The sequence below is a fragment of the Streptomyces sp. NPDC050161 genome (assembly GCF_044460025.1).
Taxonomy (GTDB): domain Bacteria; phylum Actinomycetota; class Actinomycetes; order Streptomycetales; family Streptomycetaceae; genus Streptomyces.
Map to the genome: position 1 here is coordinate 1 of NZ_JBITJM010000029.1, position 56,677 is coordinate 56,677.

At 72.8% G+C, this 56,677-nt stretch carries 49 protein-coding genes and 1 pseudogene (1 of these 50 cut by a window edge); 31 read left to right on the plus strand and 19 right to left on the minus strand.

Going from position 1 to position 56,677, the window contains the following annotated elements; translation table 11 throughout:
* From ACIBK8_RS32205 to hutI, 4 genes and pseudogenes are all read left to right on the plus strand, one after another.
* Positions 1-225: pseudogene (locus ACIBK8_RS32205) on the plus strand (urocanate hydratase); the annotation flags it as partial.
* Entirely contained in the window at positions 222-1,469 is a 1,248-nt protein-coding gene (locus tag ACIBK8_RS32210; RefSeq protein ID WP_399045833.1) for an allantoate amidohydrolase, read from the plus strand. The pseudogene ACIBK8_RS32205 and the gene ACIBK8_RS32210, both read left to right, overlap by 4 nt.
* The gene (locus ACIBK8_RS32215) at positions 1,466-2,821 is read left to right on the plus strand and encodes a formimidoylglutamate deiminase (RefSeq protein ID WP_399045835.1); all 1,356 of its coding nucleotides are present in this window, start codon (positions 1,466-1,468) and stop codon (positions 2,819-2,821) included. The genes ACIBK8_RS32210 and ACIBK8_RS32215 overlap by 4 nt, the downstream gene beginning before the upstream one ends.
* Positions 2,822-2,856: 35 nt before the next feature.
* Positions 2,857-4,023, plus strand: coding sequence for an imidazolonepropionase (gene hutI, locus ACIBK8_RS32220; RefSeq protein ID WP_399045837.1), 1,167 nt, complete (start codon positions 2,857-2,859; stop codon positions 4,021-4,023).
* A 123-nt stretch (positions 4,024-4,146) separates the two neighbouring features.
* Here the strand turns inward: hutI and ACIBK8_RS32225 are convergent, their stop codons facing one another.
* Positions 4,147-5,097 carry an RNA polymerase sigma factor SigF gene (locus ACIBK8_RS32225; RefSeq protein WP_399045838.1) on the minus strand — a complete coding sequence of 317 codons (951 nt, stop codon included), beginning with the start codon at positions 5,095-5,097 and terminating at the stop codon, positions 4,147-4,149.
* 247 nt (positions 5,098-5,344) lie between these two features.
* Here ACIBK8_RS32225 and ACIBK8_RS32230 point away from each other — a divergent pair, with 247 nt between their 5' ends.
* From ACIBK8_RS32230 to ACIBK8_RS32255, 6 genes are all read left to right on the plus strand, one after another.
* Positions 5,345-5,713 carry an STAS domain-containing protein gene (locus ACIBK8_RS32230; protein WP_393689170.1) on the plus strand — a complete coding sequence of 123 codons (369 nt, stop codon included), beginning with the start codon at positions 5,345-5,347 and terminating at the stop codon, positions 5,711-5,713.
* Positions 5,714-5,886: 173 nt separating this feature from the next.
* Positions 5,887-6,393: an ATP-binding protein gene (locus ACIBK8_RS32235; RefSeq protein WP_399045840.1), complete on the plus strand. Its 507-nt coding sequence runs from the start codon at positions 5,887-5,889 to the stop codon at positions 6,391-6,393.
* Between the two features lie 234 nt (positions 6,394-6,627).
* On the plus strand, positions 6,628-7,356 hold the full coding sequence (locus tag ACIBK8_RS32240) for an LPXTG cell wall anchor domain-containing protein (protein ID WP_399045842.1): 729 nt from the start codon (positions 6,628-6,630) through the stop codon (positions 7,354-7,356).
* Positions 7,357-7,505: 149 nt separating this feature from the next.
* Positions 7,506-8,426 (plus strand): hypothetical protein, encoded by a 921-nt coding sequence (locus tag ACIBK8_RS32245; protein ID WP_399045844.1) that lies wholly within the window; start codon positions 7,506-7,508, stop codon positions 8,424-8,426.
* The gene (locus ACIBK8_RS32250) at positions 8,423-9,529 is read left to right on the plus strand and encodes a hypothetical protein (protein ID WP_399045845.1); all 1,107 of its coding nucleotides are present in this window, start codon (positions 8,423-8,425) and stop codon (positions 9,527-9,529) included. The genes ACIBK8_RS32245 and ACIBK8_RS32250 overlap by 4 nt, the downstream gene beginning before the upstream one ends.
* A gap of 44 nt (positions 9,530-9,573) precedes the next feature.
* A complete protein-coding gene (locus ACIBK8_RS32255) occupies positions 9,574-10,956 on the plus strand; it encodes a hypothetical protein (protein WP_399045906.1) in 1,383 nt (460 codons plus the stop codon).
* Positions 10,957-11,028: 72 nt separating this feature from the next.
* Here ACIBK8_RS32255 and ACIBK8_RS32260 read toward each other — a convergent pair whose 3' ends face one another.
* Positions 11,029-12,558 (minus strand): peptide MFS transporter, encoded by a 1,530-nt coding sequence (locus ACIBK8_RS32260; RefSeq protein WP_399045847.1) that lies wholly within the window; start codon positions 12,556-12,558, stop codon positions 11,029-11,031.
* 479 nt (positions 12,559-13,037) lie between these two features.
* Between ACIBK8_RS32260 and ACIBK8_RS32265 the strand changes: the two genes are divergently transcribed.
* On the plus strand, positions 13,038-13,718 hold the full coding sequence (locus tag ACIBK8_RS32265; protein ID WP_030086430.1) for a response regulator transcription factor: 681 nt from the start codon (positions 13,038-13,040) through the stop codon (positions 13,716-13,718).
* Between the two features lie 102 nt (positions 13,719-13,820).
* On the plus strand, positions 13,821-15,068 hold the full coding sequence (locus ACIBK8_RS32270; protein ID WP_399045849.1) for an ATP-binding protein: 1,248 nt from the start codon (positions 13,821-13,823) through the stop codon (positions 15,066-15,068).
* A gap of 6 nt (positions 15,069-15,074) precedes the next feature.
* Here the strand turns inward: ACIBK8_RS32270 and ACIBK8_RS32275 are convergent, their stop codons facing one another.
* Positions 15,075-15,593, minus strand: a complete 519-nt coding sequence (locus ACIBK8_RS32275; RefSeq protein ID WP_399045850.1) for a GtrA family protein — start codon at positions 15,591-15,593, stop codon at positions 15,075-15,077.
* 117 nt (positions 15,594-15,710) lie between these two features.
* Positions 15,711-16,169, minus strand: a complete 459-nt coding sequence (locus ACIBK8_RS32280; RefSeq protein ID WP_399045851.1) for a hypothetical protein — start codon at positions 16,167-16,169, stop codon at positions 15,711-15,713.
* A gap of 179 nt (positions 16,170-16,348) precedes the next feature.
* Between ACIBK8_RS32280 and ACIBK8_RS32285 the strand changes: the two genes are divergently transcribed.
* From ACIBK8_RS32285 to ACIBK8_RS32295, 3 genes are read left to right on the plus strand one after another with little or no spacing between them, the layout of a single operon-like run.
* Entirely contained in the window at positions 16,349-17,557 is a 1,209-nt protein-coding gene (locus ACIBK8_RS32285) for a 5-(carboxyamino)imidazole ribonucleotide synthase (RefSeq protein WP_399045852.1), read from the plus strand.
* Complete coding sequence (gene purE / locus ACIBK8_RS32290; RefSeq protein ID WP_399045853.1) at positions 17,554-18,105, plus strand: 5-(carboxyamino)imidazole ribonucleotide mutase; 552 nt, start codon at positions 17,554-17,556, stop codon at positions 18,103-18,105. Before ACIBK8_RS32285 ends, purE begins: the two co-directional genes overlap by 4 nt.
* Positions 18,102-19,301, plus strand: a complete 1,200-nt coding sequence (locus ACIBK8_RS32295; RefSeq protein ID WP_399045854.1) for a dipeptidase — start codon at positions 18,102-18,104, stop codon at positions 19,299-19,301. The genes purE and ACIBK8_RS32295 overlap by 4 nt, the downstream gene beginning before the upstream one ends.
* 78 nt (positions 19,302-19,379) lie before the next feature.
* Here ACIBK8_RS32295 and ACIBK8_RS32300 read toward each other — a convergent pair whose 3' ends face one another.
* Positions 19,380-19,745: a VOC family protein gene (locus ACIBK8_RS32300; RefSeq protein ID WP_399045856.1), complete on the minus strand. Its 366-nt coding sequence runs from the start codon at positions 19,743-19,745 to the stop codon at positions 19,380-19,382.
* Positions 19,746-19,816: 71 nt separating this feature from the next.
* Here ACIBK8_RS32300 and ACIBK8_RS32305 point away from each other — a divergent pair, with 71 nt between their 5' ends.
* Complete coding sequence (locus ACIBK8_RS32305; RefSeq protein ID WP_399045858.1) at positions 19,817-20,371, plus strand: CGNR zinc finger domain-containing protein; 555 nt, start codon at positions 19,817-19,819, stop codon at positions 20,369-20,371.
* 7 nt (positions 20,372-20,378) lie between these two features.
* On the opposite strand, the gene ACIBK8_RS32310 is transcribed toward ACIBK8_RS32305, so the two are convergent.
* Positions 20,379-21,719 carry a UDP-glucose dehydrogenase family protein gene (locus ACIBK8_RS32310; protein ID WP_399045859.1) on the minus strand — a complete coding sequence of 447 codons (1,341 nt, stop codon included), beginning with the start codon at positions 21,717-21,719 and terminating at the stop codon, positions 20,379-20,381.
* A gap of 278 nt (positions 21,720-21,997) precedes the next feature.
* Here ACIBK8_RS32310 and ACIBK8_RS32315 point away from each other — a divergent pair, with 278 nt between their 5' ends.
* Entirely contained in the window at positions 21,998-23,170 is a 1,173-nt protein-coding gene (locus ACIBK8_RS32315; RefSeq protein ID WP_399045861.1) for an acyl-CoA dehydrogenase family protein, read from the plus strand.
* A 60-nt stretch (positions 23,171-23,230) separates the two neighbouring features.
* On the opposite strand, the gene ACIBK8_RS32320 is transcribed toward ACIBK8_RS32315, so the two are convergent.
* Positions 23,231-24,544 carry an LCP family protein gene (locus ACIBK8_RS32320; protein ID WP_399045863.1) on the minus strand — a complete coding sequence of 438 codons (1,314 nt, stop codon included), beginning with the start codon at positions 24,542-24,544 and terminating at the stop codon, positions 23,231-23,233.
* Positions 24,545-24,737: 193 nt separating this feature from the next.
* Here ACIBK8_RS32320 and ACIBK8_RS32325 point away from each other — a divergent pair, with 193 nt between their 5' ends.
* On the plus strand, positions 24,738-25,292 hold the full coding sequence (locus ACIBK8_RS32325; protein WP_393689200.1) for an acyl-CoA thioesterase: 555 nt from the start codon (positions 24,738-24,740) through the stop codon (positions 25,290-25,292).
* On the opposite strand, the gene ACIBK8_RS32330 is transcribed toward ACIBK8_RS32325, so the two are convergent.
* Genes ACIBK8_RS32330 through ACIBK8_RS32340 form a run of 3 tightly spaced genes read right to left on the minus strand, consistent with a single transcriptional unit; the run spans position 25,243 to position 27,811 of the window.
* Positions 25,243-25,824 carry a VanZ family protein gene (locus ACIBK8_RS32330; RefSeq protein ID WP_399045864.1) on the minus strand — a complete coding sequence of 194 codons (582 nt, stop codon included), beginning with the start codon at positions 25,822-25,824 and terminating at the stop codon, positions 25,243-25,245. The genes ACIBK8_RS32325 and ACIBK8_RS32330 overlap by 50 nt on opposite strands.
* A 41-nt stretch (positions 25,825-25,865) precedes the next feature.
* Positions 25,866-26,354: a hypothetical protein gene (locus tag ACIBK8_RS32335; RefSeq protein ID WP_399045865.1), complete on the minus strand. Its 489-nt coding sequence runs from the start codon at positions 26,352-26,354 to the stop codon at positions 25,866-25,868.
* Complete coding sequence (locus ACIBK8_RS32340; protein ID WP_399045867.1) at positions 26,351-27,811, minus strand: LCP family protein; 1,461 nt, start codon at positions 27,809-27,811, stop codon at positions 26,351-26,353. The genes ACIBK8_RS32335 and ACIBK8_RS32340 overlap by 4 nt, the downstream gene beginning before the upstream one ends.
* Before the next feature lie 263 nt (positions 27,812-28,074).
* Here ACIBK8_RS32340 and ACIBK8_RS32345 point away from each other — a divergent pair, with 263 nt between their 5' ends.
* The gene (locus tag ACIBK8_RS32345; RefSeq protein WP_399045868.1) at positions 28,075-29,097 is read left to right on the plus strand and encodes a glycosyltransferase family 2 protein; all 1,023 of its coding nucleotides are present in this window, start codon (positions 28,075-28,077) and stop codon (positions 29,095-29,097) included.
* A gap of 68 nt (positions 29,098-29,165) precedes the next feature.
* On the opposite strand, the gene ACIBK8_RS32350 is transcribed toward ACIBK8_RS32345, so the two are convergent.
* The 4 genes from ACIBK8_RS32350 to ACIBK8_RS32365 form a co-directional block, all read right to left on the minus strand.
* Positions 29,166-30,887 (minus strand): LCP family protein, encoded by a 1,722-nt coding sequence (locus ACIBK8_RS32350; RefSeq protein ID WP_399045869.1) that lies wholly within the window; start codon positions 30,885-30,887, stop codon positions 29,166-29,168.
* A 68-nt stretch (positions 30,888-30,955) separates the two neighbouring features.
* Positions 30,956-32,743 carry an LCP family protein gene (locus tag ACIBK8_RS32355; protein WP_399045870.1) on the minus strand — a complete coding sequence of 596 codons (1,788 nt, stop codon included), beginning with the start codon at positions 32,741-32,743 and terminating at the stop codon, positions 30,956-30,958.
* Between the two features lie 225 nt (positions 32,744-32,968).
* Positions 32,969-34,324, minus strand: coding sequence for an LCP family protein (locus ACIBK8_RS32360; RefSeq protein WP_399045872.1), 1,356 nt, complete (start codon positions 34,322-34,324; stop codon positions 32,969-32,971).
* A 158-nt stretch (positions 34,325-34,482) separates the two neighbouring features.
* A complete protein-coding gene (locus ACIBK8_RS32365) occupies positions 34,483-35,244 on the minus strand; it encodes a TIGR03089 family protein (protein ID WP_399045874.1) in 762 nt (253 codons plus the stop codon).
* 371 nt (positions 35,245-35,615) lie between these two features.
* Here ACIBK8_RS32365 and ACIBK8_RS32370 point away from each other — a divergent pair, with 371 nt between their 5' ends.
* Both ACIBK8_RS32370 and ACIBK8_RS32375 read left to right on the plus strand, forming a co-directional pair.
* The gene (locus ACIBK8_RS32370) at positions 35,616-36,698 is read left to right on the plus strand and encodes a sugar phosphate nucleotidyltransferase (protein ID WP_399045875.1); all 1,083 of its coding nucleotides are present in this window, start codon (positions 35,616-35,618) and stop codon (positions 36,696-36,698) included.
* 87 nt (positions 36,699-36,785) lie between these two features.
* Positions 36,786-37,691: a DNA-3-methyladenine glycosylase family protein gene (locus tag ACIBK8_RS32375; protein WP_399045876.1), complete on the plus strand. Its 906-nt coding sequence runs from the start codon at positions 36,786-36,788 to the stop codon at positions 37,689-37,691.
* A 39-nt stretch (positions 37,692-37,730) separates the two neighbouring features.
* On the opposite strand, the gene ACIBK8_RS32380 is transcribed toward ACIBK8_RS32375, so the two are convergent.
* The 3 genes from ACIBK8_RS32380 to ACIBK8_RS32390 are packed head-to-tail and all read right to left on the minus strand — an operon-like array spanning position 37,731 to position 40,596.
* Positions 37,731-39,083 (minus strand): coenzyme F420-0:L-glutamate ligase, encoded by a 1,353-nt coding sequence (locus ACIBK8_RS32380; protein WP_399045877.1) that lies wholly within the window; start codon positions 39,081-39,083, stop codon positions 37,731-37,733.
* Positions 39,080-40,069, minus strand: a complete 990-nt coding sequence (gene cofD, locus ACIBK8_RS32385) for a 2-phospho-L-lactate transferase (RefSeq protein ID WP_399045878.1) — start codon at positions 40,067-40,069, stop codon at positions 39,080-39,082. Before cofD ends, ACIBK8_RS32380 begins: the two co-directional genes overlap by 4 nt.
* 44 nt (positions 40,070-40,113) lie before the next feature.
* On the minus strand, positions 40,114-40,596 hold the full coding sequence (locus tag ACIBK8_RS32390; protein ID WP_399045879.1) for a cysteine dioxygenase: 483 nt from the start codon (positions 40,594-40,596) through the stop codon (positions 40,114-40,116).
* 695 nt (positions 40,597-41,291) lie between these two features.
* Between ACIBK8_RS32390 and ACIBK8_RS32395 the strand changes: the two genes are divergently transcribed.
* The 3 genes from ACIBK8_RS32395 to ACIBK8_RS32405 all read left to right on the plus strand — a co-directional run bounded on the left by ACIBK8_RS32395 (position 41,292) and on the right by ACIBK8_RS32405 (position 47,251).
* Entirely contained in the window at positions 41,292-41,555 is a 264-nt protein-coding gene (locus tag ACIBK8_RS32395) for a WhiB family transcriptional regulator (protein ID WP_030266018.1), read from the plus strand.
* Between the two features lie 315 nt (positions 41,556-41,870).
* Complete coding sequence (locus ACIBK8_RS32400; RefSeq protein WP_399045882.1) at positions 41,871-45,689, plus strand: glycosyltransferase; 3,819 nt, start codon at positions 41,871-41,873, stop codon at positions 45,687-45,689.
* A complete protein-coding gene (locus tag ACIBK8_RS32405; protein ID WP_399045884.1) occupies positions 45,686-47,251 on the plus strand; it encodes a DUF5719 family protein in 1,566 nt (521 codons plus the stop codon). The genes ACIBK8_RS32400 and ACIBK8_RS32405 overlap by 4 nt, the downstream gene beginning before the upstream one ends.
* Positions 47,252-47,273: 22 nt before the next feature.
* Here ACIBK8_RS32405 and ACIBK8_RS32410 read toward each other — a convergent pair whose 3' ends face one another.
* A complete protein-coding gene (locus ACIBK8_RS32410) occupies positions 47,274-47,726 on the minus strand; it encodes a metallopeptidase family protein (protein ID WP_399045886.1) in 453 nt (150 codons plus the stop codon).
* Between the two features lie 318 nt (positions 47,727-48,044).
* Between ACIBK8_RS32410 and ACIBK8_RS32415 the strand changes: the two genes are divergently transcribed.
* The 7 genes from ACIBK8_RS32415 to ACIBK8_RS32445 all read left to right on the plus strand — a co-directional run bounded on the left by ACIBK8_RS32415 (position 48,045) and on the right by ACIBK8_RS32445 (position 55,711).
* The gene (locus tag ACIBK8_RS32415) at positions 48,045-48,476 is read left to right on the plus strand and encodes a DUF3499 domain-containing protein (RefSeq protein ID WP_393689230.1); all 432 of its coding nucleotides are present in this window, start codon (positions 48,045-48,047) and stop codon (positions 48,474-48,476) included.
* A 185-nt stretch (positions 48,477-48,661) separates the two neighbouring features.
* Positions 48,662-50,278, plus strand: a complete 1,617-nt coding sequence (locus ACIBK8_RS32420; protein WP_399045888.1) for an L-lactate permease — start codon at positions 48,662-48,664, stop codon at positions 50,276-50,278.
* Positions 50,279-50,416: 138 nt separating this feature from the next.
* Positions 50,417-51,775, plus strand: coding sequence for a phosphomannomutase/phosphoglucomutase (locus tag ACIBK8_RS32425; RefSeq protein ID WP_399045890.1), 1,359 nt, complete (start codon positions 50,417-50,419; stop codon positions 51,773-51,775).
* 121 nt (positions 51,776-51,896) lie between these two features.
* A complete protein-coding gene (locus ACIBK8_RS32430) occupies positions 51,897-52,079 on the plus strand; it encodes a Trm112 family protein (protein ID WP_227049697.1) in 183 nt (60 codons plus the stop codon).
* A gap of 77 nt (positions 52,080-52,156) precedes the next feature.
* Positions 52,157-53,293: an SIS domain-containing protein gene (locus tag ACIBK8_RS32435; RefSeq protein WP_399045892.1), complete on the plus strand. Its 1,137-nt coding sequence runs from the start codon at positions 52,157-52,159 to the stop codon at positions 53,291-53,293.
* Positions 53,294-53,394: 101 nt separating this feature from the next.
* A complete protein-coding gene (manA, locus tag ACIBK8_RS32440; protein WP_399045895.1) occupies positions 53,395-54,591 on the plus strand; it encodes a mannose-6-phosphate isomerase, class I in 1,197 nt (398 codons plus the stop codon).
* A gap of 160 nt (positions 54,592-54,751) precedes the next feature.
* A complete protein-coding gene (locus ACIBK8_RS32445; protein WP_399045897.1) occupies positions 54,752-55,711 on the plus strand; it encodes a cation diffusion facilitator family transporter in 960 nt (319 codons plus the stop codon).
* Between the two features lie 219 nt (positions 55,712-55,930).
* Here the strand turns inward: ACIBK8_RS32445 and ACIBK8_RS32450 are convergent, their stop codons facing one another.
* Positions 55,931-56,677: the end of a fructose-specific PTS transporter subunit EIIC gene (locus ACIBK8_RS32450; RefSeq protein WP_399045907.1), read on the minus strand. 1,356 nt of this gene lie beyond the right edge of the window; only the last 747 of its 2,103 coding nucleotides appear in the window; its start codon lies beyond the right edge, outside the window; its stop codon occupies positions 55,931-55,933.

The window sequence follows — 56,677 nt, forward strand, 5'->3', positions numbered from 1 at the left end:
ATGGGCCGGTCGATTCATGCGGGTCAGGTGTGTGTGGCGGACGGGACGGCGCTGGCGGGCGAGAAGATCCGCCGGGTGCTGACCAACGACCCGGGCATGGGCGTCATCCGTCACGTGGACGCCGGATACGACATCGCCGAGAACGTCGCCACCGAACGCCACGTCCGCATCCCCATGCGCGAAGAAGGACCGGCGGCCACCGCGACCCAGGGCGGTCACGCATGAACTCCTCCTTCCACACCATGTGGGACGAGCTGCGGCCGATCGGCCGCGACTCCGCATCGGGCGGCTACCGCCGCGCCGCCTGGACCGGCGCCGACACCGACTGCCGCGCGTGGTTCCGGGCCCAGGCCGAGACCCGCGGGCTCTCCTACGAACTGGACCGCAACGGCAACCAGTGGGCCTGGCTCGGCGCCGCGTCGTACACCGACGTGGCCGCGGGCGAGGCCGTCGTCACCGGCTCGCACCTGGACTCCGTGCCCGACGGCGGCGCCTTCGACGGGCCGCTTGGCGTCGTCTCCGGCTTCGCCGCCCTCGACGAACTCCGCCGCAGGGAAACGGAATTCGGCAAGCCGCTGGCCATCGTCAACTTCGGCGACGAGGAAGGCGCACGCTTCGGGCTCGCCTGCGTCGGCTCCCGGCTCACCGCGGGGCTGCTGACCCCCGAGGCCGCCCACGAGCTGCGCGACGCGGAAGGCGTCACCCTGCCGCAGGCCATGGAACGCGCCGGATACGACCCGTCGGCCATCGGCCAGGACCGCGAACGGCTCGACCGCATCGGCGCCTTCGTCGAACTCCACGTCGAGCAGGGCCGCGCCCTCGACCTGACCGGCGACCCCGTGGGCATCGCCTCCGCGATCTGGCCGCACGGCCGCTGGCGGTTCGACTTCCACGGCGAGGCCAACCACGCGGGCACCACCCGCCTGGAGGACCGCCGCGACCCGATGCTCACCTACGCCGAGACCGTGCTCGCCGCGCGCGAGCAGGCCAGGCTGGCCGGCGCCCTGGCCACCTTCGCCAAGATCAGCGTCGAACCGAACGGCGTCAACGCGATCCCCTCGCTCGTCCGCGGCTGGCTGGACTCCCGCGCCGCCGACCAGGACACCCTGGACACGGTGACCAAGGAGATCGAGCGGGCCGCGACCGCACGCGGCGCCCGCGACGGCGTGGACGTCCGGGTCGTCCGCGAATCCTTCAGCCCCATCGTGGAGTTCGGGCACGCGCTGCGCGACGAACTGAGCGCGATCCTCGGGCGGACCGGTGCGGGCGGCGCCCGTACCGTGCCGGTACTCGGCACCGGCGCGGGCCACGACGCGGGCATTCTGTCCGGCACCGTCCCCACCGCCATGCTGTTCGTCCGCAACCCCACCGGCGTCTCGCACTCACCCACCGAATCGGCGGCCGAGGACGACTGCGTCGCCGGAATCACCGCACTCGCCGACGTACTGGAAGGTCTCGTGTCCACATGACGACGCAGGGCACAACGATGTACTGGCTCGAACACGCCTGGCTCGGCACCCACGTCGAGCCCGGCGTGGCCGTGGACGTGGCGGACGGGCGGATCACGGCCGTCCGCACCGGCACCGCCACCCCGCCGCCCGGCGCCGTCGCGCTGCGCGGACTGACCGTCCCCGGCCTCGCCAACGCCCACTCGCACGCCTTCCACCGCGCCCTGCGTGGCACCGTCCAGGTCGGTGCCGGCACTTTCTGGACCTGGCGCGAGGTCATGTACGACATCGCGGGACGGCTCACCCCCGACAGCTACTACGCGCTCGCCCGCGCCGTCTACGCCGAAATGGCCCTGGCCGGCATCACCTGCGTCGGCGAGTTCCACTACCTGCACCACGCGCCGGGCGGCACCCCCTACGACGACCCCAACGCCATGGGCGAGGCGCTGATCGCCGCCGCGGCCGACGCCGGAATCCGGATCACCCTCCTCGACACCGCCTACCTCTCCGCCGGCTTCGGCGCCCCGCCCGGCCACCACCAGCAGCGCTTCTCCGACAGCAGCGCCGACGCCTGGGCCGAACGCGCCGCCGCCCTCAAGGACGGCCGCGCACACGCCCGCATCGGCGCCGCCATCCACTCCGTACGCGCCGTGCCCGCGGCGCAGTTGGGCACCGTCGCGCAGTGGGCCGCGGAACGGCAGGCCCCGCTGCACGTCCACCTCTCCGAGCAGACCGCGGAGAACGACGCCTGCCGTGAGCACCACGGCTGCACCCCCACCCGGCTGCTCGCCGACCACGGCGCCCTCGGCCGCCGCACCACCGCCGTGCACGCCACCCACCTCACACCGGAGGACATCGGCCTGCTCGGCGGCACCGGCACCGGCGTCTGCATGTGCCCCACCACCGAACGCGACCTCGCCGACGGCATCGGCCCCGCGGCCCAACTCCAGCAGCACGGCAGCCCGCTGTCCCTCGGCAGCGACAGCCACGCCGTCATCGACCTGCTCGAAGAGTCCCGCGCCATGGAGCTGGACGAGCGCCTGCGCACCCGCACCCGCGGCCACTGGACGGCCGCTGCCCTGCTGCGCGCCGCGACCACCGACGGTCACGCCGCCCTGGGCTGGGACGACGCCGGCACCCTCACCACCGGCGCACTCGCCGACTTCACCACGATCGCCCTGGACTCCGTACGCACCGCGGGCCCGCTGCCCCGACTGGCCGCCGAAACCGCGGTATTCGCCGCCTCAGCGGCCGACGTACGGCACACGGTCGTCGGCGGCCGGCAGATCGTCCGGGACGGGACGCACACGCTGCTGCCCGACGTACCCACCGCACTCGCCGAGACCATCGCCGCCCTGCGCGCGAGTGACTGACGCGCCCCCAGCGGCCGAAGGAGCACACCCCCGCGATGACGACCACCGCACTCACCCACATCAACCAGCTCGTCACCAACGACCCCTCCCTCGGTGAAGGCCCCCTCGGTCTGATCCAGGACGCGGCCGTCGTCATCGACGGCGACCGCATCGCCTGGGTCGGTGCTTCCAGCAAAGCACCCGCCACTGACAACGCCGTCGACGCCGGCGGCAGGGCCGCCATCCCCGGCTTCGTCGACTCCCACTCCCACCTGGTGTTCGGCGGCGACCGCACCCAGGAGTTCAACGCCCGCATGTCGGGCCGCGCCTACTCGGCCGGCGGCATCCGCACCACCGTCGCCGCCACCCGCGCCGCCACCGACGCACAGCTCTCCGCCAACGTCGCGCACTACATGGCCGAGGCGCTGCGCCAGGGCACCACCACCTTCGAGACCAAGTCCGGCTACGGCCTGACCGTCGACGACGAGGCCCGCGCGCTGCGCATCGCCGCCACCCACACCGACGAGGTCACCTACCTCGGCGCGCACATCGTCTCCCCCGACTACGCGGACGACCCCGCCGCCTACGTCGACCTGGTGACCGGACCGATGCTGGACGCCTGCGCCCCGCACGCCCGCTGGATCGACGTGTTCTGCGAGAAGGGCGCCTTCGACGGCGACCAGGCGCGCGCCGTCCTGGCCGCGGGGAAACAGCGCGGCCTGCTGCCGCGCATCCACGCCAACCAGCTCTCCTACGGCCCCGGAGTCCAGCTCGGCGTCGAACTGGACGCGGCATCCGCCGACCACTGCACCTATCTCACGGACGCCGACATCGACGCGCTGGCGAACTCCGCCACCGTCGCCACGCTGCTGCCCGGAGCGGAGTTCTCCACCCGCGCGGTGTGGCCCGACGCCCGCCGCATCCTGGACGCCGGGGCGACCGTCGCGCTCTCCACCGACTGCAACCCCGGCTCCTCCTTCACGTCCTCCATGCCGTTCTGCATCGCCCTGGCCGTCCGCGACATGAAGATGACACCCGACGAGGCGCTCTGGGCGGCCACCGCGGGCGGCGCGCAGGCGCTGCGCCGCACCGACGTCGGCCGGATCGCCCCCGGCGCCCGCGCCGACCTCGCCCTGCTGGACGCCCCCTCCCACGTCCACCTCGCCTACCGGCCTGGTGTCCCGCTCGTCACGGACGTGTGGCACAAGGGAGTCAGGGTCTGAGCAGGGGTCGCGCGGGGCGGTAGGTCCCCGGACGCGGAGGAGGGCCCGTCCCGAGTCGCCCGGGGCAGGCCCTCCTTCGCGCGGGCGGCTGCCGGTCGGTGGACCGGCAGTGACCGCGACGGCTCACTCGTCGATCATCAGACCCTTGCGCAGTCGTACCAGGGTGCGCGAGAGCAGACGGGAGACGTGCATCTGGGAGATGCCGAGCTCTTCGCCGATCTCGGACTGGGTCATGTTGGCGACGAACCGCAGCGACAGTATCTTGCGGTCACGCGGCGGGAGTTCGGCGATCAGCGGCTTCAGGGACTCGACGTACTCGATGCCTTCGAGCCCGTGGTCCTCGTAGCCGATGCGGTCCGCCAGTGCGCCCTCGCTGTCGTCCTCCTCGGGCTGCGCGTCCAGCGAGCTCGCGGTGTACGCGTTGCTCGCGGCCATGCCTTCGACGACCTCGTCCTTGGTGATGCCGAGGCGTTCGGCCAGCTCGCCGACCGTGGGTGCACGGTCCAGCTTCTGCGCCAGTTCGTCACCGGCCTTGGCGAGGTCCAGACGCAGTTCCTGCAGTCGCCTGGGTACCCGCACCGACCAGCTGGTGTCGCGGAAGAAACGCTTGATCTCGCCGACGATGGTCGGCATGGCGAACGTCGGGAACTCGACGCCACGGTTGATTTCGAAGCGGTCGATCGCCTTTATCAGGCCGATGGTGCCGACCTGGACGATGTCCTCCATGGGTTCGCTGCGGGAACGGAACCGGGAGGCCGCGAACTTCACCAGGGCGAGATTGAGTTCGACCAGAGTGTTGCGGACGTACGCGAATTCGTGGGTGCCTTCCTCCAGCGACTCCAGCCGCTCGAAGAGGGTTTTGGACAGGGCCCTCGCGTCCACCGGACCCACCTCGTCGAACGGGGGGATCTCGGGCAGCCCGTCGATGTCGGGAATTTCCGCGACATCGGATTCGGCGGGGACCGCCTGGGCAGGGATCTGCCCTGTCGGGTCGGACGGGGGTGTCGACGAGGTGTGCTGCCGGGTGTCGTCGGTGCGCAATTCGTCGAGCCGGGGTGACATGGTCTCCTCCATCGTTCTCGGCATATGGCTGCCGATGCCTCTACGTGAAGCTGCGGTGTGCGGCGCCTCCAAAGCCGGCCGTGTCGAATGTGTCTGTCTACGCCTACCTGGCTTTGCCGGAAGATGGCAAGTGTGCGATGTCCTTATTTCGTGCTATATGGCGATTGTTCGGCTACCCCTGCGTGAAACGAAGGCGTAGGGTTCTCGCGAGCGCAGTCATAGGCAATCGACGTCGAGACAGCAAGAGGGGTGCGCGCGCATGGACCGCGGGACGGTCGGCAGTGCGAGCCGGGGTCGGCTTCACGTCGAGATCCGGCATCACGGCGCCAGCGCGGTCGTGACCGCCGCCGGTGAATTGGATCACCACACCGCCGATCTGTTGCGTGAGTCGCTGGAGGGGTGCGTGGCGGACGGCTACGCGCGCCTCGTGGTCGACTGCTCCCCCCTGGAGTTCATGGACTCCACCGGGCTCAACGTGCTGCTCGGCGCCCGCCTGAAAGCGGAGGCCGCCGGGGGCGGGGTTCATCTGGCCGGAATGCAGCCGGTGGTCGCCCGGGTTTTCGAGATCACCGGCGCGGAGGCGGTTTTCACGGTGCATGACTCCCTTGACGAGGCACTGGCCGACTGAGGGTGACGCGGGTGGTCCGGAGGGTGGCATTCCGGGCACGTAGTCCGCGTCACAACTTCCGTACCCAAGAAGTGGGTGTTCTCACGGTCCGGTCGGGCAGGAGACATCTGAATCCGTTGAATCAGTCAGGTATCAGTTTCCGTGAAAAGGCGAATCGGTGAGGTGAAGCGCTGATGAGCACCACCCGGCCGTACCCGCCGGGCGATCTCGGCCCGGAACCGGGCAGCGCCGGTGCTTCCGCCGCCGCCCCGGCCTCCGCCGGCGCCCCGGCCGGTCAGGTCCGCAGGCTGCGCCTGGCAGGCACCAAGGGGGCCGTGGCACGCGCCCGCGACTTCGCCAGGGAAGCCCTTCAGGACTGGGGCTGGCTGCCGGCCGCCACCGCCGACCAGCGGGCCGCCGCCGAGGATGTGCTGCTCGTCGTCTCCGAGTTGGTGACCAACGCCTGCCTGCACGCCGAGGGCCCCGAGGAACTGCGGCTGCGCTGCGCGTCCAAGGTGCTGCGCCTGGAGGTCAGTGACCTCGGCGCCGGATCGCCCGCGCCCCGCACCCCGCACCGGGCGGGCCGGCCCGGCGGGCACGGCATGTTCATCGTCCAACGGCTCTGCCTGGACTGGGGTGTTGTGCGCAACGCCGACGGCGCGGGCAAGACGGTGTGGGCCGAGCTGGCCGCACCGTCCTGAGCCGTACCGCCGCGCGGCTGCCCGGTCCGGGCGCCGGGGCAGCTGCTGCGTGACCACAAGACGAGGGCGCGGACCTGCGGGTCCGCGCCCTCGGGCGCTGTGGCCGGGAGACCCCGCCCGATCCGGGCTGCGCTGTGTCTTCCCTCGGCACGGTCCCCGGCGTACCTTGACGGCCAATCTGATGTGCCGTCAGTTGCCAAGAGGCGGTGCTCGACCGGGAGAAGGGATGTCGAGATGACCCGCTTCCATGCACAGCACACCAGCCGCCCGCGCCGTACGGCCACGCTGGCCGCGGCCGTGGCGGCAGCGGCGGGGTCGGCGGTGATGCTGGCCGCGCCGGCCGCGCAGGCCGACGTCGTCGACGTCAACTACCAGTGCAAGACGCCCATCGGCAACAAGGGCGCGGTCTCGCCCATCGACATCAAGGGCACTCCGGACGGCGGCGGCTACAAGCTCGTGATGTCGTTCCAGAAGGGTGTCTCCTCCAGCCCCGTCGAGCTGGGCAAGGGCGCCATGAAGCCGTCCGCGCTGATCAAGCTGGGCGGTGCGGAGAGCGGCACGGTGCCGGTGTCGGGGCCGACGAACGACAAGGCGATTCCGGCCAACACCCCCATCAAGATCAGCGACTTGAGCGGTACGTACACCCCCAAGAGCAGCGGGAAGGTGACGTTCACGGCGTCCACGCTCACCATCAAGGCGCTGGGCACCACGACCACCTGCACGCCGAGCAACAGCCCCAAGCCGTCGCTGACCTTGGACGTCAAGGGCTCGGGCGGGAGCAGCGGCGGCAGTTCGGGCGGTACGGGCGGCTCGTCGGGCGGCGGGTCGGGCGGTTCGCCCGGCACCCTGCCGCAGACCGGACCGGCCGATTCCGCCCTCGCCCTCGGCACGCTCGGCGGCACGGTGCTGCTGGCCGGCGCGGCGGGCGGTCTCTGGCTCACCCGCCGCAGGCAGCGGGTGTGACCCGGGGCGGCCCGCCGCCCCGCCCGTACCGGTGGCCACGCAACTCCGCCACCACCGGCACCGCTTGACGCCGCCGCGCCCCGCGCCCCGGCGCCAGGCGATGCGCCCGCACCCGCACTCCGTATGCGTACGAGCACCAGGAGCCGCCGATGCCGTTCCGTAGCCGCGCAGGGGTCACCGGCGCCGCCCTCACCGCCGCCGTGCTGCTGTGCCCCGCCGCTGTGGCCGGGGCCGCACCCGTGCCGGACGCGCCGTCCGGAGCGGGTCTGACGGCCGCGCCCGCGTCCGGCAGCGGGGCCGGGACCGGCGACCGCGGCCGGCCGTACTTCTACCTGGAGGGCGGTCCCGGCACCGTCATGAAGGACCGGCTGGCGCTCACCAACCCGGCGGACCGGGCCCGTACCGTCCGGCTGCGCGGCGCGGACAGCGGGGCGTGGCTGGTGCCCGCGGCCCGGGAGGTCAGGATTCCGGCGCGGACGCGGGCGACGGTGCCGTTCACCGTGACGGTGCCCGCCGACGCGCCGCCCGGCGACCACCCGGGGAAGCTGATCGCCGAGGACGGCGGGCGGAAGGTGAGCGTCCGCGTCCATCTGCGGGTGACCGGGCCCGCGCTCTCGGCGCTGACCGTCGAGAACGTCTCGGTCACCGCACGCGGGGACGCGGCGGAGATCCACTACGCGCTGGTCAACCGCGGCACCACCGTGCTCACCCCGCGGCTCGCGGTACGCGCCGACGGCGTCTTCGGGCCCGTACTGCGGCGCGCGGCCCGCACCCTGCCGGTCCGGCTGCCCCCGGGGCGGCGCGTCGAACGCACCGAAACCTGGCCCGATCCGCCCGCCCTGGACGCGGTGGACGTCACGCTCACCGCCACGGCGGGCGGCGGCGCGCACGGCACGGCCGAGGCCCGCTACACCCCCGTCCCGCGGGGCCCGCTCGGCGGCGCCGCGCTCGTCCTCCTGGCGGGGGCGGGCGGCTGGGCGCTACGGCGCAGACGGCGGCGGGCGGCGGGAGCGCACGGCGAAGCAGACGACGGCGTAAGGGACGTGATGCGTGTGGGAGCCCCCTCGTGAAGCGCGGGACGCGGCGCCGGGCCGGTCCGTACCGCTCCCGCATCGCCGCCGCGCTCGCCCTCTGCGCGGCGCTGGTGCTCCCGGTGCCGCCCGCCGCCGCGGCCACCGCGCGCAGCGCCGCCGCCACGCCGTCGGCACAGGTCTCCGACAAGGAGGCGGGCACCGGCGGCACGGTGACCGTGACCGGGCACGGCTGGCGGCCGAAGGCCCTGCTCACGCTGCTGATCTGCGGGCAGAACATGATCGGCGGCACCAACTCCTGCGCCAACGGCGACGGCCGGGCCACCACCACCGACGCACACGGCGCGTTCCGCAAGCGGCTGCCGGTCGCCGAACCGCCCAAGCCCTGCCCCTGCGTGGTGCACGTGGCGACGGTGACCGGCGAGGCGGCTGCGGCGGACGTCGCGTTCAAGGTGGCGGGCCACCCCGTGGCGCCGCTGCCCGAGGAGAGCGCGGGCGGCCGGCTCGCGCTGGTCGCACAGCCGGAACTGGCGGGCAGCAGCGGCCTGTTGACCTGGTTCGGCGCTCCGCCGCAGCGCCGCCTGACCTTCACGGTCGGCAACCTCGGCTCGACACCGGCCAAGGACCCGGTGTTCAAGGTCGGGACCTCGCACGGCGTCTTCGCCCCCGAGTGGGAGGAACAGCAGTGGCGGGGAACCGTCGCCGCCGGGAAGAAGGCGCGGATCACCCTGCCCGTGGAGCTGGCGGCCGGCGCGCACGGGGACTACCAGGTCTCCCTGGAGTACGGCGGCAAGCTGCTCGCCGATGAGCCCTGGGGGGTCGGCAGGCCGTGGGGCGTGACGCTCTTCTGGGTGCTGCTGTGCGTGGTGATCCCGACGGCGGTCTTCCGGATCGGCATGGCGGTCGTCGACCGGATACGCCCGCGCCCGGCCCTCTCGTCCCGCACCCCCGCCGCGCCAGGACCGCGTGTCCAGGACCGCGTGGCCGCCCGGTGGCGGCGCGGGCGTGGCACCGCACCCGGTGGCGGGGCCGACGCGTCCGCACCTGCGGACGACCGGGCCACGCTGCCCTGGTTCACCCCGGACGCCGCACCGTCCACCACCACAACAGGACAACGACCGACGTCGAAGGGGACCGAGTGAAGAGACAACGGAGCAGAGCGGGGGTGGCGGCGGGCGCCGCGCTGATGCTCGCGGGGGCGGGCATCGTGGCCACCGCCGGGACCGCCAGCGCGGCGGACGTGGCGTACAAGACGGAGTGCAAGCCGCCGCCGATCTCGGGGCTGCCCGCGATCAAGGGCACCACGAAGGTGACGGTGACCGCGCCGGCCACGGCGAAGGTGGGCGACGAGGTCGAGGTGGTGTGGAAGACGGTGGAGGCCGCCTCCAAGAACCCCGACATCCTGGACCTGGACAAGGACACCGTGCAGCCCACCGGCACGGTCAAGGTGGCGGGCGCGCAGACCGGCGACCTGGCGATGCAGGGGCCGCGGCAGAATCCGCCGATCCCCAAGAACAGCCCGATGAAGCTGCCGGACATGAAGGGCACGCTGAAACTGGAGAAGCCGGGAGAGGTCACCCTCGCGCCCGGCTTCTACAACATCAACGTCAACAAGCCGATCTCCACGGACACCAAGTGCACCCCCGACGAGGAGGTGCCGCCCGCGGTCACGATCAAGGTCTCCGACGGCGGCGGCAGCGGCGGCACGACGGCGGGCACGAGCGGCGGGGAGTCCGGCACGGGCGGATCCGGCGCGGGCGGCACGGACGCCGGAGGTACGGATTCCGGCGGGTCGGACGCGGGCGGTACGGATTCCGGCGGCAGCACGAGCGGCACGGACTCGGGCGGCGGCACGAGCGGCGGGACCAGCGCCGGTTCCACGGGCGGCTCCGGCGGTGACCCCGACGGCACCGCCTACCAGGGCAAGGAGCTGGAGGTGCCGTACGCCTGCAAGACACCCATCGGGGACAAGAAGGCGACCTCGCCGGTGCGGATCAACGGCGTGAAGAAGGGCGGCGGTTACGACCTGACGGTGAAGTTCAGCAAGTCCGTGATGGACAGCCCGGCCGACATCCCCAAGGGCTCGGTCACCCCGTCGATGGACGTGAAGGTGGGCGGCGCCGACAAGGGCACGGTGAAGGTGACAGGGCCTGCCAACGCCGAGCCCATCAAGTCGGGGCAGCCGATCGAGATCCCCGACCTCAAGGGCACCTACAAGCCGGGCGCCACCGGCAAGGCGACGCTGACACCGGGCGTGCTCACCGTCAAGGCACTCGGGACGACCACCACCTGCACCCCGGAGAAGGACCCCGGCGTCTCCCTGGCGCTGGACACCTCGGCCCAGCCGGGCGGCACGTCGGGCGGCACGTCCGGTGGGACCTCGGGCGGCGCGGCGTCCGGCGGCAGTGCGGGCGGCGCGCAGGCGGCCGGCGGCAGCGCGGGCGGCCTGGCCGACACGGGGGCGAGCGACCACGGCGCCCTGACCGCGCTCGGCCTCTTCGCCGGCACCGTCCTCCTGCTCGGCGGCGCGGTCTTCACCTTCACCCCGTGGCGGCGGCTGCGCCGCTGACCCCGGGGGACCGGCACGCGGAAGGGCCCGGCACGCAGCAGCGCGCCGGGCCCTTCCGATGGGACGCGGACGTCAGTGCACGTCGCCCATCAGGCTCATGATCTTCTTGCGGTTGAACCAGATCGCGACACCGGCCAGGACCGCCAGCGCGGCCTCGGCGGCCAGCACCCCCACACCGCTCAGATCGGCTCCCGCCGTGGACAGCAGGCTGACCACGCAGTCACCCGCGGTGACGGCGAGGAACCAGACACCCAGCATCTGGCTGGCGTACTTCTGCGGGGCCAGCTTGGTGGTCACCGACAGACCGACAGGGGAGAGGCACAGCTCGCCCATGGTCTGGATCATGTAGACCATGATCAGCCACATCGGGCTGACCTTCGTGCCGTCCGCCGACATCTGCATCGGCAGGATGAAGACGAAGTACGAGATGCCGATCAGCACCATCGCCATGGAGAACTTGATCGTGGTGCTCGGCTCCTTGGCGCGCTTGGCCAGGGCCAGCCACAGCCAGGCGAAGACCGGGGCCAGGGCCATCACCCAGAGCGGGTTTATCGACTGGAACCAGGTCGAGGGGAAGCCGAGGCCGAAGACGTTGTCCGCGGTGTTCTTCTCGGCGAAGCCGCTCAGCGTGGAGCCGGCCTGGTCGAAGATCATCCAGAAGACGGCAGCCGCGACGAAGAACCAGACGTAGCCGCTGACCTTGGTCTGCTCCTCGTCCGACAGGTCCTTGTCGCGCTTGATGCGGACCAGCACGGAGACCGGGATGATCAGGCCGAGCAGCGCGATCGGGATGAGCGCCCAGTTCAGCGTGAAGGTGCCGGTGCCGATGACGACGCCGTAGAAGACCGCGGCGATGATCAGCCAGATCAGGCCCTTGCGCAGCCAGGCATTCCGCTCCTGGACCGCGAGCGGGGTCGGGACCGCGCTGCTCTGCGGGTTCAGGTGGCGGGTGCCGATCAGGAACTGCACCAGGCCGAAAGCCATGCCGAGCGCGGCGGCGGCGAAGCCCAGGTGCCAGTTGACGCTCTGGCCGATCGTGCCGACGATCAGCGGGGCGGTGAAGGCACCGATGTTGATGCCGATGTAGAAGAGGGTGAAGCCGCCGTCACGACGCGGGTCCTGCGGACCGTCGTAGAGGTGCCCGACCATCGTCGAGATGTTGGCCTTCAGCAGACCTGACCCCAACGCGACCAGCGCCAGGCCGGCGAAGAACATCCCCTGTCCGGGGAGTGCCAGCGTGAGGTGGCCGAGGATCACGACGCTCGCGCCGATGACGACCGTCTTGCGCGGACCCCACACGCGGTCACCGAACCAGCCGCCGGGCATGGCGAGCAGGTAGACCATCGCGAGGTAGACGGCGTAGATCGCCGACGCGGTGGCCATCGTCATGGCCAGGCCGCCACCCTGGGCCCCGGGCTTGGCATCCGCGCCGCCGGAAATCAGGTAAAGCACGAGCAAGGCCCGCATGCCGTAGAAGCTGAAGCGCTCCCACATCTCGGTCATGAAGAGAGTGGCCAGTCCGCGGGGGTGGCCGAAGAAGGTCTTACCGCCTTGTGCAGGGTTCCCCTGCGGGGCGGCGTCCTTCGTCAGGCTGGACGCCATGGTGCTTCCTTGGTCTGCTCGGGACGCGCTGACGAGGCGTTACGCGCCCGGGTGGGGGTGACCGGCACCGGCGTACACCTTGCCCGCCCCCACGTCCGAGGGGTTCGACCCCACACGCGGAGGAATCGGCAGGACGGTCGTACACCGGGATCCACGCCCCCCGTGCTTTCTGGCGCGGCGGACCCGGTCGACAGGTCGATCACTGTGTTGCAGGGACGGTGGTACCGGCCCTGCACACAACAGGGGACCGATGACCCCAGTTGAGAGTCACGGCCCCAGCGGCTGTGCGATGGACGTCCGGCCACCATACGTCCCGTATACGCACCGTTGGGAGGGGTGAGACAACGCTCACATTCGCACAGGGAACCGAGTGCGCCGCCGCGCGCACGCCGTACCGGTTCGTGGCGCGGGCGCGCGCGGGCGTCGCCGGTCGTGCCCGCTCGACCCGGTGGTCCAACGCATCGGACTACCATCGGGCCATGACCCGTGTACTGCTCGCCGAGGATGACGCGTCCATCTCGGAGCCGCTCGCCCGCGCACTGCGCCGCGAGGGTTACGAAGTCGAGGTGCGCGAGGACGGCCCCACGGCGCTCGACGCCGGTCTCCAGGGGAACATCGACCTGGTCGTGCTCGACCTGGGCCTGCCCGGCATGGACGGCCTGGAAGTCGCCCGCCGGCTGCGCAACGAAGGCCATTCCTTCCCCATCCTGGTGCTGACCGCCCGCGCCGACGAGGTGGACACCGTCGTCGGTCTGGACGCCGGTGCCGACGACTACGTCACCAAGCCCTTCCGGCTCGCCGAACTCCTCGCCCGTGTCCGCGCGCTGCTGCGCCGCGGCTCCACCGCCGAACCCCAGCAGCCGCCCGCCACCCACGGCGTGCGCATCGACGTCGAGTCGCACCGCGCGTGGATGGGCGACGAGGAACTCCAGCTCACCGCCAAGGAGTTCGACCTGCTGCGGGTGCTGGTGCGGGACGCAGGCCGGGTCGTCACCCGCGACCAGCTGATGCGCGAGGTCTGGGACACCACCTGGTGGTCGTCCACCAAGACGCTGGACATGCACATCTCCTGGCTCCGCAAGAAGCTCGGTGACGACGCCGCCAACCCGCGCTACATCGCCACCGTCCGCGGCGTCGGCTTCCGCTTCGAGAAGAGCTGACGCACCCCAGGGGGCGCGTCAGGCTCCCCCGGGCCCGTCCGCGGCCCGGCCGCCGGGCGGGAAGCCGAGTTCGACCACCGCAATTCCCGCCCGGAGGGCACCGTGCGCCGCCGCCTCATCAACTCCACCCTCGCCGTGGTGCTCGTCGTGATTGCCGTGTTCGGTGTCTCGCTGGTCATCGTCGAGACCCGCACGATCCAGGCGGGCGCCGAGGAGAGCGTGGCCTCCGAGGCGGTCCGGCTGGTGGGGATCGTGGAGAGCCGTCTCGGCAGCGGCGAGAAGATCACGCCGGAGATCCTCTCCGAGCAGATCACCGCCAATCGGTACGCGAAGATCAAGGTGCCGGGCAAGGGGCCCATCGAGATCGGCAAGCGGCCCGCGGGCGATGTCATCGCCTCACGGGTCGAGGGGGACCGCGGCGAGCAGGTCACCGTCCAGGAATCCCGCGCCACGGTGAACGAGGAGATCGGCAGGACGCTCCTGATCATCCTGGCCGTCGCGCTGCTGGCGATCGTCGCCGCCGTGATCCTGGCCGTCCGGCAGGCCCGCAGGCTGACCGCGCCGCTCACCGACCTCGCCGAGACCGCCGAGCGCCTGGGCTCGGGCGACCCGCGCCCGCGCCACCGCCGCTACGGCGTCCAGGAACTCGACCGGGTCGCCGACGTCCTGGACGCCAGCGCCGAGCGGATCGCGCGGATGCTGACCGCCGAGCGCCGGCTGGCGGCCGACGCATCCCACCAGCTGCGCACCCCGCTGACCGCGCTGTCCATGCGCCTGGAGGAGATCACGGTCACCGACGATCCGGACACCGTGAAGGAAGAGGCCACCATCGCGCTGGCCCAGGTGGAGCGGCTGACGGACGTCGTGCAGCGGCTGCTGACCAACTCCCGCGACCCGCGTTCCGGATCCGCGGTCGCCTTCGACCTGGACGAGGTCGTCAAGCAGCAGATCGAGGAGTGGCGGCCCGCCTACCGCAGTGCGGGGCGGGCGATCGTGCGCTCAGGCAAGAAGGCGCTGCGGGCGGTCGGCACGCCGGGCGCGGTGGCCCAGGTGCTGGCCACCCTCATCGAGAACTCGCTGATGCACGGCGCCGGCACGGTCGCGCTGCGCACCCGCGTCACCGGCAACCAGGCGGTCGTCGAGGTCACCGACGCCGGTCCCGGCGTACCGCCCGACCTCGGCTCGCGGGTCTTCGAGCGCACCGTATCCGGCCGCAACTCGACCGGCCTCGGCCTCGCGGTCGCCCGCGATCTGGCGGAGGCGGACGGCGGCCGTCTCGAACTGCTCCAGCAGCACCCGCCGGTGTTCGCGCTGTTCCTGGCCCGCGAGGCGGAGCCCGCCGACCTGTAGAAGGACCTAGCGGGGCGAGGAACCGTACGGCTGCGGCCGGCGTTCCGGCTCCGCGGCGAGGAGGCTCTCGGCGCTCTCCACGGCGGCGCGCGCCGGGAGGGTGCGGAAGACCCAGGTGCGGTACGACCAGAAGCGGAAGAGGGTGGCGATCCCGATGCCGAGGAACTTGAAGACGTTGCTCTGGAGCGGGGTGTCCCAGTCGAAGCCGTACGTCGCGACGTAGAGCACGCCGTTCTCGATGACCAGGCCGATGACGCTGAACAGCAGGAAGAGCGTCAGCTCGCGGGTGCGGCCCTGCTTGTCGCGGTCGCGGTAGGTGAAGTAGCGGTAGCCGAGGTAGTTGGTGACGGTGGCTACGACCGTCGCCACCACGCTGGCCCGGACCACGGGCAGCTCCGTCAGATGCCGCACGAGGTTGAACACCGCGAAGTTCACGAAGACCCCGGCGCCGCCGACGGCACCGAATTTGACGACTTCCCGCGTGAGCGCATCCAGCCGGGACCGCAGTGCGCTCCGTTCACTCATGGTGATCGTTCAGCTCCCTGTCGGTGGCGGATGCGCGCACCGACGTCCCGGTCCGCCCCCACATGCTAACGACCGTCCCGAGGCCGCGCCCGCGCCCCGTCGCGGGCCGTCACGGTGTCATCCCACGGTGATCCGGAAGTTCAGGCTCCGGGCGCCGGGCTCCTCCGCCGCCCCCGGGCCGCACGCCCGGCAGCGCAGCAACCTGAGGTCCGTACGGCCCGCGGCGACCGCGACGAAGTCCAGGTAGTGGGTGGTGGCGGGGTCGGCGGGCGGCGCGGCTCCCGTCCTGACGTGGCCGCCCGCCGACCTCAGGACGGCCGGGTCGGGGGCCGGGGCGGCGATGGCCCAGCGGGCGCCGCCCGCGGTGCGGGGCAGCTGCACCGAGAAGTGGTCGCCCACCGACACCACGATCTCGGCGCCGCGCGGGCCGAAGACCATCGGCCCGGTCAGCTGGGAGATCAGCGAGTACACCGCGATCAGCAGCGCGGCGATGGCCACCGCAGGCACCAGCAGCCGGGACTCCCACGCCGGCTGCCCCGGTATGCCGCCCGTCGCGCCCTGCCCGTTCTCCTCCATGCCCGCCGCCCCCTCTGCCGTCGCCCGCCCCGCCCCGCGCCGGTGCCCGTCCCGTACGGGTGCGCCGCCCCTCCCGGTGAACTTCCCGCGGCGCCCGCCGCCACCCCTCGGGCACTGCCCCTTGGAGGATCCCCCAAGGCGCTGTCGGGGTGGCGCGGCCGGGCGGATACCCTGGGGGCGTGACGTTCCCGGTAGTCGGCATGGTCGGTGGCGGTCAGCTCGCCCGTATGACCCACGAGGCGGGTATCCCCCTCGGCATCAAGTTCAAGCTCCTCAGTGACACCCCGCAGGATTCGGCGGCCCAGGTGGTGAGCGACGTCGTCATCGGCGACTATCGCGACCTGGACACGCTGCGTGCCTTCGCGCGCGGCTGCGATGTCATCACCTTCGATCACGAGCACGTGCCCACCGAGCACTTGAGGGCGCTGGAGGCCGACGGTATCCCCGTACGGCCGGGCCCTGCCGCCCTGGTGCACGCGCAGGACAAGGGTGTGATGCGCGCGAAGCTGGACGCGATCGGCGCGCCCTGTCCGCGGCACCGTCTGGTGACGGATCCCGCGGACGTCGCGGCCTTCGCCGCCGAGCTGGCGGGTGACGGCGCGCGGGGCGCGGCCGAAGGGCAGTGGCCGCAGGACGGTGCGGGCGGCCTCCTCCCGGTGGTCCTCAAGACCGTCCGCGGCGGCTACGACGGCAAGGGCGTCTGGATCGTACGATCCTCCAAGGAGGCGGCCGAGCCGTTCCGCGCCGGAGTGCCGGTGCTCGCCGAGGAGAAGGTCGGCTTCGTCCGCGAACTGGCCGCCAACGTCGTCCGCTCGCCGCACGGCCAGGCCGTCGCCTACCCCGTCGTGGAGTCCGTCCAGGTCGACGGCGTCTGCGACACGGTCATCGCCCCGGCGCCAGGGCTGGGCGAAGACCTCTCGGCGCGGGCGCAGGAGCTGGCGCTGCGGATCGCCGACGAACTGGACGTCGTCGGGCACCTCGCCGTCGAGCTGTTCGAGGTCAGGGACGCCGACGGCGAGCCCGCCGTGCTGGTCAACGAACTCGCGATGCGCCCGCACAACTCCGGTCACTGGACCCAGGACGGCGCCATCACCTCGCAGTTCGCCAACCACGTCCGCGCCGTGCTCGACCTTCCGCTCGGCGACCCGCGCCCGCGCGCTCCCTGGACGGTGATGGCCAACGTCCTCGGCGGCGACTTCCCGGACATGTACTCCGCGTACCTGCATTGCATGGCACGCGACCCGCAGTTGAAGATTCACATGTACGGAAAGGACGTGAAGCCCGGCCGCAAGGTCGGCCACGTCAACACCTACGGCGACGACCTGGCCGACGTGCGTGAGCGCGCCGCGCACGCCGCCGGCTACCTGCGAGGAACGATCACCGAATGATGGCCAGCCCCTCCGGCACACCCGCCCCGCTCATCGGCATCGTCATGGGCTCCGACTCCGACTGGCCCGTCATGGAGGCAGCCGCCAAGGCGCTCGACGAGTTCGAGATCCCCTACGAGGTCGACGTCGTCTCCGCGCACCGCATGCCGCGCGAGATGATCGCGTACGGCGAGGAAGCGGCAGGCCGCGGCCTGAAGGCGGTCATCGCGGGCGCCGGAGGGGCCGCACACCTGCCGGGGATGCTCGCCTCGGTCACCCCGCTGCCGGTCATCGGCGTGCCGGTGCCGCTGAAGTACCTGGACGGCATGGACTCGCTGCTGTCCATCGTGCAGATGCCGGCCGGGGTGCCGGTCGCCACCGTCTCGGTCGGCGGCGCCCGCAACGCCGGACTCCTCGCCGTCCGGATCCTCGCCGCCCACGACGCCGAACTCCGCGCCCGGATGCGGGACTTCCAGCAGGAGCTGAACGACCAGGCGACCGAGAAGGGCAAGCGGCTGCGCAACAAGGTCGCCTCCCCGGCCGGCTTCGGCTTCGGGGGCACCAAGTGAGCGCCGGGCTGGACGCCGCGCGGGAGCTGCTGGCCCGCTGGCCCGTCGTCGACGGCCACAACGACCTGCCCTGGGCGCTGCGCGAGCAGGTCAGCTACGACCTCGACCGGCGCGACATCGCCGCCGACCAGTCGGCGTTCCTGCACACCGACATACCGCGGCTGCGGGCCGGCGGCGTCGGCGCGCAGTTCTGGTCGGTGTACGTACGGGCCGACTACGCGGGCGACAAGGCGGTCAGCGCCACCCTCGAACAGATCGACGTGGTGCGGCAGTTGGCCGCCCGCTACCCGGACGAGCTGCGTCTGGCGCTCACCGCGGACGACATGGAGACGGCCCGCGCCGACGGCCGGATAGCGTCCCTGATGGGCGCCGAGGGCGGCCACTCCATCCACAACTCGCCGGCCACCCTGCGGGCCCTGCACCGGCTGGGTGTCCGCTACATGACGCTCACCCACAACAACACCATCGACTGGGCGGACTCGGCGACCGACGAGCCGCGGCACAACGGTCTGACCGCCTTCGGCGAAGAGATCGTGCGGGAGATGAACCGCTGCGGGATGCTCGTCGACCTCTCGCACGTCGCGGCCACCACCATGCGCGACGCGCTGCGCACCAGCCGGGCGCCGGTGATCTTCTCGCACTCGTCCGCCCGCGCCGTGTGCGACCACCCGCGCAACATCCCCGACGACGTACTGGCCCAGCTCCCCGCCAACGGCGGCGTCGCGATGGCCACCTTCGTCCCGAAGTTCGTGCTGCCCGCCGCCGTCGAGTGGACCCGGCAGGCCGACGAGAACATGCGCGCCCACGGCCTGCACCACCTCGACACCACCGAGGAGGGCATGGCGGTGCACCGCGCCTTCGAGGCTGCCCACCCGCGGCCGAAGGCCACCGCGGCCACCGTCGCCGACCACCTCGACCACATGCGCGAGGTGGCGGGCGCCGACCACATCGGCATCGGCGGCGACTACGACGGCACCGCCTTCACCCCGGACGGCCTCGCCGACGTCGCCGGATACCCGCACCTGATCGCCGAGTTGCAGCGCCGCAAGTGGTCCGATGCCGACCTCGCGAAGCTCACCTGGAAGAACGCGGTCCGGGTGCTGCGCGCCGCCGAGGACGTGGCCCGCGAGGAGCAGGCGAGCCGCCCGCCGTCGGTGGCCACCATCGAGCAGCTGGACGGTCCCGGCCAGGGCTGACCTGCGCACCACAGGCCGACGGCGGGCCGCATCCGGACACTCCGGGTGCGGCCCGCCGTCGTGTGCGGCGAGGGCCGCTCAGCGCAGGCACAGGCAGAACGGATGGCCCGCGGGATCGAGGTAGACCCGGAAGGTCCGCTCGGCGTCGTCCGTCTGCACCAGCTCGGCGCCGAGGTCCAGCACCCGGCGCTCCGCCTCGTCGATGGCGTCGCGGGCCACGTCGAAGTCGAGGTGGAGCTGCTGCGGGTGCTCCTGCCCCGGCCAGTGCGGCGGCGCGTAGCCGTCGACGCGCTGGAAGGCGAGCTGCTGCCCGGCGGGACCGGTGGCCACGACCCAGTCGTCGTCGCCCGCCACCTTCCAGTCGAGCGCCGCGGCGTAGAAGGCGGCGAGCGCCTGCGCGTCGGGGCAGTCCAGGACGACGGGGCCGGGGACGATGAGAGCCATCGTTACCTCCTGAATGGGTTAACCGGTAACTGCGTTACCGCATCACTGCCCACGCAGGTAACGTCATACACATGGCCGACCGCACCGCACCCGGCCAACTGCTCCTGGTGCAGCAGCTGGTGAACACCCTCGACATCGCGTCCGGGCAGGACACACTGACCGCCGACGGCGGCCTCGCCGCGTTCCTCGACGGCCACGGCCTGCCGCACGCCGATGGCCGGGCGGACGCCGGGACGGCCGAGGCGTGCGCGCTGCGGGAGGCGCTGCGGGCGGTCTGCCTCGCGCACACCGGCGCCGCCCTCCCGGACGCGGCGGCCGGGGACCTGGAGCGGCTGTTCGCCCGCGCCCCCCTCGTCCTCACCCTGGACGCCGACGGCGGCGCCGCGCTGCGCCCGGTGCCGGGGCTGACCGGCCCCGCCGCGCTCACCGCCGCCGTCGCCGCCGGGATCGCCGCCGCCACGGCCGACGGAAGCTGGGCGCGCCTGAAGGCGTGCGAGGCCCACGACTGCCGGTGGGTCTTCTACGACAGAAGCCCGGCCGGCCGCAGCCGCTGGTGCACCATGGCGGTCTGCGGCAGCCGGGCGAAGATGCGGAGCTACCGCGCCAGACGCGCGGAGTCCGGCTGACGGAGGGTCACGCCTGCGGACGCCCCAGTGCCCGGTAGGTCCAGCCGGCCTTGCGCCACAGCTCCGGGTCGAGCGCGTTGCGGCCGTCCAGGATGCGGCGCTCGGTGACCACCTCGCCGAGCGCGGCCGGGTCCAGCTCGCGGAACTCCTGCCACTCCGTCAGGTGCAGCACCGCGTCCGCGCCGCGCACCGCGTCCAGCGCGCTGTCCGCGTACCCGAGGGTCGGGAAGAGCCGCCTGGCGTTCTCCATGCCCTTGGGGTCGTAGACGGTGACCTGCCCGCCCTGGAGGTGGATCTGGCCCGCGACGTTCAGCGCGGGGGAGTCGCGTACGTCGTCCGAGTCCGGCTTGAAGGTGGCGCCCAGGACGGCGACCCGCTTGCCGAGGAAGCCGCCGCCCACCGCGTCACGGGCCAGCTCGACCATGTGGCCGCGGCGCCGCATGTTGATCGAGTCGACCTCGCGCAGGAAGGTCAGCGCCTGGTCGGCGCCCAGTTCACCGGCGCGGGCCATGAAGGCCCTGATGTCCTTGGGCAGGCAGCCGCCGCCGAAGCCGATGCCGGCCCGCAGGAACTTCTTGCCGATCCGCTCGTCGTGCCCGATGGCCTCGGCCAGCTTCACCACGTCGCCGTCGGCCGCCTCGCACACCTCGGCCATCGCGTTGATGAAGGAGATCTTCGTCGCGAGGAAGGAGTTGGCCGAGGTCTTGACCAGCTCGGACGTCGGGTAGTCCATGACGATGAAGGGCGAGCCCTCGCCGATCGGCGTCGCGTACACCTCGCGCAGCAGCTCCTCGGCCCGCTCGCTGGCCACGCCGACGACGATCCGGTCCGGGTGCAGGGTGTCCTGGACGGCGAAGCCCTCGCGCAGGAACTCCGGGTTCCAGGCCAGCTCGGCGGCCTCGCCCGCGGGCGCCGCGGCGGCCAGCAGCCCGGCGAGCCTGGCCGCGCTGCCCACCGGCACCGTCGACTTGCCGACGACCAGCGCGGGCCGGGTCAGATGCGGCGCCAGCGACGCGAAGGCGCTCTCCACGTACGACATGTCGCAGGCGTACTCGCCGTGCTTCTGCGGTGTGTTGACGCACACGAAGTGCACATCGCCGAACGCGCCCGCCTCTTCGTAGGAGGTCGTGAAGCGCAGCCGGCCGGTGGCGCCGTCGATGCCCGCGACGTGGCGGCGCAGCAGCTCCTCAAGTCCCGGTTCGTACATCGGGACCTCGCCGCGCTGGAGCATCTCGATCTTCTCGGGGACCACGTCAAGGCCCAGTACCTCGAAGCCGAGTTCGGCCATGGCGGCGGCGTGCGTGGCGCCGAGGTAGCCGGTGCCGATCACGGTGATCTTGAGGGCCATGGGTACTCCAGACAAGTGGTGTCGGCGCGGGGCCGCGGGTACGGGGTGGCGGGCGGTGACGGGCGGGCGGGCAACGCGCTGTCCCCGGCGGGAAACAGCGCTGACCGAGCATAGTCGGGCCCGCCCCGGGGCTCGTCGGGCGTCCGCCGTCCCGGGGTCGCACGTTGTCGGGAACCTCACGTATCCCGATGGGCGGCCGGCGCCTAGAATCCGAAGGAGATTACGGGTTACTTAACGGTAGTTAGCACTGCAGTCAGCTCTCAGGGGAGTGAGAAACCTTGGCGGGAACCGCTGATTTCGATCTGTACCGGCCGTTGGAGGAGCACGACATGCTCCGTGAGTCGGTGCGCGCGCTCGCCGAGGCGAAGATCGCACCGTTCGCCGCCGCCGTGGACGAGGAGGCGCGCTTCCCGCAGGAGGCGCTCGACGCGCTGGTCGCAGGCGACCTGCACGCCGTCCACGTACCGGAGGCGTACGGCGGCGCCGGCGCCGACGCGCTCGCCACCGTCATCGTCATCGAGGAGGTGGCCCGCGTCTGCGGCTCGTCCTCCCTCATCCCGGCGGTCAACAAGCTCGGCTCGCTGCCGGTCATCCTCTCCGGCTCCGAGGAGCTGAAGGCGAAGTACCTCGGCCCGCTGGCCAAGGGCGACGCGATGTTCTCGTACTGCCTGAGCGAGCCGGACGCGGGCTCGGACGCCGCGGGCATGAAGACCAAGGCCGTCCGGGACGGCGACTTCTGGGTGCTCAACGGCGTCAAGCGCTGGATCACCAACGCCGGGGTCAGCGAGTACTACACGGTGATGGCCGTCACCGACCCCGAGAAGCGCTCCAAGGGCATCTCGGCGTTCGTCGTGGAGAAGGGCGACGAGGGCGTCTCCTTCGGCGCCCCGGAGAAGAAGCTCGGCATCAAGGGCTCGCCGACCCGCGAGGTCTACCTCGACAACGTCCGCATCCCCGCCGACCGCATGATCGGCGCCGAGGGCACCGGCTTCGCCACGGCGATGAAGACCCTGGACCACACCCGCATCACCATCGCGGCCCAGGCGCTCGGCATCGCCCAGGGCGCCCTGGACTACGCCAAGGGCTACGTCCAGGAGCGCAAGCAGTTCGGCAAGCCGATCGGCGATTTCCAGGGTGTGCAGTTCATGCTCGCCGACATGGCCATGAAGCTGGAGGCCGCCCGCCAGCTGACCTACGCGGCCGCCGCCAAGTCCGAGCGGATCTCGGCCGGCGGCAAGGCCGAGGACCTGACCTTCTTCGGCGCCGCGGCCAAGTGCTACGCGTCCGACGCCGCCATGGAGATCACCACGGACGCCGTCCAGCTGCTCGGCGGCTACGGCTACACCCGTGACTACCCGGTCGAGCGCATGATGCGCGACGCCAAGATCACCCAGATCTACGAGGGCACGAACCAGGTGCAGCGGATCGTGATGGCCCGCAACCTGCCGTAGGGCGAGGACACGGAACGGCCCCCGGCGTCGCGCCGGGGGCCGTTCCGCGTACCGGCCGGGTCACTGGTCGTCGGAGACCGTGACCTTCTCGTCGTTGTTGAGCTGCTGGACGAGCTGGGTGAGCTTGGCCTTGTCCCACACCACGTTGCCGTGCACGATGCCGGACATCGGCATGTTCATGGACTTGCCCTCGCCGCCGGTGACGTCCTTCATCGCGAAGAACATCTGGCCCAGGTCCCACAGGCCCATGTCCTTGTCGACGATCAAGGTGTCGAGGCCCGCGCTCATCGTCGGATAGAGCTTGAACGGGTTGAGGACCGTGCTCGGCGTCGCGGTCTGGCTCGCCAGCGCCGCCAGGAACTTCTGCTGGTTCTTGGTGCGCGCCAGGTCGCTGGCGGCGAACGCGTGCCGGGCGCGGACGAAGGCCAGCGCCTGGCTGCCGTTGAGCGTCTGCGTGCCCGCCTTGAAGTCGGAGCCCGAGTCCTTGTCCTTGAACGCCTTGGGGATGTTCAGCTCGACGCCGCCGATCGCGTCCACGATGCCGGCGAACCCGGCGAAGCCGATCTCGACGTAGTGGTCGATGTGCAGCTTGGTGTTGAACTCGACGGTCCGCACCAGCAGTTCGGCGCCGTCCTCGGCGTAGGCCGCGTTCAGCTTGGTGTGCCGCCCGGTGCCCGGGTACTTCTTGCCGGAGTCCGAGCCGACGAACGACGGTATCTCCACGTCCGAGTCGCGCGGCAGCGAGATCAGCGTGGGGCCGTTGCTGCCGTCGTGCAGGATCATCATCGAGTCGGTGCGCTTGCCCTCGGCCGAGCCGGTGTGCAGCTTCTTCTTGTCGTCGGCGGACATGCCCTCGCGGCTGTCCGAGCCCACGATCAGGTAGTTCGTGCCGTCTCCGGCCGCCGGACGGTCGATGACCTTGCTGAGGTCGACCTTCCGGCGGAGCTTGCCGTCGGCCCAGAAGTACGTGGCGACCGACGTGACGGCGAACACCACGACCAGGGTCAGGACCGTCCACTTGATGCGCCGGCCCCAGTTGGGACGCGGCCGGGCGCGGTAGCCGTCGGGCCCGCCGCCACGGCCGCCGCCGTCACCGCCGTAGACCTGCCCGGTGTTGTAGCCGCTGTCGTAGTCGTCGTAGCCCTGGGACTGCTGCGGCGGCACGCTGCCCCGGCGCGGGGACATCTGCGGCGGCAGCGGCGGCTCGGACCGCCCGTACCCCGACCCCGCGTCGCGTCGCACCTGCGGCATGGCACGCACCCCCTCCGGCTGGGTGCTGCCGCTGCCGCGTCCGTACCCGTTCCCGCTCCGGTCGCGGGATCGTCCACCCCCGGCACCGTGCGGGCGGGAGGTACCGCCTTGCCACTCATTCATAGGGGGAAGTGTGCCTGCCGGAGGGGGCCTCCTTACAGGCCGGGTGCAGGATCGGGCCGGGGCTGTTGCAGAGCTGATGCAAAGGGCCAGGGCATACCGCAAGGGGACGTGACCATTCCGGCGGCACCGGGGCAAAACCGCATCCGCGGACGGCGCGCGTCCGGCCGCGGATGGCCGAGATTAGGGTGGTCGCATGACCGAAACCGCCGCGACCGGCGAGGAGGGCGCGCTTCCGGGCAAGCCCACCTCCGTATCCCGCACCACGCTCTCGCACATCATGACCGCCGGGGACACCAACCTCCTCGGGACGGTGCACGGCGGCGTGATCATGAAACTGGTCGACGACGCCGCGGGCGCGGTCGCCGGACGGCACTCCGGCGGGCCCGCCGTGACCGCGTCGATGGACGAGATGGCCTTCATCGAACCGGTCAGGGTCGGCGACCTCGTCCATGTGAAGGCCCAGGTCAACTGGACCGGCCGGTCCTCCATGGAGGTCGGCGTACGGGTCCTGGCCGAGCGCTGGAACGAATCCACCCCGGCCACCCAGGTCGGCTCCGCCTACCTCGTCTTCGCCGCCGTCGACGCCAACGGCACGCCCCGCAGGGTGCCGCCGGTCGTCCCCGAAACCGAACGGGACAGGCGCCGCTACCAGGAGGCGCAGATCCGCCGCACGCACCGCCTCGCCAGGCGGCGCGCGATCATGGAGCTGCGCGAGCGACGCGCCGCCGAGGGCCTCGACGACGCATGACGGCGGCGGCCAGCCGGGCCAGCGCCGCGAGCCCCAGACCGATGCCGGTCCCGGCGGCCCCGCACAGCACGTCGTTCACATCGGCGATCCGCCCGGCCCGCATCATCAGCTGCGCCACCTCGATCAGCACGCACAGCCCCACCCCCGCCAGGAACGCGGCGGCCACCGACCGGCCGGGCAGCGCGAACCGCAGCAGCATCGGCACCGGAAGGAACAGCGCGGCATTCGTCAGCTGCTGCCGCACCAGCATCGACAGCTCCTGCGGCAGCAGCGGCGCACCCGGGTCGAACAGGCCCTCACCCGGCAGCCACCACACCGTGGCATCCCCCGAACCGATCGGCTGCGACGGCGCCAGCGTCATCACCAGAACCAGCAGCAGCCAGCAGCCCAGCAGCACCCCCGCGGTCCTGCGCGGCGCAGCGCTCTGCGGCGCCCGCCCCGCCCACAGCGCGAGCGTCAGCGCCAGCGCCGTCGCCACCAGCAGAAACAGCGCCACCGTCGCCGGCGTGATGCCCAGTACGACCTGCCACACGATGCGACCCTCCCAAAACGTGCTGCCCGCCGACCCGGGGATCAGCCACAGCTCCACTTGGTGACGAAGACGGTGTCCCGGTGCTCCATGAGGCCCCGGATGCACTCCCCGGGCAGCATCTCCACCCGTCCGCCCAGCTCGGCGCCGCCCCGCACCGTCCGCCGGAAACCGAACCACCCGGGGAACGCCGTGATCCTTGCGTCCTTGCGCTGATAGCCGAGCCGCACGGTGATCTCGCCAGGCACCGCGCGGGAGCCGCCGATGGCACGCGCCGGGCCCGCGGCGGCGCCGCGCCGGTAGCTCACGAGGTAGCGGCCCGCCGTGCCGACCGGGCCGCGCAGGCACAGCTGCCCGCCCGCCAGACCGCCGCAGCCGGTGGGCGCCGCCGGAGCCGGCGGGGCCGCCGCCGCGGTCGCCGCGACCAGGCACAGGGCCGCCGCCGCCACCCCGGCCCGCCGCAGGTACACCGGCCCCGTGGGAGGCCCCGGCACCGTCGGGCGCACCGCCGTGCGGGGCGTGGGGACGCTCATGGGCACACGGCCTCGTCCCCGGTGATCGCGGAAAGCCCGGGGGAACCGGCCGCCGGCTCCTCCGCCCGCACCGGATGCACGCCCTTGTGGTCGGCGCCGACGGTGACCTTCATGACCGGCCCCTGCCCGGCCGCCCGGCGCAGCTCGGCCCCCGGCAGCGCGGCGGCGAGCGTACGGGCCGAGCGGTCCCAGCGCGGGTCGTAGGAGATGACCGTACGGGCGAAGGGGGCGCCGGGTGCGTCGCCCGGGACACCGGCGGCGACGAACCCGGCGGCGTGCAGCGCCTTGGCGGTGGCCCGGCCCAGACCGTGCTGCCCGGTGCCGTTGTCGACGTGCACCCGGATCTGGTTCGGCGGCACGTCCACCACCGTGGCGGGCGGCTGCTGCGCCGCGGTCTTCGGCCGGTGCGCGGCGAACGGCTTGTCGTCCCGGATCGCCTGGAAGAGCTGCCGGGACCTGACCGGATCCCAGCGCACCGTCGAACCGCCGTCGGGCAGCCGCACCCCGTTCCTGGCCAGCGGCACCGAGACGAACTCCGACGACGACGCGGAGAAGCCGCGCATCGCCTGCCCGAGGTCCACCATGTCGTCGGCGCTGAACCCCGCGTCGGCCCGTACGGACGCCAGCATCGCGGTGGCCACCTCCTTGACGCGGACCGGGTTCATCAGCACCCCGGAGGAGGTGACCTTGTGGATGAGGGAGGCGAGGAACCGCTGCTGGCGCTGCATCCGGCCGAGGTCGGCCGACCCGTCGATGTGCCGCGAGCGCACGTACTGGAGCGCCTGCCCGCCGTTGAGCTGCGCCTTTCCGGCCGGCATGTCCAGGCCCGTGTAGCTGTCCTTCAGTGGCCGCACGGTGCAGATCTCCACCCCGCCGACCGCGTCCACGCTGCGCATGAAGGTGGTGAAGTCGACCTCCAGGTAGTGGTCGATGTGCACCGCCGTCATGTGCTCGACGGTGCGCACGGTGAGACCGGGGCCGCCCTCCGCGTACGCCGCGTTCAGCTTGATGGCGTGCCGGGGCCGCTGCGCCCCGGTGGCCGCGTCCCGGTGGGCGGGTACCTCGGCGTACGAGTCGCGCGGCAGGCTGACGACGCTGGCGCGGTCCCGCCCGGCGGACAGGTGGACCAGCATCAGGGTGTCCGTGCAGTGACAGGGCGCCCCGCCCAGGTGGTACTTCCGCTTCTCCGCCTTGGTGAGCTTGTCCCGGCCGTCCGTGCCGACGACCAGGAAGTTCAGCCCGTCGCCGCCCCCGGGACGGTTCTGCATCCCCTGGAACGCGTCCACCCTGCCGATGCCGCTCTCGACGCCGCTGACCATCGCGTGCCCCACCCCGCTGGTGGTCATCAGCAGCACCGAGACGGCGGCGGCGATCCGCAGCCCCCAGCGCTTGCGCGGCGGACGCCGGCGGCCCGGACGGTGCGCTGCGGTGCGGGCGGAGCGGGACGGGGCGGTCACGGGGGACACCTCCGCGGCGGGACGGTTGCGAGGGGCGGCCGGCCACAGCTGCGGGGCGAACGGTCGGGACGAAGCCGGTGGGGACAACATAAGTCCATACGATCTGCTGTAAAGCGTCACACGCCGGGTGTCCGCCGCCCCGCCACCCGGCCACCGTCCGGACGTGTCCCTCGTTCGCGGTAACGTGAGACGGAATATCGCAGTCTCCCGGCGAGCGCTGCCGTCGATGGCGGCTCCGCCGCGGGCCGTCCCCCCGAGGAACCATGCCCCAGCAGCAGCCCCCGGCCGTCTCCGTGATCATGCCGGTGCTCAACGAGGAACGTCACCTGCGCAGCTCGGTCCGGCACATCCTGGAGCAGGAGTACGCCGGCGAGATGGAGGTGGTGATCGCCCTCGGTCCCTCAGTGGACCGTACGGACGAGATCGCCGCCGAGTTGGTGGCCGAAGACCCGCGGGTGCACACCGTGCCCAACCCGACGGGCCGCACCCCCGCCGCGCTGAACGCCGCGATCAAGGCGTCCCGGCACCCCGTCGTGGTCCGCGTCGACGGCCACGGCATGCTCTCGCCGAACTACATCGCCACCGCCGTGCGCCTCCTGGAGGAGACCGGTGCGCAGAACGTCGGCGGCATCATGCACGCCGAGGGCGAGAACGCCTGGGAGGACGCGGTCGCCGCCGCGATGACCTCCAGGATCGGCGTCGGCAACGCCGCCTTCCACACCGGCGGCGAGGCGGGCCCCGCCGAGACCGTCTTCCTGGGTGTCTTCCGGCGCGAGGTGCTGGAGCAACAGGGCGGCTACAACGAGGAGTTCATCCGCGCCCAGGACTGGGAGCTGAACTTCCGGATCCGCGAGGCCGGCGGCGGCGTGTGGTTCTCGCCCGAGCTGAAGGTGCAGTACCGGCCGCGGCCCAGCGTCAAGGCGCTGGCCAAGCAGTACAAGGACTACGGCAAGTGGCGGCACGTCGTCGCGCGTTACCACTCCGGCTCGATCAACCTGCGCTACCTCGCGCCGCCGACCGCGGTGTGCGCCATCGCCGCCGGTGTCGTCGTCGGCGCCGCCGTCACCCCCTGGGGCTTCGTCGTCCCGGCCGGCTACCTGGCCGCCATCGCCGCGGGTTCGGTACCGGCGGGCAAGGGGCTGCCGCTCAAGGCGCGTGTCCAGATCCCGGTGGCGCTGGCCACCATGCACATGGCGTGGGGTGTGGGCTTCCTGACCAGCCCGCGCGCGCTCGCGAAGAAGGTCATCGCCAGTCGCCGCCCGGCGGTGACCGCGCCCGCCGAATAACCGGCGTCGGCGCAGCGGAAGGGGGCGGTCCCGCACGGGCCCGCCCCCTTCCGCTTCCCGCTCGTGGCTCAGAAGGTGTACATCGGATTCACCTTCATGCACGCCTTCTTGTCCTCGCCGTTGAGTGCGTCGGCGCTCTCCGGGGCCTTGTCGGAGCCCTTGTCCGCGTCCTGCTTCGGGTACGTGGTGCCTTCGCGCCAGTCGTTGCCGACGACCAGGCGCAGCCCGTCGGCCGAAGCGGACTGCTTGACCGCGCTCTTGGGCAGGCCGAGCGACTTGGCCAGCGCCAGGGCGTCGCCGCGCTGCTTGTCGTCCGGGTAGCCGATGGTGGTGTCGGCCTGCGTGATGAGCGACGAGTCGGTGCCGGCCGTGGTGTAGCCGAGCTGCGCGAGCTGCTGCTGGATGGCGGAGGCGCGGTGGGGGACCGGGCCCGACACGGTGCTGTTGGTGCCGTTCTGGACGACAACCTTCAGCTGGTCCTTGGCCGTTGACGGCTTGGGGTCGGGCGTCGGCTTCTTCTTCGTGTCCTTGCCGTCCAGCGCGGTGTCGTTGCGCAGCAGCGTGAAGGTCTGCTCCGCGTCGCCCGGCTTGGGCAGCACGTACTTCTCGCCGGGGCCGTACTGCCAGGGCATGGTGACCATCGTGATGCGCTTGGTCGGCACCCGCTGGAGGTCACCCGCCAGGTCGTAGAGCTTCTTCGGGGAGCCCAGGCCGTCGTCGACGGTGAGCGCCTTGGTGGCGGCGTCGGCCAGGTCGTACAACTTGCCGGGGTCGGTGAGCTTGGTGCCCGACTTCAGCTGCCTGACCATCGAATTCATGTACATGTGCTGGGCCTTGGCCCGGCCGATGTCGGTGTTGTCCTCGAAGCCGTAGCGGGTGCGCAGCCACTGGAGGGCCTGCACGCCCTTGACGGAGTGGGTGCCCTTGGTCAGTTTGAGGCCGCTGCCGTGGCCGTCGTGGGTGTGCGAGTAGATGTTGTTGTCGACGCAGACGGGGACGCCGCCGATGGCGTCCGCCATGTCCACCACACCGGAGAAGTCGACCATCATGAAGTGGTCGATGTAGATGCCGGTCAGCTCTTTCCACGTGGCGACCGTGCAGCCGGGACCGCCGTGCTGGAGCGACTGGTTGATGGCGGCGGTGGTCTGCGGATAGACCTTGCCGTCGTCGGGGTCGGTGCACTTCGGTATGGGAACGCGGGTGTCGCGCGGTATGGATATCACCGACATGTTGCTGCGGTCGGCGGAGACGTGCAGCAGCATCTGGACGTCCGCCAGCGGCTTGCGGTCCGCGTCTTCGCGGGAGCCGCCGAGGTCGATGTTCTTCTCGCTGTTCCGGCCGTCGGAGCCGATCATCAGGATGTTGAGCGGGCTCTGTCCGAAGGCGTTCGGCTCGGGCTTTTGCAGACCGCTGCTGCCGAGGTCCAGGTGGTCCTTGCGGAGGTTGCTGTTCAGGTGCTGGTAGTAGAGGTAGCCGCCGCCGGCGCCGGCGACCAGCAGCACGCCGAGGGACAGCGCGGTCCAGCGCAGGATCCGGCTGCCCTTGCGGCGGCGCGGGCGGCCCGCACGGCGCCGGCCCCGGCGGGACGTGCCGCCGCCGTCCTTGCCCGAACGGCCCGCACCGGCAAGGGAGTCGGCGCCGGAGCCGACCGCGTCGTCCGGGGTCCAGCCGGGCGCGTCCGGGGGCGGTCCGCTGCTCCCTGACGGGCTGTCGAACCGGTCATCCAGCTCCTGTGCGTCGGCCTGCTGTCGTCGTCGCGGCCGGTCACCACGCACACTGCTCTGGCGCATTGGGCCCTCTCCCCGTAGTCGGTCGTGGTGCGGTCGGCGCCGGGTCGGGGCGGCCGGATTCGCTCAGATCACTTGGCACAGATGTTCTTGTCATCTGCATTGACGTTCTGCACCCCGTCCGGGGTTTCAGTCGGCGCCTCAATAGGGGTGCCGGCTTCCTTGAAGTCCTTGCCGAGGGTCAGCTTCATGGGCACGCGCGCACCGGCGTCGGCCGACGCCTTCTTGAGCGCGCTCTTCGGCAGGCCCATCCAGTCGGCGAGGGTGGCCGCCTGGTCGGCTTGGTTCGGGGCGAACTCCAGCCGGGTTGCGGCCAGTTTCGCCGGGGCGTTGCCCGCGTTGGTGGAGAGCTTGGCCGCCTTGGTGTTCTGCAGCCAGTCGACGGTCTCCTGGGCGGCGCCGAACGGGCCGCCGCCGTTGGTGACATCGACCCGGACAAGCTCCGGCGGGGCCTTCTTGACCGGCGCCGTCTTCTTGCCCTTGCTCTTGCCCTTCGGCTTGGCGAGGGTGTGGTCCGCCTGCACCATCCGGAACAGCGGATCCGCCTTCGCCTTGTCCAGGATGACGTTGTTCTTGTTCGCCGGGTTGTCCAGCACCGGCACTGTGGCGAAAGTGATTTTGTCGATGTCGACCTTCTTCAGGTCGCCGGCGAGGTCCACCAGCTTCTTCGCGCTGCCGATGCCGGTGTCGACGGTCAGCGCCTTCGTGGCCGCCTGGCTGATGTCGTAGAGCTTCGCCGGGCTGCTGAACGCGTCCGACTTCATCTTGCGGATCATCGAGCTGAGGAACTGCTGCTGGAGCTGGATCCGGCTGAGGTCGCTGCCGAAGCCGACGGTGTGCCGGGTACGGACGAACGCCAGCGCCTGCTCGCCCTTGACGATGTGCCGGCCGGCCGACAACTTCAGGTGCGACTTGGGGTCGTTGATGTCCTTGCCCGCGCACACCTCGACCCCGTCCACCGCCTCGGACAGCTCCTTGACGGCGTTGAAGTCCGCCATCATGAAGTGGTTGATCTTCACGCCGGTCAGCTTCTCGACGGTGCGCCAGGTGCAGCCGGGGTCGCGGCCCTCCTGGCCGAGGCTGGTGTTGAAGAGCACCCCCTGCTGTCCGGGGATGTCCTTGGTCGAGCCGTCCTTCTGCTTCGTCGGGCAGTTGGGGATGTCGGTGACCATGTCGCGCGGGATGCTCAGCGCGGTCGCGTTCGTCCGGTCCTTGGAGACGTGCATCAGGATCGTGGTGTCCGCGTGCCCGACGCTGCCGCTGTCGCCGTAGCCCTGATTGCCCTTCCCCGAGCGGGCGTCCGTCCCGAGGATGAGGATGTTCACCGGGCCGTCGGTGACCGCGTCGTTCTGGATGCCGACGTCGACCTTGGAGATGTTCCCGTCCAACTGCTGGTACAGGTAGAACGCGCCACCGCCGCCGGCGACCAGGACGAAGCCCAGGACACCCGACGTCCAGTAGAGCGCCTTCTTCTTCCCGGACTTCCTCGGCTTCGGCTTGCGCCGGCTCGCCGGGCCATCGGCCGCGGCCGATGCCGTGCGGCCCGCCTTACGGGCCGCCGCCCTGCCGCCCGCCGGGCGCCCGGCGTCCGCACCGCTGCCGGCCGCCGGGGCGGCGCCGGCCGCACGTCCGCTTCTTCGGTCGCGCTGCGTCGGCAGCTCACGCGTGTCGGTGTCGCCGCCCGTGCCCGCCGGAGGGCGCCCGTCCCCGGGGCCCGGTGCCTTACGGGCAAAGGGCGGGGCCGCCGCTCCGCCGGCAGGGTCGAGGCGCAGTTCGTAGTTGCCGGTTTCGGGGTTCAACACCCATTGATCGGCGGGATCGACATTGTCGCCCGCCCGCCCACGGCCTTGCGCGTCCACGGTGCCTTGAGTCCTCCGTCGGTGCCACGCAGCGCCTCCCCCTCGGGCGCTCGGGTCGGTCGGTCGTGCAGTTTCGTGGTCGGTCGGTCAGCTGGTCGAGCGACCGGATCGCTCACACTATCCGCCCAGTTCAGCGCGGAACGACGCCCGTGACAAATTCCACTTGCCTACAACTGGGCATTCCGCCCAATCCATTCGAGTCGTCGAGAGTCCTTTGCGGCATCTTTATTCGCAGATCCCGCGGTCTGCGGTGGTTCCGGGAAACGCAGGACCCGAACCGTCGGACGGAGAGGGGGAACTCCCCGCCTTCTCATCGGAGGATGCCGTATCGGACGCGTTCGGTGAAGGGGTGTCACCCGGCGGGCCCGATGCGGGACCGTCCGTCGTGCGCGGCGGCGGCTGCACGGAAACCGGCTGGTCCTTGGCCAGTCTGCGGAACAGACGGTCCGCCGACGGCTGCACCAACTCGTCGCGATTGGCGTTGTAGCGGTACTCCCTGCGCGGCACGGTCATGAACTGCACATGAGACGCAGGAATGCTGCGCATGCTGCGCACCAATTCGTACAGGCCGGTGAGCGAAGCCAGGCCCTTGTCGGTGGTGAGAGAACTCGTCGCGGCATCCAGCAGTGGATAGATCCGGGTCGGATTGAGCAGCACACCATTGCTCTGCACTTTCTTCACGAGAGCGCCAAGGAACTGCTGTTGGCGTTCCATACGCTGAGTGTCACTCCCGTTACCCAGACTCTTGCGGGCCCGTACGAATCCGAGCGCGTCCTCGCCGCGCAGCGTCTGCCGCCCGGCGGGAAGACTCAGCCGCGCCTGACGGTCGTCGATCGCCTCGGGCAGGCAGACCTCGACGCCGTGGACCGCGTCCACCACCTTCCTGAATCCGACGAAGTCGATGATCATGTGGTGGTCGACGCGGATGCCGGTCATCTTCTCGACCGTACGGATCGCACAGGCGGCACCGGCGAACTGGAACGCCCAGTTGAACTGCGTGGTCTGGGCCGGCATCCGCCTGCCGTCGGTGCGGGTGCAGGACGGCACCTTCACCATCAGGTCGCGCGGGATGCTCACCGCGGTGGCGCTGTGCCGGTCGGCCGACAGGTGCAGCAGGATCGTGGTGTCCGAGCGCTGGGTGCCGTTGTCCGCGCCGTACTCGCCGTTGCCGCCGCCGCGGGTGTCGGAGCCGATCAGCAGGATGTCCTCGGCGTTCGTCGGGCCGCCCTTGGGCCGCTCGGCCTCGTACTTCTCCAGCTCGGCCTGGGTGTCGATGTCGGTGTGGATGTTGCCGTTGAGCTTGCTGTAGAGCGCATAGCCGGTACCGGCCAGCCCCAGCAGCACCACCGCCACACCGAGAGCCGCCCAGCGGGGCCAGCGACGCCTGCGGCGGGGCGGGGCGCCGTCCGGGGAACGGGCCGGGGAACGCTTCGGGGTGCCGTCCGGGGGGACGTCGGATATGGCAGGCGGGGGATGGGCGGTGGGCCCCGAGGCCGTCCCCGGCGCCGGCTGCCGCGGCGTCGGCCCGGTGCCCTCGTCAGGGCCATCGGGGACGGACGGGTTCTCGGGGCTGTTGGTCACGTGGGTGTCCGTCCTTCCCGGAGTCGGCGTCGTCCCCCCGCCCCCGAACCCACCCCCGCCCCCTTCTGATCATGGCCCCGAACCGGCGGCGGGGCCGTCCGGGCGGACTTCGCGGTCCGCCGGACGGGGGACGCGGGGCGTGCGCGGGAGCCCGGCCCTCAGACGGCGGCGGGCGCGGTGAACGTGACGTTCTCGGTGGCCTTGCGGGCGGCCGTGCCCTCCTGGTCCAGCCGGTCGAGGTGGCGGCAGAGCACCACGGATCCGCCGGTGGCCAGCGGCGCGTACAGGCCGTACGACAGGCCCTGCCAGCTGTCGTAGGCGAGTCCTGACAGCACCCGCGGCGCCTCGGGCAGTCCGGCGGCTGCCGCGTCGGCGAGCGCGCGGGCCGCGATGCCGGACCCGGTCAGTTCCTCGCCGCCGACGGCGAGCGCAAGGTCGTCGGCCCGGACGGGGGCGAACGGCGCAAAGCGGTCGCCCTGGCCCGGTACCTCCACCGCGTAGTCGGCGAAGCCATCGGGCGCCTGCGGGAACCGGCCGCCCAGCGGGCGCAGGGCCAGCGCCACCCGTTCCCCGGAGCAGGCGCGGGCGGCGGCCAGCCCGTCGGGGCCGCTGACCACGAGGTCGGCGGCGGCCGGGTCGCCGCCCACGTCGGCGACCACCCCGACCGACGAGCAGGCCACCAGCCAGACCGCGGTCTGCCAGTGGGCGGGCAGCAGCAGCGCCAGCCGGTCGCCGGGCTCGGCGGCGAGGTCGCCCTGGAGGTAGTTGGCGGTCTTCGCCACCCAGTTGGCGAAGGTCGCGACGGAGAGTTCCACGCGTTCGCCGGTGGCGTCGTCGTAGAAGGTCACGAGCGGGCGGGCCGGGTCCGCGGCGAGCGCGGAACGCAGCAGGTCGGCGGGGGTGCGATCGGTGGCGTTCACCGTCGCAAGATTACGCGGGCGCGGACCGGCCTTCCGGCGGATCCGGACGGGCGTCCGCCCGGTGCGGCCGACGGCCCGTCAAGCCCCGGCGGACGCGGCGGTGTCCGCCCGCGGGGGCCTGCGGCGCACGGCCCGTCAGCGCGGGCGGCGCACGGACGGGCGCGGTGAAGTGGCGTGCGCAGTGAACCGATGCACCGCCGTCCACGTCCTACCGACCACGGCTGCGGGCGGGCCGCGCCCTCCGCCCCGTCGGGCCCCCGGCCCTGCCCGTCCCGCACGCCGTCGTCCGTCCCGCCGACCCCGACCGGAAAACCGTCTGCCTACACTGGTCCGCCGATCGGCCGACCCCAGCAGGAAGCAGAGAAGACAAGGTGACTGAAGCGATCCTCCTGGTCGGCGGCAAGGGCACGAGGCTGCGCCCGCTGACGGTGCACACGCCCAAACCCATGGTCCCGGCGGCCGGTGTGCCGTTCCTGACCCACCAATTGGTGCGCGCCCGCGCGGCGGGTGTCGACCACATCGTCCTCGCCACGTCCTACCTCGCCGAGGTCTTCGAACCGTATTTCGGCGACGGCTCGGATCTGGGGCTGCACCTGGAGTACGTCACCGAGGAAGAGCCGCTGGGCACCGGCGGCGCCCTGCGCAACGTCGCCTCCCGGCTGCACTCGGCGCCCGGCGACCCGGTCCTGATCTTCAACGGCGACATCCTCACCGGTCTTGACATCCCGGCACTCGTCGACACCCACCGCACCAGCGGCGCCGACGTCTCGCTGCACCTGACCCGGGTCGATGACCCGCGCGCCTTCGGTCTGGTGCCCACCGACGCCACCGGCCGGGTCAGCGCCTTCCTGGAGAAGCCGCAGACCCCGGAGGAGATCGTCACCGACCAGGTCAACGCCGGTGCCTACGTCTTCAACCGCTCGGTCATCGACACCATCCCGGCGGGCCGCCCGGTCTCCGTCGAGCGTGAGACCTTCCCCGGGCTGCTCGCCGACGGCGCCCACCTCCAGGGCATGGTCGACTCCACCTACTGGCTGGACCTCGGCACCCCGCAGGCGTTCGTCCGCGGCTCAGCCGACCTCGTCCTGGGCCGGGCGCCTTCGCCCGCCGTACCGGGGCGCTGCGGGGAGCGGCTGGTCCTGGAGACCGCCCAGGTCGCCCCGGACGCCAAGCTCACCGGCGGCAGCGTCGCCGGGCCCGGCAGCCGGATCGGGGCCGGCGCCCGGATCGACGGCAGCGCGGTGCTGGCGGACGCGGTGATCGAGCCGGGTGCCCGGATCCGTGACTCGCTGATCGGCGCGGGGGCCAGGATCGGGGCCCGTACGGTGCTGGACGGCGCGGTGATCGGCGACGGCGCGGTGATCGGCGCGGACAACGAACTGCGCGACGGCATCCGCGTGTGGTGCGACGCCGCCATCCCCGCGGGGTCGATCCGCTTCTCGTCGGACGAGTAGACGGCCGGGCGGACGGAGAACGGGCGGCCACGGGCCCCCGCCCAGGACCCCCGTCCCCCCACCCGCCGTATCGCCTACCCTGGCCGGATGCCCGCCCGCACCTGGGTTCCGCCAGGACCGTACGACCTGCACCGCACGCTCGGTGTGCTGGCGCGCGGCCCCGGCGACCCCGCCTTCGCGGTGCGCGGCGACGAGATCTGGCGGGCCTGCCGCACCCCGCAGGGCCCCGGCACGCTGCGGATCGCGGCCCGCCCGGCGGCCGGAGCCGTGGACGCCGAGGCGTGGGGTCCAGGCGCCGACTGGCTGCTGGAGCGGCTGCCCGAGCTGCTGGGGGAGCGCGACGACCCGGCGGCGCTGACCCCGCGCCACCGCATCGTGCACGAAGCACGCCGCCGCCACCCCGGCGTCCGGCTGGCCAGGACAGGGCTGGTCCTGGAGTCGCTGATCCCCTCGATCCTGGAGCAGAAGGTCACCAGCGACGAGGCGTACCGGGCCTGGCGGCTGCTGCTGCAACGCCACGGCGAGCCCGCGCCAGGCCCCTGGGACCGGATGCGGGTGATGCCCGATCCGCGCGGGTGGACGCTGATCCCGTCCTGGGAGTGGCACCGCGCGGGGGTCGAGGACAAGCGCGCGGCGACGATCCTGCGCGCGGTGCGGGCCGCCCGCAGGATGGAGGAGGCGGCGGGCATGGACCTCACCGCCGCCACCCGCCGGCTGACGGCGATTCCCGGCATCGGCCCGTGGACCGCCGCCGAGACCCTGCAACGCACGCTCGGCGCCCCGGACGCGGTCACCGTCGGCGACCTGCACCTGCCGAAGATCGTCGGCTATGCGCTCACCGGCCGCCGCGGCACCACCGACGCGGAGATGCTCGACCTGCTCGCGCCGTACGAGGGGCAGCGGCACCGCGCGACCCGGCTGGTCCTGCTCTCCGGCCGTACCCCGCCGCGCCGCGCCCCGCGCTTCCCCGTGGGCGACATCGCCGCGCTCTGACCCGCGACCGCACCCACGGCACCCCGGACGCCCCGGTTCTCAGCGCACCACGACGAAGTCCGCGCCGTCCCTGGCGGGCCGTTCCTTCGGCGCCGCCGCCGGGTGGCCGATGGCCACCGCGCCCATCGGATCCCAGTGCGCGGGAAGTTCCAGCACCTCGCGGACGACGTCCCGGCAGAACATCGTCGACGACACCCACGCCGAGCCGAGCCGCTCACCGGCCAGCGCGACCAGGAAGTTCTGGATCCCGGCGCCGCCCGCGACGACGAACATCTCGCGTTCGGCCGCGTTGCGCCGCGCGTCCGGGTAGGTGTGCGCCCCGTCCGCCACCAGGCACGGCACCGCCAGGTACGGGGCCTGCCGCAGCACATCGCCGCGCCTGACCCGCTTGGCGACGGACTCGTCGGAGAAGCCGTCGGCGCGCAGATCCGCGATCCAGGCGTCCCGCATCGCGTCCAGCAGCCGCAGCCGGCTCTCATCGGACTCCAGCAGCACGAACCGCCAGGGCGTGGTGTGGTGCGGGGCGGGCGCGGTCACCGCGGCGTCGACGGCCCGGCGCACCGCGCCGCCGTCCACCGGGTCGTCGGTGAACTCGCGGACCGTCCGCCGCAGCGTCACCGCCTCGCGCACCGCCTCCGACGTGCCCAGCCGGAACATGTCGTCGGCGGCATTGCGCACCAGCGCCCGCGCCCCTGCGCCGTCCCCCGACTCCTCGACGACGTGCGGCAGTCCGCGCACCACGGCGACCGGCAGCCCGTCGGCCTTGCCCTTCACCAGGTCGCCGGCCGCGGCCAGTTCGTCGGCGGTGGCCACCACCGTCGCGCTGAGCGGATTGCCGTACGCGTCCGTGCCGCCGCGCAGGTCGTCGAGTACCCGGACGCCGGCCGCGCCGATGGCGACGTCGGTCAGCCCGTCACGCCAGGGCCGCCCGAACGTGTCGCTGATGACGATGCCCACGTCGACGCCGAGCACCGTACGCAGCCCCGCCCGCAGGGCACGCGCCGACGCGTCCGGGTCGTCGGGCAGCAACAGCACCGTTCCCGCAGGGGTGTTGGAGGCGTCGACCCCGGCCGCCGCCATCACCAGGCCCTGCCGGTTCTGCACGATCCGCAGCCCGCCGCGGCGGGCGACGACGCGTACGGTCTCCTGGTCTATGGCGGCCTCGCGGTCGGCGGCCTCCAGGACCCGGCCCTCCGCCTTGCTGACGATCTTCGAGGTCACCAACAGGACGTCGCCGTCGGCGAGTTGGTGCGCCCCGTCGGCGGTGACAGCCGCGGCGATCACCTTGACGAGGTCGTCACCCGGCCGCACCTCGGGAATCCCCGGCAGCGCCCAGACGCGGTACCCGGGCGCGTCGGCCGGGTCCGTTCCCCTGCCGTCCACGTTGCTCATGCCCTGACCTCCTCGGCCAGCGCCAGCGCCTCGCGCACCATCGCGGCCGTCGCGTCCACGTCCGTCATCATCAGCGGCACGGCACGGCAGCGGATCCCGGCCGCCTCGACCTCACCGACCGACGCGGCGTCGACGGTGTCCACCAGCCAGCCGTCCAGCAGCCCGGCGCGCTCGGTCTCCGCGACGGAGTGCCCCTTCGCGCCGTAGTGCCCGGCCACCGCCGCGGCGGTGGACTCGACGCCGACCGCGGCCAGCACCTTGTCGGCCATGCCCCGCACCGGCGCGCCACCGACGATCGGCGACAGGCCGACGACCGGCGCACCGGAGGCCGCGACGGCGTCCCGGATGCCGGGCACCGCGAGGATGGTGCCGATGCTCACCACGGGGTTGGACGGCGGGAAGAGGATCAGGTCGGCGGCGTTGACGGCGTCCAGCACGCCGGGCGCCGGCGTGGCCTGCTCGGCGCCGACGGGCACCACCGCGTGCGCGTCCACCGAGGCGCGCATCCCCACCCAGTACTCCTGGAAGTGGACCGCCCGCCGCTCCCCGCCCTCCCCGATGGCGACGTGCGTCTCGACGCGGTCGTCGGTCATCGGCAGCAGCCGCACCCCGGGCTGCCAGCGGGCGCACAGCGCCTCGGTGACGGCGCTGAGCGCGTAGCCGGCGTCCAGCATCTGGGTCCGCACGATATGGGTGGCGAAGTCCCGGTCGCCGAGCCCGAACCACTCGGGTCCGACGCCGTACGCCGCCAACTCCTCCTTCACCCGGAACGATTCGTCGCCGCGGCCCCACCCCTGTTCCTCGTTGATGCCGCCGCCGAGCGTGTACATCACGGTGTCGAGGTCGGGACACACCTTGAGCCCGTACAGATGGATGTCGTCACCGGTGTTGCCGATGACGGTGATGTCCGCCTCCGGAGCCGCTGCCTTCAGTCCCCGCAGAAAGCGGGCGCCGCCGATACCGCCGGCCAGAACCACAATGCGCATGGAAGCCAGTGTGTCAGCCGCAGGCCGGCGTTGAGGGGTGGAGGTCAGCGGTCGGTGGGGGCGGCGCAGCGGGCGCTGTGCATGGGCATGTCCGTCAGCCCGGGGAAGTAGATGTGCAGGCTCACGGCCGGGGCCAGGGAGTCGTTGACGACTTCGTGGACGTAGCCGGGCGCGAAGACCCGCTGGGCGCCGGCCCGCAGGGTGTGGTGTCCGGCCGTGGTGCGCTCGGTCAACTCGCCTTCCAGCACGGTCAGTACGCCGGACGACCGCCCGTGGTCGTGCCGCCCGCTGCCCTGTCCCGGTACCCAGCTCAGGAGCCAGACCTCGTAGCCGGGCCCCACCCGCAGCCGGTGGTACCAGCGGGTGGTGGCGTCGTAGCGGACGAGCGGGGCCCATGCGTCGCGGTCGGCCGCGATCGTGTGGGCCAGGCCCACGAAGCCGGCGACGGTGGCCGGATGGGCGGGGACGGGCGGCAGCAGGTGCGGGATGGCGAGCGGGTCGCCGGCGATCTGGACGTCGCTGTTCATGTGCTTCGGGTTCCTCGGCGGACGAGCGGGGATGACGCGAACGGGGTGCGGCACGACGCGGTGGAGTCCCGGTAGGGGTACGGCGCGGTGCTCACGGAGCAGGGGTGCTGCGGGGGTGGTGCGAGCGGAAAAGGCTGGAGCTCGGTGGCTTCAACAGCTGGAACAGCGACAGCGGGCCTGAGCAGCGCAGAGCGACCCGTAGGCACGGGTCAGTCTGGGCGCGAGGGTCGCTGGCATGAGAACAAGCAGACCGGGTCCTTCGTGGGATGTCAACCGGATGCCGGGTTTGAAGGAAATGTTTCACCTCATCCGGTTACTCCACGGGACGAAAGGTTTGTGCGGCGAGAGGGTCGGAGAAGTCGCCCTCCAACCGCACCCCTAAACGCCGTTGCCGTCCTGTGATCGCTCTGTGATCTTCTTCGCTTCGGCGCGCGGGGTGCAACGGGAGTGCCATCGGTCACGTCCCTGTTGGTGAGAGGGGGCGCACTGTTCGAGTGCGCCCTGGGAAGTGTCCTGGTTTTTGGTGATTTGAACACTTTCCGCATACGCTTGGTTCCGCAGAGTGAATAAGAGGCCCAATAGCAGATCTCGGCTTGACTGGCCCGGATCCGCGCACTTGTAATTTCACTCGTGTCGTTCAGCCGTTATCGATCACGGCAACATCACGGGGACGTAAAGACAGACGAGGGGCGCACATGACCGAGCTGTTCGAAGAATTGCTGGTCGAGGAGGCGGACGAGGAGCTCGGCTGGCAGGAGCGCGCACTGTGCGCCCAGACCGACCCGGAGTCCTTCTTCCCCGAAAAAGGCGGCTCCACCCGCGAGGCCAAGAAGGTCTGCCTCGCGTGCGAGGTCCGCTCCGAGTGCCTGGAATACGCCCTCGCCAACGACGAACGCTTCGGTATCTGGGGCGGTCTGTCGGAGCGCGAGCGGCGACGACTGAAGAAGGCCGCCGTCTGAAGGCGGCCCGGCAGTCCGCCAGGCCGACGGCGTGCGGACCCGCAGGCCCCGCCGCCGTGCCACGCCAACTCCCCATATCCCCCTATAACGAACACTCCGCCTCCAGCGCACTGCACGCCGGGGGCGGACTGCTGTGTACGGAGCCGGTCGGTGCCGCCGCGCGAACCATTAGTGTGGGGCCCCGTCCGAGACGTGCCAACGCCCCCGCAGGGCGCGCGCGTCCCTCGTAGTCCGTCGCAGTGTCTTCCGGGGGTGCCGGCCCAGAGCGGCTTCGCCGCGGGCCCGAACTCCCGGGTCCGGAGGGCCCGTACCTCGATGTCCGTGCACAGCCAGTCGGCGGCCCAGGCCGCCGCACCATCCGCCGCCGCACCGGAGTTCCCGCGGCATGTCGTCACCGCCGTGCTCGTCTCCCACGACGGCGCCCGCTGGCTGCCCGACGCGCTCGCCGGGCTGCTCGGCCAGGAGCGCCCGGTGCAGAACGTCATCGGTGCCGACACCGGCAGCGCGGACGACTCCGCCCAGCTGCTCGCCGCCTCCATCGGGGACGAGCGGGTGCTGCACCTCGCCCGCCGCTCCGGATTCGGCACCGCCGTCGACGAAGCGGTCCGCACCGCAAGCGTGCTGACCCCCGATGACCTGCCGTATCTGCGGCGGCCGAGCGGCTGGGATCCGGTCAGCCGCACCTGGCGTGACGACGCGTACGACATGCCGGAACTGCCGCACGGCGAACCCGTCCAGTGGCTCTGGCTGCTGCACGACGACTGCGCGCCCGAGCCGACCGCGCTCGCCGAGCTGCTGCGGGTCGCCGACGCCAGCCCGTCGACCGTCATCGTCGGTCCCAAGCTGCGCAGCTGGTACGACCGCAGGCAACTGCTCGAAGCCGGTGTCAGCATCGCGCGCAGCGGCCGGCGTTGGACCGGGCTCGACCGGCGGGAGCAGGACCAGGGCCAGCACGACCAGGTCCGCCCGGTCCTCTCGGTCTCCACCGCGGGCATGCTCATCCGGCGCGACGTCTACGAGGAGTTGGGCGGCTTCGACCGCCGGCTGCCGCTGATGCGCGACGACGTCGACCTGTGCTGGCGCGCCCAGGCCGCCGGGCACCAGGTCCTGGTCGCCCCGGACGCGGTGCTGCGGCACGCCGAGGCCGCGGCCCGCGAACGCCGCACCGTCGACTGCGTCGGCCGCCATGTGGCGAGCCCGCACCGCGTCGACAAGGCAGGCGCCGTCTACACCCTCCTCGCCAACACCCGCGGCGCGCTGCTCCCTTACGTCCTGCTGCGGCTGCTGATCGGCACCGTGCTGCGGGTGCTCGCCTACCTCGTCGGCAAGGTGCCGGGGCAGGCGCTCGACGAACTCGCCGGGCTCTTCGGCACGTTGCTGCGGCCGGGGAAGATCCTCGCGGCGCGCAAACGGAGAGGCAGGCCGGCCGTCGAGGCGAGCGAGCTGCGGCCACTGTTCCCGCCGCCCGGCGCGACCGTACGCGCCACCGTCGAACAGGTCGTGGGCAACATCGGCGGCCGGGCCGCCCCGGACGTCGCATCGGCCGGCCGGCACGGCGCGGTGGAGTCGGGCCCCGGCGGCGACGACGCCGACTTCCTGGAGATCGAGCAGTTCGCCCGGCTCAAGCGGATCGCCCGCGCACCGGCGCCGGTGCTCTTCGCGGTGCTGCTGCTGGTCTCGCTGGTCGCCTGCCGCGGGCTGCTCGGCGGCGGTTCGCTGACCGGCGGCGCGCTGCTGCCCGCGCCCGCGCACCTCTCCGAGCTGTGGGCCTCGTACCTCGACAGCTGGCATCAGGTCGGCGTCGGCTCCACCGCGTCGGCGCCGCCGTACCTGGCCGTGCTCGCGCTGCTCAGCACGCTCTTCTTCGGCAGCACCGGCTTCACCCTCACGCTGCTGCTGGTCGCCTCCGTACCGCTGGCGGGCCTGACCGCCTACTTCGCCTCCCGCCCGCTGGTCGCCTCCCGGCTGCTGCGGGCCTGGGGCTCCGTCGCCTACGCGTTCCTGCCCGCGGCCACCGGAGCGCTGGCCGGCGGCCGGCTCGGCACCGCGGTGCTCGCCGTCCTGCTGCCGCTGATGGCCCGCGCGGCCGTCGCGGCGAGCGGCCTGCGGCTCGCGCCGGGCGCACGCCCCGGCTGGCGGGCCGTCTGGGCGCTGGCGCTGCTGGTCACCTTCACCACCGCCTTCACACCGGTCGTCTGGCCGCTCGCGGTGCTGCTGAACCTCGCGCTGCTGGTGCTGCGGGCCCTGGACGGCAGCCGGAGCCTGCTCCCCGGCTACCTGCTGCGTTTCCTGGCCGTCGCGGTGGCACCGCTGCTGGTGCTCGCGCCGTGGTCGCTGTCGCTGCTCGCGCACCCCGCGCGCTTCTTCCAGGAGGCGGGCCTGGAGTTCGGCGCGGGTTCCGCGTCCACGCTCGACCTGGTCGGCATCAGCCCCGGCGGCCCGAAGGCGGCGGGCGGTCTGCTGCTGATCGGCGTGGTGCTTGCGGCGCTCGCCGCGACGCTGCGCGACGAGCGGCAGAAGGCGATCCGTACCGCCTGGGCCGTCGCGCTCGCCGGGCTGCTGTGCGCCGCGCTGGGCAACGGATCCGGCTGGACCGGGCCCGCGATGCTGCTCTACGGCCTCGCGCTGCTGTGCGCGGCGGCGGTCGGCGCGGAGGGCATCCGCACCCGGATGGCCACGCTCGGCTTCGGCTGGAAGCAGCCGGTCGCCGTGCTCATCGCGCTGGCGTCCGTCGTGGCACCGCTCTACGCGGCGGTCAGCTGGATGATCACCGGTGCCGCGGGGCCGCTGGAGCGGCGCGACGCGGTCCAGGTCCCGGCGTTCGTCGCCGAGGAGTCGGGCACCGCCGACCGGGCCCGCACGCTGGTGCTCGGCGGCAGCGCGGGCCACGTCGACTACTCCCTCGTCCGCGGCTCGGGCGCCCGGCTCGGCGACGCCGACCTGGCCGCCGAGGCGGGCGGTGACAGCAGGCTCGGCGGCATCGTCGCCAACCTCGTGGCCGGCTCGGGCGCCGACCAGACCAACCAGCTGGGCGGCTACGCGGTCCGCTACGTCCTGGTCCGCGACGGCGCCCCGCACGAGATGAGCCGGGTCCTGGACGCGACCCCGGGGCTGACCCGGCTCAGCCAGGACGACGGCAGCGCACTGTGGCGCGTCGACCGCCGGGTCTCCCGGGTGTCGATCGTGGCGGGCGAGGCCAAGGACGGCACGCAGGCCGGTGAGGCGGCGGCGCCGATCCCGGTGCCGGCCGGGCCCGTCGATGCGCACACCCAGGTGCCAGGCGGTGCCGAAGGCCGGGTCCTGCGGATCGCGGACGCCGCGGACGAGGGCTGGCAGGCCACGCTGAACGGCACCCCGCTCAAGCCCGTCACGCTCGACGGCTGGGCCCAGGGCTTCGCGCTCCCGGCCGGCGGCGGGCGGCTCGACCTCACCCACGAGAACCCGCTCGGCCACAACCTCTGGCTGGGCGCCCAGGCGCTGCTCGCCGTCGTCCTGGTGGTCCTGGCGCTGCCGGGCCGTCGCCGGGAGATCGACGACGACCTGCCGGACGAGGCCGCCGCGGCAGCCGCGGCGCAGGCGGCGGCTGCCACCGGCGACGGCCGGCGGGCCCGCAGGCTCCGGGCGCAGGCGGAGGCCGCCGGCACCGCTCCCGAGACCCCGGAGGCCGACATTCCGGCAGCGCGTGACGGCGCGGCTGACCCGGTGGCCCCGGCCGCCCCCGCCCAGGAGGCGCCCGCGCACGACCCGTACGCGGCGGTGCCACCGCAGGCGCCGTACGACGCCTGGCAGGGCGCCCAGCCCCCCGGCGACCAGCAGCCCTACGCGCCGGCCGACCCCTACCAGGCGGGGCAGCAGCCGTACGGACAGCCGTACGCGGCCGACCCGTACCAGCAGCCCGCCCCGTATCCCGCCGATCCCTACCAGGCGGGCGGCTACGACCCGTACGGCTACGGGCAGCAGCCCTACCCCGGTGCCGGGCAGCAGCCCTACGACGGCAGCGGCCAGCAGTACGCCGAAGGCCAGCAGTACGCCGGCGGCCGGCCGCAGGACCAGGCCCAGCAGCCCTACGACGACGGCACGACGTTCCACGGCTCCTACCCCGAGCCGCGCCGTGACGGGAGCGACCAGCAGTGAAGCGCACCATGATGTCCCTCATCGGCGCGGGTGTCGCGCTCGCCGCCGTCACCGGTGTCGCGGCCGTCGCGGCGCCTGGCGGCACGGAAGGAGGGGCCCCGCAGGGCGCCTCCCGGATGCCCGTCCAGCGCTCCGCGCTGCTCTGCCCGGCCCCGACGTCGTCGGAGGTCGGCGACACCACCTACACCGCGTTCGCGCCCAAGGGCACCGCGGGCGCCGACACCGCCAAGGGAACGGCCGAGCTGCTGCCCGCCGGGACCGTCAAGGACAGCGGCGGCACGGGCAAGGACGGCAAGGACGACAAGGGCGGCACGGTCGAGGGGCCGCAGACGGTGGCGCCGCACGACCACAAGCCCGTCGCGCCGCTGAAGGCCGCCGGCACCCCGGTCACCGCGACCACATCGAGCTCCGACGCCCCCGCGCTGGTGGGCACCGCCGACGGCGCTTCGGCGCCCGGCTGGAGCGTCCAGCAGACGACGTCGGTGGCGGCGGGCGCGGGCCGCGGGCTGTTCGGGCTCAGCTGCGTCGCGCCCGACACCACCTTCTGGTTCCCCGGCGTGAACACCGGCAAGGACCGCCAGGACTACGTCCACCTGACCAACCCCGACTCCACCCAGGCCGTCGTCGACCTCGAACTGCGCGGCAAGGACGGCAGGCTGGCCGCGGGCTCGGGCGAGGACATCGCGGTGCCGCCGCACACCACGGTCCCGGTGCTGCTCTCCACCCTGGTGTCGTCACCGGGTTCCGCGGACACCGACGCGGCGCTGCACGTCACCGCCCGTGAGGGCAGGATCGGCGCGTCCGTCCAGGCCACCGACGCGGAGACCGGCGGCGACTGGCTGCCGGCCGCGGCCGACCCGGCGCCCGGCGCGGTGCTGCCCGGCATCCCCGCCGACGCCACCTCCGTCCGGCTGACCGCCGTGGCCCCGGGCGACGACGCCGACCTGAAGGTGCAACTGGCCACCCCGACCGGCCTGATCACCCCGTCCGGACTCCAGACGCTGCACGTCAAGGGCGGCATGACGACGACCGTCGACCTCAAGGACATCACCCAGGGCGAGGCGGGCTCGCTGGTCCTGACACCGGCCGACAGCGGCTCGAAGGCGCCCGTCGCCGCGGCCCTGCGGGTGCTCCGCGGCAAGGGCGGCCACCAGGAGATGGCGTTCATCCCCTCGACCCGGCCGGTCGAGGAGCGCGCCACGGCCGCCGACAACCGTGCCAAGGGCAGCACCCTGTCGCTGGTCGCGCCCGAGAAGGGCAAGGACGCGAAGGTCACGGTCACCGCGTCGGCGGGCAGCGGCGGCGGCAGCGCGGCGAGCAAGACGTACACGGTCAAGGGCGGCACCACCCTGGCCGTCGAACCGCCGCGCCCGCAGGGCCTGAAGGGCTCGTACGCGCTGACCGTGGAGCCGGCGGACGGCAGCGGTCCGGTCTATGCGGCGCGGACGCTGGCGCAGCCGCAGGGCGGCATCCCGGCGTTCACCGTGCAGACGCTGCCGGACGACCGCGGCTCGGTCGTCGTGCCGACCGCGGGCCAGGACCTGTCCCTGCTGACCGACTGACGGCGCACGGACCCGCGCGGCGTCAGTCCTGGCCGTAGCGCGGGTCCACCGACTCCGGTGCCAGGCCGAGGAGTTCGGCGACCTGCTCGACGACGACTTCGTGGACGAGCAGGGCGCGCTCGTCGCGGGACTTGGTGCGGATCTCCACCGGGCGCCGGTAGACCACGATCCGGTCGCGATGCGGTCCTTGGGCCGGCAGCACCTGGCCCAGCGGGACCGTCCCGTCGTCCGCGTCGTCCCCGGCGTCCGGGCCGAAGCCCGGCACCTCCACGATGAGGAAGTCGACGTCGGAGAGCTGCGGCCAGCGCCTTTCCAGGCGGTCGCGCGAGTCGTACACGAGGTCCACGAACGCGTCGGCGCGGCTGACGGACAGCGGCACCTGCGGCGGGGCGATCGGGCCGCGCATGCCACGGCCGTGGCGGTCACGGCGGCGCGGGCGCGGCTCCGTCGGGCGGGGCGGTACGGACATGTCCATCAGCATCGAGCCTAGAGGAGTGCGCCCGAAGTCGTGCCGGTCTCGCGGCGTCCGGCGCAGCTGTACGCGGCGGCTCCCGCCGCGGCCTGCGGGGTGTCCGCCGCTGTCGAGAGATGACCGGTCGGATAACGATTGTGTTCGTTCGGTGGCGCATCCCGGATCGTGGACAACCGGCGGAATGAGGCGAATTGTCCCCTCCGGCGGCGGGATCCACGGGCCTGCAGGGCCTGTTCCGGGCCGCTCGGTGCAGGCCGTCCCTAGCGGGTGCAGTTCAGACGCATCGGACGAAGCGGGACGACACGGTCGGGTGAGCCGGAGGTGAGTCGTCGCGGCCCGGTCAAGAGTGCGGTACCGTCCAACGTCGTGAGCCCTGTACGTCGCTGTTCGCGCACTGCGTGCGGTCGCCCCGCCGTCGCAACGCTGACGTACGTCTATGCGGATTCGACCGCCGTGCTCGGACCGCTCGCCACCTACGCCGAACCGCACTGCTACGACCTGTGCGCCGAGCACTCCGAGCGCCTGACCGCCCCCCGGGGCTGGGAAGTCGTCCGGCTCGCCATCGACCCCGGACCCGCCCGCCCCAGCGGCGACGACCTCGAAGCGCTCGCCAACGCGGTGCGCGAGGCCGCCCGTCCGCAGGAGCGGCCCTCCGGCGGACCCGGCGGCGAGCGTCCCGCGGGGCGCGAGCCACGGCCGACGGAGGTCGCCCGCCGCGGCCACCTCCGCGTGCTGCGCTCACCCGACTCCTGACCGCGGATTCCGTCGACCGCGGGCCCGGCCCGCCGTCCCCGCCTGAGCCGCCGATCCGCTCAGCGACCCATCGGTGACAGAGGGTTGACGCCGCCCGGCGTGGACACGAGCATGCCTCCACTCCCGAAAGATCTGCTTCCGCATCGCGGAACCAGCTAGGGGAGTCGCCCACGCCTGGAGGCCCCGTGTTCATCCAGCAACTGGAGCCGGTGGCGGACTCGCTCGCGCTGTCCGCGCTCGTCGCCGCGCTGCCCCTGGTCACCGTCCTCGTCCTGCTCGGCGCCGTCAGGACCCGCGCCCACATCGCCGGGCCGGCCGGCCTGGCCGTCGCCCTGGCCGTCGCCACGCTCGCCTACGGCATGCCGGCCCGGCAGGCGCTCTCCGGCGCCGCGCAAGGCGCCCTCTTCGGCCTCTTCCCCATCCTGTGGATCGTCGTCAACGCCCTGTGGGTCTACCGGATGACGGTCCGCACCCGGCACTTCGACGTGCTGCGCCGCTCCTTCTCCCGGCTCTCCGCCGACCCCCGCATCCAGGCGCTGGTCATCGCCTTCTGCTTCGGCGCGCTGCTCGAAGCGCTGGCCGGGTTCGGCGCGCCCGTCGCCATCAGCGCGGTGATGCTGGTCGCCCTCGGCTTCGCCCCGGTCAAGGCCGCCGTCGTCTCACTCGTCGCCAACACCGCGCCCGTCGCGTTCGGCGCCATGGGCACCCCCGTCGTCACCCTCGCCCAGGTCACCGGCGTCCCGCTGGACGACGTGGCGTCCGTCGTCGGCCGCCAGACGCCGCTGCTCGCGCTCGTCGTCCCGCTGCTGCTGGTCTTCCTCGTCGACGGGAAGCGCGGGCTGCGCGAGACCTGGCTGCCCGCGGTCGCCTGCGGATCCGCCTTCGCCGCCGTCCAGTTCGCGGCGTCCAACTACGTCTCCGCGCAACTCGCCGACATCGGCGCCGCGCTGTTCGGCGCCGCGGCGCTGGTCGCGGTGCCCGCAGCGCGCCGCCCGGCCACCGCAGCGGTACGCGCCGCGGTCCTCACCGGCGCCCGCAGCCAGGACCTGGACACCCGCGACACCCGCCGCGAGACGGCACGCGCCTACGCCCCCTACGCGCTGATCGTGGCGACCTTCTCGCTCGCCCAGATCCCGCCCGTCAAGGGCCTGTTGGACGCGGCGACCCGGACCTTCGACTGGCCCTTCCTCGACGTCGCCGCCCCCTCGGGCGAGCCCGTCGGCGGCAACCTCTTCGCGCTGCCGCTGCTCGCCACCGGGGGCACCCTCGTCCTGCTCGCCGGCATCCTGACCGCGGCCGTGCTCGGCGTACGGGCCGGCGCCGCCGCCAGGGAATGGGCCGCGACCGTATACGAGTTGCGCCGCGCGCTGCTCACCGTCACCTCGGTCCTGGCGCTCGCCTACGTCATGAACCTCTCCGGACAGGCCGCCACCATCGGCCACTTCGTCGCCGCCGCCGGAGCCGGGCTCGCCTTCCTCTCGCCCGTGCTCGGCTGGTTCGGCGTCGCCGTCTCCGGCTCCGACACCTCGGCCAACGCCCTGTTCGGCGCCCTCCAGGTCAGCGCGGCCCGGCAGTCGGGCCTGCCGCCCGTACTCCTCGCCGCGGCCAACAGCTCCGGCGGAGTGCTCGGCAAGATGATCTCGCCGCAGAACCTGGCCATCGCCTGCGCCGCCGTCGGCCTCGCCGGACGGGAGGGGGACCTGCTGCGCAAGGTACTGCCGTGGAGCCTGGGACTGCTGCTGGTGATGTGCCTCATCGTCACGGGCCAGAGCACCGCGGCCCTCGGCTGGATGCTGCCCTGAGCACCACGGGACGGCGGCCGGGAAGCGCGCACACCCGGGGCGTCCCGGCGGTCTGGCCCGTACCCGACGTCCGCGCGGCCCCGCCCCGCACGGGCCGGGTAGGTTGGGAGATCCGTAGAGACTCCAGGAGGGCTGGCTGTGGCTGATCTGTCGCAGATCGTGAAGGCGTACGACGTGCGCGGTGTGGTCCCCGACCAGTGGGACGAGAGCATCGCCGAGCTGTTCGGCGCGGCCTTCGTCGAGGTCACGGGGGCGGACGCGATCGTGACGGGGCACGACATGCGGCCCTCGTCGCCCGGCCTCGCCGGTGCCTTCGCGCGCGGCGCTGCGGCCCGCGGCGCGGACGTCACCGAGATCGGCCTCGCCTCCACCGACGAGCTGTACTTCGCCAGCGGAGCCCTCGGACTGCCGGGCGCGATGTTCACCGCCTCGCACAACCCGGCCCAGTACAACGGCATCAAGATGTGCCGGGCCGGCGCCGCCCCGGTCGGCCAGGACACCGGCCTCGCGGACATCCGCGCCCTGGTCGAAGGCTGGTCGGAGCAGGGCGCCCCGCCGCCCGCCGACCGCACCGGCACGATCGTGCAGCGCGACGTGCTCGGCGACTACGCGGACCACCTGCGCACCCTCGTCGACCTCTCGGGCATCCGCCCGCTGAAGGTGGTGGTGGACGCGGGCAACGGCATGGGCGGCCACACCGTGCCGACCGTCTTCGGCGGCCTGCCGCTCGAACTCGACCCCCTGTACTTCGAGTTGGACGGCTCCTTCCCCAATCACGAGGCCAACCCGCTCGACCCGAAGAACATCGTGGACCTCCAGGCCCGGGTGCGGGAGACCGGCGCCGACCTCGGCCTGGCCTTCGACGGCGACGCGGACCGCTGCTTCGTCGTCGACCAGAACGGCGACCCGGTCGCGCCGTCCGCGATCACCGCCCTGGTCGCCGCCCGCGAGCTGGCCAAGCACCCCGGCGGCACGGTCATCCACAACCTCATCACCTCGTGGTCCGTCCCCGAGGTTGTCAAGGAGAACGGCGGCCGGGCGATCCGCACCCGGGTCGGCCACTCCTTCATCAAGGAGGAGATGGCGAAGACCGGCGCCATCTTCGGCGGCGAGCACTCCGCGCACTACTACTTCCGCGACTTCTGGAACGCCGACACCGGCATGCTCGCCGCGATGCACGTGCTGGCGGCGCTCGGCGGGCAGCAGGGGACGCTCTCGGAGCTGGTCGCGCAGTACAACAGGTACGCGGCGTCCGGCGAGATCAACAGCACCGTCGACGACCAGGCCGGCCGCCTCGCCGCGATCCGCGCCGCGTACGAGGGCCGCGAGGGCGTCACCCTCGACACCCTCGACGGGCTGACGGTCACCGCCGCCGACTGGTGGTTCAACCTGCGCGCCTCCAACACCGAACCGCTGCTGCGCCTGAACGTCGAGGCCCGCGACACCGCCACCGCCGAGCGGGTACGCGACGAAGCACTGGCGATCATCCGGGGCTGAGCCCCCGAAGGGCGGGGCAGGCCACGGCCGCCCCGCCCCGGCAACCCCCGCCGGACAGGCCCCGCCCCCCGGTACGGCGGTAGGCTGGCGGGGCCGCAACCACCCCGAAGGAGCAGACCCCATGCCGGTCGAAGCCAGCCTGATCGAGATCCTCGCCTGCCCGGCGTGCCACGCCCCGCTGGCGGACAGGTCGGCGGCCGACCCCGCCGAGCTCGTCTGCACCTCCGGAGACTGCGGCCTCGCCTACCCCGTACGGGACGGCATCCCCGTCCTCCTCGTCGACGAGGCCCGCCGCCCCGCCTGACCGGGCGCCCGCCGGGGCCCGCCCCGGCACCGCCCGGCGTCCCCGCCCGTACCGGCGATTCGGAGGCCGCGCCCACCATGCTCGACGAGTCACTTCTCGACACTCCTGAGGCGCTGGCCGGCGCCGACCGCTACGGTCTGCTGCGCGGCGTCGCCGAATCCGGCGCCCGGGTCCGCACCGCGGCCCGCAGCGCCACCGAGGCCGGCATCCCCGACCTGGTACCCGACGGCAGGCCGCGCGCCGTCCTCGTCGCAGGACCAGGGCCGGTCGCCCCCTGCGTCGCCGACCTCTTCGGCGCGCTCGGCCGCGGCAACTGCCCGGTCACCCGCATCCCGTCCACCGGCGTCGCCCCGCTGCCCGGCGCCCTGCGCTGGACGCTGCCCGGCTGGTGCGGGCCGCTCGACCTCGTCCTGATCACCGGACCCGACGGCTCCGACAGCGGCCTCGCCGAACTGGTCGAGCAGGCATACCGCCGCGGCTGCTCCGTCGTCGCCGTCACCCCCGCGGGCTCCCCGCTGGCCGACGCCGTCGTCCAGGCCCGCGGCCTCGCCGTCCCGCTGGCGACCACCGCGTACGACGACCAGTTCGACGTCGAGGGCGCACCGCCCGCCGCCCCCGGCACCCTCTGGTCGCTGCTCGTCCCGATCCTCGCGCTCGCCGACCGGATCGGACTGCTCAGCGCCCCGCCGGAGTCCCTCGCCCACCTCGCGGACCGCCTCGACGAGCTGGCCGAACGCTGCGGCCCCGCCGTCGCCACGTACGAGAACCCGGCCAAGACGCTGGCCGCCGAGGTGGCCGACGCGCTGCCGCTGATCTGGACCGAAGGCGTCATCGCCGGCGCCGTCGGCCGGCACTTCGCCGCCGAGCTGGCGAGCCTGGCAGGCCGCCCCGCGCTCGCCGCCGAACTGCCCGAGGCGCTGACCGCGCACCGCACCCTGCTCTCAGGACCGCTGGCCGCCGACGCCGACCCCGACGATTTCTTCCGCGACCGCGTCGAAGAGCCCGCGGCCCTGCACGCCCGGATCGTCCTGCTCCGCGAAGGGCCGCCGGGACCGCTGTCCGCCACCGGCGCCGCGCACACCCTCGCCGACGAGCGCGACACCGCCGTCAGCGCACTCGAACCGCCCGGCGGCACCGACCTGGAGATCGCCGCCGAACTCCTCGCCATCGCGGATTTCGCCGCCGTTTACCTCGCGCTCGCCGACATCGAGTGATCATGTACGGCCGGGGCACGGGCCGGAACGGGCCGCACCCGGTACCGGCCCCCGGCCGGTGACCCCGCCCGCCCGTACGACGTCAGGAAAGCAGCAGCCGCATGGACCGCCTCGCCAACACCGTGCGCCCCTACGCCTGGGGCTCCGCCACCGCCATCCCTGAGCTGCTCGGCACCGAGCCCACCGGAGAGCCCCAGGCCGAGATGTGGATCGGCGCCCACCCCGGCGCGCCCTCCCGCATCGACCGCGGCGCCGGGCTCGTCCCGCTGTCCGACGTGATCGCGGCCGACCCCGAGGCCGAACTGGGCGCCGCGTCCGTAGCGGCCTTCGGCCCCCGGCTGCCGTTCCTGCTCAAGCTCCTCGCGGCGGGATCCCCGCTCTCCCTCCAGGTCCACCCCGACCTCGCCCAGGCGGCGGAAGGCTTCGCCGACGAGGAACGCCGCGGCGTCCCGCTCGACGCCGGGCACCGCAACTACAAGGACCCCCAGCACAAGCCCGAGCTGATCTGCGCGCTCACCCCGTTCGAAGGGCTCTGCGGCTTCCGCCACCCCGCGCAGGCCGCCGACATCCTGGAGGGCCTGGACGTCGACGACCTCAAGCCGTACGTCGACATCCTGCGCGCCGGGCCCGAGGCGGACGCCCTGCGCGAGGTGCTGACCGCCGTCCTGAGCGCCGAGCCCACCGCGATGGCCGAGACCGTCGAGCGGGCCACCGTGGCCGCGGGCAAGCGGGCCGCGGACGACGGCCCGCACGCCGCCGCGTACGCCGCGTACGCCTCCCTCGCCCACCACTACCCCGGCGACCCCGGCGTCCTCGCCGCCATGCTGCTCCACCACGTCCAACTCCAGCCGGGCGAAGCCCTGTTCCTCGGCGCCGGCATCCCGCACGCCTACCTCGAAGGACTCGGCGTCGAGCTGATGGCCAACTCCGACAACGTGCTGCGCTGCGGTCTGACCCCCAAGCACGTCGACGTCCCCGAACTGCTGCGCATCGTCCGCTTCGACGCGGGCGACCCCGGCGTGCTGCGCCCGGAGGAGGTGGACGGCGAGGAGATCTACGAAACCCCCGTCGACGAGTTCCGGCTCTCCCGCTTCGTCCTCGCGCCCGGCGCCGCCCCCCGCCCGCTGGAATCCGGCGCTCCGCAGGTGCTGCTGTGCACGGCGGGCACGGTCGTGGCGGGCACCGCGGACGGCGGGACGCTGACCCTCGCACCGGGGGAGTCCGCATTCGTCCCGGCAGGCGAGCGGACCACCGTGTCAGGCGACGGCACCCTCTTCCGTGCGAAGGTCATGGCGTAGCAAGGTCATGGCGTAGCGGGGGCGGTGGCGCAGCAGGGTGGCCCGGCGCAGGCCCCTGGCGGCCTCGTGCCACCGTTCACGGGCGGGACTGCAACAATGACCGCCGCACAGAATTAAAGGGCCGGTAAAGCCCGGCCGACGGAAGGGACATGCGGCACCTATGAGTGCATCAGGCGGAACCAAGGCGATCGTCGCGGCGCTGGGCGCCAACCTGGCCATCGCCGTAGCGAAGTTCGTGGCATTCGCCTTCAGCGGCTCGTCGTCGATGCTCGCCGAGGGCGTGCACTCGATCGCCGACTCCGGCAACCAGGGCCTGCTCCTGCTCGGCGGCAAGAAGGCCAAGCGCGCGGCCACCGCGGAGCACCCCTTCGGCTACGGCCGCGAGCGGTACATCTACGGATTCCTCGTCTCCATCGTGCTGTTCACCATCGGCGGCGTCTTCGCGCTCTACGAGGGCTACGAGAAGATCCAGCACCCGCACGAGCTGGAGAACTGGTACTGGCCGGTCGGCGTCCTCGTCTTCGCCATCATCGCCGAGGGCTTCTCCTTCCGTACGGCCATCAAGGAGTCCAACGAGCTGCGCGGGCAGCAGACCTGGGCACAGTTCATCCGCCGGGCCAAGGCGCCCGAGCTGCCCGTCGTCCTCCTGGAGGACTTCGGCGCGCTGATCGGCCTGGTCCTCGCCCTGTGCGGTGTCGGGCTCACCCTCGCCACCGGCGACGGCCTCTGGGACGGCATCGGCACGATGTGCATCGGCGCGCTCCTCGTGCTGATCGCCCTGGTCCTCGCGGCCGAGACGAAGTCGCTGCTGCTGGGCGAGGCCGCGGGCCCCGAGCAGGTCGCCAAGATCCGCGCCGCGGTCGTCGACGGCGACGTCGTCACCCGCGTCATCCACATGCGCACCCTGCACCTCGGCCCCGAGGAACTGCTGGTCGCCGCCAAGATCGCGGTCCGGCACGACGGCACCGCCACGCAGGTCGCGGACGCCATCAACGCCGCCGAGGCCCGCATCCGCGAGGCCGTACCGATCGCCCGGGTCATCTACCTGGAGCCCGACATCTACAACGAGAACGCCGCAGCCGCCGGCGCCGACCCGGCGAAGGCCCCGGGCGGCAATTGACCGGCACCTCGCCCACCGGCCGACGGAGGCGAGCGGCAGCCGCCGAGAAGCACCGGGGGAGGCCCCGCACCCAGCGACATGGGGGCGGGGCCTTTCGGTTTTCCGGCCTTTGACCTTCGGTCTTTGACCTTCGGCCTTCGGCCTTTCGGCAGCCGGGCGGCGGGTGGCGGGTGGCGGGCGGCTTCGCGCGTCGGCGACGCCGGTGCCGTGTCGCCCTCCTCAGCGGATCTCGCCGAGGACGGCGAGTATCGCGGCCTCGTCCGGCGCGTTCCCCAGCCGCGCACGGAAGTCCGCATCCATCAGCTTCCGCGACAGCAGCGCCAGGATGCGCAAGTGCTCGTCCCCGGCCGCCGCTTCCGGCACCGCGATCAGGAACACCAGCTTGGCGAGCGTCCCGTCCGGCGACCCCCAGTCGATCCCGTCGGCCGAACGCGCGAAGCCGACGACCGGAGCCGTCACCGCGTCCGTCTTCGCATGCGGGACCGCTATCTCCTCGCCGAGCCCCGTCGTGCCCTGCGCCTCACGGGCCAGCGCCACCCGGACCAGCTCGTCCACGTCCGCCACCGTCCCGCCGGCCGCCGCCAGTTCGGCCATCTCGCGGATGGCCGCCTCCTTGCCGTCCGCGCCGAGCCGGGTCCGCACGGTCCGACGGGTGAGGTAACCGGACAGCACGTCACCGGGCCCGTCCCCGTCCCCGTCCCCGTCCCCGTCCTCGCCTCCGCCCGACCGGCCCGGCCCGGCATCCGGCCCACCGGGCCCGCTCGGCCGGTCCGGCACCGCATCGGCCGCGCCCGCCCCGGCCGCCACCCCGGATCCCGCGACCGTTCCACCCATGTCCGTTCCACCCACGTCCGTTCCACCCCTCGCCGGTGCAGCCGCCACCCCGGCCATCGCCGGTACCGCCGAACCCGCCACCGGCACGGCCGAACCCGCGGCCGAACTCACCGCCGTACGCCCCTTCCTGCG

What these genes read in the sequence shown, in the direction of transcription:
- ACIBK8_RS32210 (WP_399045833.1), top strand. Translation starts at nt 222, where the DNA reads ATGAACTCCTCCTTCCACACCATGTGGGACGAGCTGCGGCCGATCGGC.
- ACIBK8_RS32215 (WP_399045835.1), top strand. Translation starts at nt 1,466, where the DNA reads ATGACGACGCAGGGCACAACGATGTACTGGCTCGAACACGCCTGGCTC.
- hutI (WP_399045837.1), top strand. Translation starts at nt 2,857, where the DNA reads ATGACGACCACCGCACTCACCCACATCAACCAGCTCGTCACCAACGAC.
- ACIBK8_RS32225 (WP_399045838.1), bottom strand. Translation starts at nt 5,097, where the DNA reads ATGGAGGAGACCATGTCACCCCGGCTCGACGAATTGCGCACCGACGAC.
- ACIBK8_RS32230 (WP_393689170.1), top strand. Translation starts at nt 5,345, where the DNA reads ATGGACCGCGGGACGGTCGGCAGTGCGAGCCGGGGTCGGCTTCACGTC.
- ACIBK8_RS32235 (WP_399045840.1), top strand. Translation starts at nt 5,887, where the DNA reads ATGAGCACCACCCGGCCGTACCCGCCGGGCGATCTCGGCCCGGAACCG.
- ACIBK8_RS32240 (WP_399045842.1), top strand. Translation starts at nt 6,628, where the DNA reads ATGACCCGCTTCCATGCACAGCACACCAGCCGCCCGCGCCGTACGGCC.
- ACIBK8_RS32245 (WP_399045844.1), top strand. Translation starts at nt 7,506, where the DNA reads ATGCCGTTCCGTAGCCGCGCAGGGGTCACCGGCGCCGCCCTCACCGCC.
- ACIBK8_RS32255 (WP_399045906.1), top strand. Translation starts at nt 9,574, where the DNA reads ATGCTCGCGGGGGCGGGCATCGTGGCCACCGCCGGGACCGCCAGCGCG.
- ACIBK8_RS32260 (WP_399045847.1), bottom strand. Translation starts at nt 12,558, where the DNA reads ATGGCGTCCAGCCTGACGAAGGACGCCGCCCCGCAGGGGAACCCTGCA.
- ACIBK8_RS32265 (WP_030086430.1), top strand. Translation starts at nt 13,038, where the DNA reads ATGACCCGTGTACTGCTCGCCGAGGATGACGCGTCCATCTCGGAGCCG.
- ACIBK8_RS32275 (WP_399045850.1), bottom strand. Translation starts at nt 15,593, where the DNA reads ATGAGTGAACGGAGCGCACTGCGGTCCCGGCTGGATGCGCTCACGCGG.
- ACIBK8_RS32280 (WP_399045851.1), bottom strand. Translation starts at nt 16,169, where the DNA reads ATGGAGGAGAACGGGCAGGGCGCGACGGGCGGCATACCGGGGCAGCCG.
- purE (WP_399045853.1), top strand. Translation starts at nt 17,554, where the DNA reads ATGATGGCCAGCCCCTCCGGCACACCCGCCCCGCTCATCGGCATCGTC.
- ACIBK8_RS32300 (WP_399045856.1), bottom strand. Translation starts at nt 19,745, where the DNA reads ATGGCTCTCATCGTCCCCGGCCCCGTCGTCCTGGACTGCCCCGACGCG.
- ACIBK8_RS32305 (WP_399045858.1), top strand. Translation starts at nt 19,817, where the DNA reads ATGGCCGACCGCACCGCACCCGGCCAACTGCTCCTGGTGCAGCAGCTG.
- ACIBK8_RS32310 (WP_399045859.1), bottom strand. Translation starts at nt 21,719, where the DNA reads ATGGCCCTCAAGATCACCGTGATCGGCACCGGCTACCTCGGCGCCACG.
- ACIBK8_RS32320 (WP_399045863.1), bottom strand. Translation starts at nt 24,544, where the DNA reads ATGAATGAGTGGCAAGGCGGTACCTCCCGCCCGCACGGTGCCGGGGGT.
- ACIBK8_RS32325 (WP_393689200.1), top strand. Translation starts at nt 24,738, where the DNA reads ATGACCGAAACCGCCGCGACCGGCGAGGAGGGCGCGCTTCCGGGCAAG.
- ACIBK8_RS32335 (WP_399045865.1), bottom strand. Translation starts at nt 26,354, where the DNA reads ATGAGCGTCCCCACGCCCCGCACGGCGGTGCGCCCGACGGTGCCGGGG.
- ACIBK8_RS32345 (WP_399045868.1), top strand. Translation starts at nt 28,075, where the DNA reads ATGCCCCAGCAGCAGCCCCCGGCCGTCTCCGTGATCATGCCGGTGCTC.
- ACIBK8_RS32350 (WP_399045869.1), bottom strand. Translation starts at nt 30,887, where the DNA reads ATGCGCCAGAGCAGTGTGCGTGGTGACCGGCCGCGACGACGACAGCAG.
- ACIBK8_RS32375 (WP_399045876.1), top strand. Translation starts at nt 36,786, where the DNA reads ATGCCCGCCCGCACCTGGGTTCCGCCAGGACCGTACGACCTGCACCGC.
- ACIBK8_RS32380 (WP_399045877.1), bottom strand. Translation starts at nt 39,083, where the DNA reads ATGAGCAACGTGGACGGCAGGGGAACGGACCCGGCCGACGCGCCCGGG.
- cofD (WP_399045878.1), bottom strand. Translation starts at nt 40,069, where the DNA reads ATGCGCATTGTGGTTCTGGCCGGCGGTATCGGCGGCGCCCGCTTTCTG.
- ACIBK8_RS32390 (WP_399045879.1), bottom strand. Translation starts at nt 40,596, where the DNA reads ATGAACAGCGACGTCCAGATCGCCGGCGACCCGCTCGCCATCCCGCAC.
- ACIBK8_RS32395 (WP_030266018.1), top strand. Translation starts at nt 41,292, where the DNA reads ATGACCGAGCTGTTCGAAGAATTGCTGGTCGAGGAGGCGGACGAGGAG.
- ACIBK8_RS32400 (WP_399045882.1), top strand. Translation starts at nt 41,871, where the DNA reads ATGTCCGTGCACAGCCAGTCGGCGGCCCAGGCCGCCGCACCATCCGCC.
- ACIBK8_RS32410 (WP_399045886.1), bottom strand. Translation starts at nt 47,726, where the DNA reads ATGGACATGTCCGTACCGCCCCGCCCGACGGAGCCGCGCCCGCGCCGC.
- ACIBK8_RS32430 (WP_227049697.1), top strand. Translation starts at nt 51,897, where the DNA reads ATGCCGGTCGAAGCCAGCCTGATCGAGATCCTCGCCTGCCCGGCGTGC.
- ACIBK8_RS32435 (WP_399045892.1), top strand. Translation starts at nt 52,157, where the DNA reads ATGCTCGACGAGTCACTTCTCGACACTCCTGAGGCGCTGGCCGGCGCC.
- manA (WP_399045895.1), top strand. Translation starts at nt 53,395, where the DNA reads ATGGACCGCCTCGCCAACACCGTGCGCCCCTACGCCTGGGGCTCCGCC.
- ACIBK8_RS32445 (WP_399045897.1), top strand. Translation starts at nt 54,752, where the DNA reads ATGAGTGCATCAGGCGGAACCAAGGCGATCGTCGCGGCGCTGGGCGCC.